Raw genomic sequence first — 55,355 nt, forward strand, 5'->3', positions numbered from 1 at the left:
CCTTGAGCGCGCTCAGCATCGGGATCAGGGTCATCGAGACCACCAGCGATACCGCGATGGCGATCGACACGGTCAAGGCCTGGTCGCGGAACAACTGGCCAGCGATGCCTTCGACGAACACCAATGGCAGGAACACTGCGATGGTGGTCAGGGTCGAGGCAACCACCGCCATGAACACTTCGCGCGTTCCCTTGATCGCTGCTTCCAGAATGCCCATGCCACGCTCGCGCGCCTTGGCGATGGATTCCAGCACCACGATCGAGTCATCCACCACCAGACCGGTCGCAAGCGCCAGACCGCCCAGCGACATCACATTCAAGCTCAGGCCCAACTGGCCCATGAAGAAGAACGTGGCGATGATCGAGATCGGCAGCGACAGCGAGATCACGAATGTGCTCCAGCCATCGCGCAGGAACAGGAAGATGATCAGCACCGACAGCAAGCCGCCGATCACCGCATCGATCTTGACGTCCTTGATGGCGTGGCGGATGAAGACCGACTGGTCCTCGACCGTAGTCATCTCGATGTCCTTGGGCATCTCCTTGCGGATCTGCTCCAGCTTCGTTTCCAACGCATCGGCGGTGGACACGGTATTGGCGTCGCCTTCCTTGTAGACAGCGAGTTCGACCGCTTCATGGCCAGCAGCGCGGATCACCGCTTCGCGCTCCTTGTAACCTTGCCGCACCTCGGCCACGTCCTTCAAGCGCACGCTGGGCGCGCTGCTGCTGCCATCGCTGCGCATCGCCGCGATCACATTGGGGTCGCTGCTGCCGAGGATGGCCGACATCAGCTGACGGTTCTCACCGGTCGAGCTGGCAGTGCTGGAACCACTGGCCGTGGTCAACAACATCTCGCGCATCTGCTCGACCGTGGCGAACTGGTTGACGGTACGCACCAGATAGCGCTGCGAGCCTTCTTCCAGACGACCGCCGGACAGGTTCACGTTTTCCTGCTGCAGGCGCTGGATCACCGTGTCCAGCGACAGGCCGAGCGCGGCCAGCTTGCGCTGGTCGATATCGACCTGGATCTCGTCTTCCAGACCACCGCCGACCTTGACCGCGGCCACACCGCTGACCGGCTCAAGCTTGCGCTTGAGGTCTTCATCGGCGTAACGACGCAGTTCCATCAGGCGGCGCACGGCATCGGCGTCGTTGCCTGCTTCCTGCTTGGACGACAGCGCCAGCCGCATGATCGGCTGGGTCGAGGGATTGAAGCGCAGCAGCACTGGCGGCTTGGCCTCCAGCGGCAACTGCAGCGTCTCCATCTTGTCGCGCACGTCCAGCCCAGCCTGCTGCATGTCCGTGCCCCAGGCGAACTCCAGCACCACGTCACTTTGACCGGTGCGCGAGATCGACTTGAGCTTGCGCAGGCCCTTGACGATGCCCAGCGCCTCTTCAGCCGGCTGCGAAATCAGGGTTTCCACCTCGGCCGGTGCCGCACCTTCGTAATCGGTACGCACGGTCAGGGTGGGATAGCTCAGGTCCGGCAGCAGTTCGACCTTCAGGCTGGACAGCGAGATCAGGCCAAACAACACCAGGGTCAGCGTCATCATCGCGATGGTGACGCGGCGGCGGGTGGCAAACTCGATCAGATCGAAGCCACCGCCGGAAGCCGACGATCCGTGGTCACTCATTGTTTGGTCGCCTGTGCAGCTGCCGGCGCCTTGGCCGCCGCTGCCACCGCCTTCTCCTTGCCGATCACCTGCACCGCACTGCCTTCACGCAGCGCAGCCTTGCCGGCGATGACGACTTCATCGCCCTGCTTCAGACCGTTGCGCACCTCGATGAAGCCAGCATCGTCATAACCCAGGGCAAGCTCGGTACGCACAGCCTTGCCGTCGCGCACCACATACACCGCCGGTTTGCCGCCGTCTTCCAGCAGCGCGGTACGCGGCACCACCAGTGCATCGGCGCGCTGGTCATAGTTGATGCTCAGGCGTCCGAACATACCGGCCTGCAAAGCCTCTTCGCCGGAGAACGTAGTCACCACGCGGAAGGTACCGGTGCCGTTGTCGACCACCGGGGCCACGCGGTCCACCGTGCCGGTGAACGGCTTGCCCGGCAGCGCATCAACCTGCAGCGACACGGCCTGGCCCGGCTTGAGCTTGGCGATTTCGCGCTCGGGTACGTTGAGGGTGGCTTCCAGCTGGGCACTGTCGACGATGCGGATGATCGGCGAGTTGATCTGCACGAAGTTGCCGGGCTTGATGTCGCGCGATGCAACCACGCCCGAAATCGGTGCAACCACCGTGGTGTAGGACAGTTCCAGCGTCGCCATGCGGTACATCGCCCGCGCGTTCTCCAAGTCATAGCGCAGCTGGTCCACATCGGCGGCACTGACCAGCTGCTGCTGCACCAGCTTCTCGGCGCGGTGATAGCTGTTCTCAAGCTTGCGCATCTGCGCTTCGCTCTGTGCCACGCTCAGGCGCGCACGGTCCGGATCCAGCCGAACCAGGGGCTGCCCAGCGCGTACCAGCTGGCCTTCCTCGACCAGCACCGCCAGCGCCACACCGGAGGTCTTGGCGACCACCTGGGACTCAGCGCGCGGCTCCAGTGCAGCGGTGCCGGTATAGCTGGCTGCAATGGCACGGCGCTCGGCCTTGGCCACTTCCACCGGCACCGCGTCCGCGGCCTTCTGCTCGTCCGGAGTCTTGGCCTGGGCCTCTTCACCGCCGGCCTTGCAGCCGCCCAACAGCAGCGACGTGGAAATAAGGAGGGCAGCGGCGCAGCTTCCGGTGCGGCCGTGCTGAGAGAAGAATCGCGACATCGTCAGGTCCCTGGGGATGCATTGGGTGGTGTTGTAGCAAAGTATTGCACCACCCCACATGGACACCATGCGCCAAAGGTCATGGGTGTGCCGAATCTGGCTGTCACCCATGCGAAACAGGTGATGCAATGCAGCATCCGCGCCCGGTTCCGAACAGGTAAATACGCGGGCTATACTCGGCCCGTTCCGTGTCCCCACGGCGGAACCCCAGACCCGCATACCGGACAAGGAAACCATGCGCTCGCAGCCGCTCGCCGCTTGTTTCGCTCTGGCTCTCGCCCTGCCCATTGGGGCCGCCAACGCTGTTCCGCAGTCTGATTCCGCCGCATCGCCTGCGCCGGCCACTCCATTGGTCGGCAAGCCCGACACCGGACGAACCCTGGCCTATACCTGCCAGGGTTGCCACGGCATCACCGGCTACAAGAATGCCTATCCCAGTTACCGCGTCCCCAAGATCGGTGGCCAGTCGGCCGAGTACCTGACCCAGGCACTCACCGAGTATCGCGAAGGCAAGCGCAAGCATCCGACGATGCAGGCGCAATCCATGAGCTTCAGCACCCAGGAAATCGCTGATCTCGCCGCCTACCTGTCCACTGTCAAATAGGCATCGCCCATGTCGAAAGCAACGCACGCAACGCGCTTGTCCGTCGTCCTGCTGGCCGCCTTCGCAGTGGCCGCATGTTCGCAGTCACAGGTGGAATCGGCGGATAAATCCGCTGCCGATCCCGGCCATGCCAGCGGTGAACACAGCGCCAGCTCCTCGGCGGGGCTGCCGCAAGGCCGCGCCGCCGCTGGCGAGCATCTGGCCAACGCCAAGGGCAAGGCCACCGGCCAAAGCTGCATCGACTGCCATGGTGCCGATGGCAACCAGCCCATCGACCCGACCTACCCGCGCCTGGGTGGTCAGTACGGTGACTACCTGGCCCATGCCCTGCAGGCTTACCGCAGCGGCAACCGCGACCACATGTTGATGACGCCGCAGGCTGCCAGCCTCAGCGATCAGGACATCGCCGACCTGGCCGCTTACTTCGGCTCGCGCCCCAGTCAGCTGCGCGATCTGCATGGCGTGAACTGAGCCACGCACGCGGCACAATAAATAAAGCCGCCCATTGGGCGGCTTTATTTTTGGCAAGACTACAGGAGCTGCTGCGCTGCCCCTACAACGGCAACTCAACGACTGCCGTTGTCTTCCTGCAGTTCTTTCTTGAATGGGATGTCTGGCGGCGGCCGTGCCTCGGCTGGCTGCTCCTGCATGTTGGGATTGGTCAGCCCACAGCCGCCGCCGAACTGCAGCAACGACACCACGCAGGAGATCTTGTTGCTCGTGCCGGGAATCGGAATCTCCACGCTCTTGATGCCCTTGCGCACCCACTCGGCCAGCAACGACTCGTTGGGTACCCAGTACTTGTCGAACGAGGTCGGCGTGTAGTCGTAAGGCGGCCGCTTGAGCCAGGTTCCCGAGTCAGCGATGCGATCGCGGGTCCACGAATCGGCATCGCCACCCGGTGCACCGCGCTTGCTGTCCTTGCCTGCGCCATCGTCGGCAAGCCGCACGCCGCCATCAGCGTCAAACAAGCCGCGCCCCTTGTCCGACTGCCCGCCCGCGCTGCCGGCCACCTGCCGTTGCGATGCACCCCAATCGTCCGAACGCACCGCAGAATCCCAGCCCCCACTACGGTCCTGCGGCTTCGGTCCCGCACCGGCACTGGTACCTGGCCTCGGTGAAGGATTGGCGGCGGCATTGTTGCCCTGCGCTGTGTTGCCCTGCGCGACATTGCTGAATTGCGCCGAGGTGGCCGCGCCGGTGCCGGTTGCGCTGGCAGGCTTGGCAACCGCAGCCGCCGCTGCGGTGGACGACGTCGCGGCATCGGGCACACCCGGAAGCTGCCGCTCACGCACCGCGACCGTCGGCGTTTTGAGCTGCACGTTGTTGGTTTCGGTGGAACGCAGTTGAGCCATGTTTACCGGTTGTGTCGGCGCTGCATCCACCTGCCGCTCGCGCACCGCCATTTCAGGGCCGGTCATCTGCACATCAGCCACACGCTGGCGCACCTGCGACATCGCGACCTGCTGTTGCGGCATCACCTCGATCTGCCGCTCACGCACCTGCACGTCCGGCGCCTTCAACTGCGGCTGCACGCTGGGCAGCGCGCGGGCGGACTGAGTGACCTGCGGGCGATCGGTCGCCGTTTCCACCACCCGCTCGCGTACCTGCACTTGAGGCACGCTGACGCTCGGCGTGGCCAGGGTGGGTGGCCGCAGCGTTGGTGGCGGCAACACGAAATCCGTTGTCGGCTGCTGCGCCTCGGTTACCTGCAGCGGCTGCGCAGTCGGCATTTCAGGTGAAGGCTTCGATGCATCGATCGGCACCAACGGCTGTTCGTCATCCGTCGCTTCGGCAGGAGTCGCAGCAGCCGTCGCAGTCGACTCGACGGACGCCGTCGCAGGCGCCGCTGCTGCCGAGGCACTGGCACTGGCATTCGCAGCCGCCGATGAAGCTGATGCGGATGCCGCCGCCGACGCATCCGCCTGCTGTTGGCCCTGGGCCTGTGGCGCACCACCGCCCTCTTCGTCCGGCGTACCGCGACCGATGTATTCGACCTGTACACGCTCGCCTTCTTCGGCGCTCTGTTCCGGCGACGGGCTGCGTATCAGCGCCACCCACACCAGCAGCAAGGCAAACAACAAATGCAGCGCAGCGCTGAAGAACGCTGCAATCCAGCGCATCACGCGCTGGTCGCGCGGCGGTGGATCACCGCCCTGCCAAAGCAACAGCAGCATCGTCAGCAAGAAGGGGCGCGGCATCGGCGCGGGCGCACGCGGCCGCTCAGGCTTGGCTGCGATCACGCCGGCCACATCGCCATCGGCAAAAGCCGACATCGCCTTGGACACGCGCGTGCGCACCCAGTGGCTCCAGCTATACGGCATGCCGGTGCGACGGTCGTGCAAGATGCTGGCCTGCCGGCGCGCAGCCAGCAGGTCAATAAGGTCGGTAACTGACGTCACCGGCATGCGGCGGCTATCGCCTCAGCCCGCGCGCGGGATATACGGGGCCTGACCGGTGTCATGGTCAGTGGCATCGCGCACGGCGGTCACGCCGGGCACCCGTCCCATCAAGGTCTTCTCGATCCCCTGCTTCAAGGTCACATCGGCCATGCCGCAACCGTGGCAGCCGCCGCCGAAGCGCAGCAACACCACGCCATCGGCGGATACTTCCTGCACCGCCACCCGCCCACCGTGTGAGGCCAGCTGCGGATTGATCTCGTTTTCGACCACCCAATGCACGCGCTCAACCATCGAGGCGGCATCGCCGGGCGCTTCGCCCTTGATCTTCGGCGCCTTGATGGTCAACTGCTGGGTGCCGGCGGCCTGGGTGACGAAGTCGATCTCGGCACCGTCCAGCCAGCCCACGCTGGTGGCGGCCACATACAAAGTGAAGCCATCGCAATCCACCGCCCACTCGTCACCGAGCAGTTCGCTGGGGTCGGCAAACTCCAGGCGCGCATCAGCGCGCGGCGTGCCGGGCTCGACGGCGCTCAGGCGCACGCCCATGCCGGGCACGGCTTCGCGTTCGATCAACTTGCGGAAATAGCTTTGAGCGGTATCTGAGATCTGGATCATGCGGGTATTCTAGCCGTGTCTTGGTTGACGCTGATGGGACACTGATTCCAGCGGCGGCACTGTTCAGTCACCTGCTTGATGGAGGTTCCCATGGCCCCTGACCTGATTCCCCTGGCGCAAGCCCATTGCATCCCGCGCAAAGGCAGCGAGCACCGGCTCGGCCAGGCCCGCCTGGCAGAACTACTGGCGCAACTGCCCGGCTGGGAACTGGCCGAGAGCGGCCAGGCGCTGGTCCGTACATTCCGCTTTGACAACTACTACGGCACCATGGCCTTTGTGAACGCGCTGGCCTGGATCGCGCACGCCGAAGACCACCACCCGGATCTGGGCGTGCACTACGACCGCGCTGTGGTGCGGTTCTCCACCCACGATGTGGGCGGCCTGAGCGAGAACGACTTCATCTGTGCCGCCAAGGCATCCGCACTAACGGAGCAATGACATGAAACTGCGCCTGCTGCTGGGCTCCCTCGCTGCCGCCGTTTCGCTGGCCGCCTGCAACTCCTCCGATCAACCGGCCGCCCCGGTCATCGCTCCGACCGAAGTCGCCGCCGTGCAGACCCCGCCGCCGGACTACCCGGCCGATCTGGCCTGCACCGGCGTGGGCGGTAAAAGCGTGCTCAAGGTGGTCGTCGGCCCGCAGGGCACACCGACCGAAGTGGCGCTGCTTACCAGCAGCGGCAACAGCCGGCTGGATGACTCGGCCATCGCCCGCGTGCGCGAGTGGAAGTTCAATGCCGCGACCCGCAACGGCCAGCCGGTGCCGACCACCATCCAGGTGCCGGTGAGCTTCAATCCGCCGGACCCCAAGCCCAACGAATGCTTTGCCATTGAAGAGCAGGCACGCCGCGGCGGCTGATCGCCCGGCTTCTACATGCACGGAATCTCCACTGACAATCTATGGATGGCGTTCGGGCTGACGTTCGCGGCCGGGCTTGCCACGGCCATCGGCAGCCTGATGGTGTTGTTCTCCAAGCGCCCGAACCCGCGCCTGCTGGCCTTCGGGTTGGCATTCGCCGGCGGCGCCATGGTTTACGTGTCGCTGTCGGAAATCCTGAACAAGTCCATCGCCTCGTTCGCCCTGAGCTATGGCGACCGGCTCGGTTTCACCTACGGCACGCTGTGGTTTCTGGGCGGCGTTCTACTGGTGGTGCTGATCGACCACCTGGTCCCGAATCCACACGAAACCCTGGACAAGCAGGACCCGGCGTTCAAGGAAAAGAACCGCAGCAGCATCCGCCGGGTCGGCCTGCTCAGCGCCGTGGCCATTACCGCCCACAACTTCCCGGAAGGCCTGGCAACCTTCTTCGCCACCCTGGAAAGCCCTTCGGTCGGCTTGCCACTGGCCTTCGCCATCGCCATCCACAACATCCCCGAAGGCATCGCCATCGCGGTGCCGGTGTACTTCGCCACCGGCCGCAAGTCCTACGCCTTCGGCGCCAGCCTGCTATCAGGCCTGGCTGAACCGGTCGGCGCGGCCATCGGCTATTTCGCCCTGGCCGGCTCATTGTCGCACGCCACCTTCGGCGCCGTGTTCGGCCTGATCGCCGGGATCATGGTGTTCCTGGCCCTGGACGAACTGCTGCCGGCAGCCAAGCGTTACGCCAAGGGCCACGAGACCGTCTACGGCCTGGTCATCGGCATGGCCACCATCGCCATCAGCCTGGTGCTGTTCAAGTGGTGATGAAGCAGGGACTCGGGGTGTTGGAGCCGGGAATGAGAGAAGGCTCGCTGCTTCTCGGTCCTTGATGAATCTGGGGACCAAGAAGCCACAGCCGCATTCACCTTTGATGCGGATCCGGTTGACTCATTCAATAAAGGGCGGGGATTTGCAGCCCCGCCCTTCTGCAGCCGGACCTTCTGGCTTGCTCAGGCCAGGCGATCCAGCGCCTCGACCAGCTCTGGCGCCAGCGGCGCATTGAGCACGTAGGGCGTCTTGCCGGCGTCCAGCGCGAATTCCAGCGACGCCGCATGCAGGAACAGGCGTTTCAGGCCAATCTGCTCACGAAGGCGCTTGTTGACGGCAGGATCGCCGTACTTGTCGTCCGCAGCCACCGCATGCCCGATATGCTGGGCATGCACGCGGATCTGATGGGTCCGCCCGGTCTCGATCCGCACCTCACAATATGAATGTCCACCGCGGCGCTCCAGCACGCGGAAGTGGCTCAACGATGCCTTGCCGGACGGATTGACCTGGACATGACGTTCGCCACCCTGTCTCAAACCAACGTGCAACGGCGCGTCCACGCTCATCACGCCATCGGGCATGCGGCCGACCAGCAGGGTCAGATAGCGCTTCTGGATGCCACCCCGGTCTTCACGCATCAAGGCCTGCAGCTCGGTCAGCGCTGAACGCTTCTTTGCAAGGATCAACAGCCCGGAGGTATCACGATCCAGCCGGTGAACCAGCTCCAGGTTCTGGTTCGGACGCAGCGCCCGCATCGTCTCGATGGCGCCATGGCTGATCCCGCTACCGCCGTGGCTGGCCACGCCGGAAGGCTTGTTGATCACCAGCAACTTGGCATCTTCAAAGACGATGGCCTGCTCCATCCGTTCCAGGAAGCTGGCGGGTGGCGGCGCATTTTCTCCGACCTCATTGAGATTGACGGGCGGGATACGAACCTCCTCCCCCCCCTCAAGCTTGCGGTCGGCCTTGGCGCGACCGCCATTCACCCGCACCTGTCCGCTTCGGACCAGCTTGTAGACCAGGCTGCGGGGCGCGCCCTTGAGCTGGCCGAGCAGGAAGTTGTCCAAGCGCTGTCCCGCCCTGTCTTCGGGAACCTTGATCATGCGCACGCTGGTCTTGGCGGCGGGCGGGGTGTTGCGTTGGTCGGAGTCAGTCATCAGCCTATTTATTCTGCTACACTCGGGCCGCGATATAAGGGTTTGATTTCGTTGGAAGTTGGTCAGGGCCAGAAGCCCCGCTCCCTACGAATCCGGCACAGTGCGCGGCCACCGCCCCCGGGGCGGCCATGTTAGCGGCTCGTCGGCGTTCCCGGCCATCGCCGGGTGCCAAAAGGCATCCGTGCTGGACGAATCATATGTCCCGTGCGACGCCCCGGTCACGGCCGGATGCGGCCGCCGGCCCTGAAACACCTATAAAACAAGAATAGAAGCGCTCCCGCGGCCTGCCGTGGTGTCGTAGCGCTGGAAACCCAAGCTGCCCTACCCGCGCCTGCGCGATTGGACAGCGACCCGTGTCCAGAGGCGAAACCCCATGGCGTTCCGCGCGGTAGCAGCGCGCGAGGAACGCACAATGAAGCGAATGCTGATCAATGCCACGCAGGCTGAAGAACTGCGCGTGGCCATCGTCGACGGGCAGAACCTGTACGACATCGACATCGAACAGCCGTCGAAGGAACAGAAAAAGTCCAACATCTACAAGGGCCGCATCACCCGCCTGGAGCCGTCGCTCGAGGCCGCCTTTGTCGAGTACGGCGGCGAACGTCACGGCTTTCTGCCGCTGAAGGAAATCTCCCGCGATTATTTCCAGGCTGGCGTCGACCATAACAAGGCCGGCATCAAGGAACTCCTGCGCGAAGGCCAGGAAATCGTTGTCCAGGTGGACAAGGATGAGCGTGGCAACAAGGGCGCCGCCCTGACCACCTTCATCTCGCTGGCCGGCCGCTACATGGTGCTGATGCCCAATTCACCGTCCGCTGGCGGCGTTTCGCGTCGCATCGAGGGTGAAGACCGCGCCGCACTGAAGGAAGCGCTGGACAAGCTCGACATTCCGGACGACATGGGCGTGATCATCCGCACCGCCGGCGTCGGCCGCGATGCTGAAGAGCTGCAGTGGGATCTGGACTATCTGCTCCAGGTCTGGCGTTCGATCGCCGAAGCCGCACTGACCAAGCCTGCACCGTTCCTGATCTACCAGGAATCGCGTCTGATCGTGCGTGCCCTGCGCGACTACCTGCGCTCGGACATCGGCGAGATCCTGGTCGACACCGAAGAACTGTATGAGACCGCACGCGAGTTCATGCAGCAGGTGATGCCGCAGACCCTGCGCAAGCTCAAGCATTACAAAGACGACATTCCGCTGTTCAACCGCTTCCAGATCGAATCGCAGATCGAAGCGATCTACGAGCGCAACGTGCGCCTGCCTTCGGGCGGCTCGATCGTGGTTGACCAGACCGAAGCGCTGACCGCCGTCGACGTGAACTCGGCCCGTGCCACCAAGGGCACCGACATCGAGGACACCGCGTTCCAGACCAACCTGGAGGCTGCTGAAGAAGTGGCCCGCCAGCTGCGTCTGCGCGACCTGGGCGGCCTGGTGGTCATCGATTTCATCGACATGTCTTCGAGCAAGCACCAGCGCGAAGTCGAGAACCGCCTGCAGAACGCACTGAAGTACGACCGCGCCCGCGTTCAGCTGGGCCGCATCTCACGCTTCGGCCTGATGGAAATGAGCCGTCAGCGCCTGCGTCCGAGCCTGGGTGAATCCAGCCAGATCGTCTGCCCGCGCTGCGACGGCCAGGGCCGGATGCGCAGCATCGAGTCGCTGTCGCTGTCGATCATTCGCGTTGCCGAAGAGCACGCCATGAAGGAAAACACCGGGCAGGTGCTGGTACAGGCCCCGGTGGAGATCGCCAACTACCTGCTCAACGAAAAGCGCAGCGCGCTGCGCGAGATCGAAACTCGCCACGATGCACCGATCATCATCGTCGCCGACGAGCAGCTGCATACCCCGCACTACGAAGTCACGCGCCTGCGCGACAACGAAATGGGCGAGGAATCGGGCAAGCCCAGCTACCAGCGCGGCACGCCGCGCAAGCTGCCGGTGCACGCTCTTACCAAGGCGCAACTGAACATTCCGCCGGCACCGGCGGTTACCCACGTCAAGCACAGCCAGCCGGCTCCGCTGCGCGAGATCGTCGAAGACGCAGCCCCGGCAGCTCCGGTCGCCCCGGCTCCGGCCGCCCCGGCCGCAGGCGGCGTGATGGGCTGGCTCAAGCGCGTGTTCGGTGGCGAAGCTGCCCCGGCAGCAGCACCGGCCCAGCCGCAGCGCCAGGACGGTGGCCGCAACAACCGCAACGATCGCAACCAGCGTCGTGACGGTCGTGGTGGCAACAATGGTCCGCAGGCACGCAATGGCGGAAACGGCAATCGCCGCGATGAGCGCCGTGAAGACCGTCGCCAGGGCGGCAACAACGCCCAGCCGCAGGCTCAGGATCAGAACAGCGGCCAGCCGCAGAAGCCGCGTAACGAACAGCAGCAACAGCCCAAGCAGCCGCGCAATGAACAAGGCCAGCAGGGCAAGCCGCGCAACGAACAGCAGCAACAGCCCAAGCAGCCGAAGCAGCCGAAGCAGCCCCGGCCGCAGGATGCCGAGAAGGCTGCTCAGCAGCAGCCGGCAAACGAGAAGCCCGCGCGTCAGCCGCAGGCCGACGTTCAGTCGACTGCCAATGCCGTCGTTGCCGCAGGTACCGTTGCCGCAGCGGAAGTGGTCAATCTGCCGGTAGCACCGGCCGCTGCAGCACCGCAGGCTGTCGAAGCCGCCAAGCCGGTCATCGAGTCCGATGAGAAGGTGTCAGCAGTCGCAGTCACCGACGAAACCGCATCTGCCGTTGCAGGTGAAGAAGGCAACGGCGAAGCCGGCAGCCGTCGTCGTCGCGGTCGTCGCGGCGGTCGTCGCCGTCGTCGTGGCAATGCCGAAGGCGCCGCCGCAGGCGAAATGCAGGGCGCTGATGAGGATGGCATCGAGGAATTCGAGGACGGCGAAGCAGCTGAAGCTTCGGCGAGCCCGGCCAGCAGCCAGCCCGAGTTCGACTTTGAAGACGAGCCCAGCAGTGCCTCGGCACCGGTGAAGGCCGTGCAGGCCCAGCCTGCCGCCGCAACCAACGCAGCACCTGCTGTCGCCGCTCCGGTTGCCGTGGCCGCTGTTGCTGAAACGAAGATTGTCGAGACCAAGCCGGAAGCCGTTGTCGCACCGACGCCGGCCGCCGCGATCTCGGCAGCTCCGGTTGCAGAAGTCGCACCTGCTCCGGCAGCTCCCGCTCCGGTTGTCGCCGAGGCAGCACCGGCCGTGATCGAAGCACCGGTTGCCGTTGAAGTGCCCGCTGTCGAAACCGCTCCCGTGGTCACCGCGGCGCCGGTCGTCGCAACTCCGGTGGTCGTTGAAGCCCCGAAGCCGGAGCCGACCGCTGTCCAGATCGCATCGACTCCGGCCCTGGTTGCTGTTGAAGCCGCTGCCCCGGTCGCGATTGAAGTGACCCCGGCACCGGCAGCACCTGTCGCGACCTCGCAGGAAGCCGTGGCCGCGGTGGCACCAGAGAACGGCCAGTTGTTTGCCCGTGAGGCGTCGGCTGAAAGTGACCCGCAGCAGGCCAAACCGCAGGGCGACGAAGCAGCTGTCATCGCAGGCAGCCCCGTCGCTGTCGAAGCGGCCAAGGTCGCAGCAGCGGCCGAAAAAGAAGTGGAAGAAGATCAGCCGCGCAACGTCTGATCCGCAACCACTGCACTAACGAAGAGCGGCCGGAAACGGCCGCTCTTTTTTATGGCTCTGGTGCCGCGCCTAAAGCTCCCCGCGCATCGGCCACCCCCAACGATGGCTTGAACCACAACACTGGCAGGGGACTCCAACGGCGCACCGGATGACGACACCACGCAGCTGCAGCGCGCATCCTGCACAGCAGCCTCCGACGCAAAGGGCTTCAGCAAGCTGGCGAAAGCCCGTGGATTGGTCATTCAGGCCATCGGCGAAGCCCCTGCAGAGCATGGCCCCGCTCCACGGATGACGATCACAGATCCGCGTGCATGAACACATGAAAAAAGAGCGGCCATGGGCCGCTCCTTCTTCATACATCCGTGGCTGTCACCTACCAGCAACGCCAATGGGACCTCAGATGGCCCGCGCGGGGTCACCGATTCCGTACTGGCTGGCCAGCCGCGCGAGTGCGATGTTGTCCTGCACCCCCGCCTTCTGGAACAGGCGCGCCTTGTGCGTGTTCACCGTCTTCGCGCTGAGGCACAAGCGCCGGGCAATCTCTTCCTGGCGATGCCCCTGGATCAACAGCAGGGCCACCTCAAGCTCTCGCGGTGACAGCGCATCAAACGGCGAATCATCGCCCTCGAGATTCGACAAGGCCAGGTTCTGCGCGATGCTGTTGGCCAGGTAGCGCTTGCCCAGCGCCACGTCATGGATGGCGCGGATCAACTCCCGCGAATCCCCGGCCTTACCCACGTACCCCGATGCACCGGCCTCGAGCAGACGCTTGGGCATCGGTCCGTCCTCAAGAACGGACACGATGATGACCCGCGTACCGTGGTCTCCCTTGACGATGCGCTCGGTGATCTCCAACCCACTCAGCCCCGGCAGGTGCAGGTCGCACAGCACCACATCCGGCTTGAGACGGCGGATCTGCGGCAAGGCCACCTCCCCGCTGTCAGCTTCACCCACAACCTCGATTTCGGTTTGTCCCGAAAGAATCATCCTGATGCCAGTGCGCACAAGTGCGTGGTCATCGATGAGAAAAACCTTGATGGTCATGACGCATTCCCTCTCGGAGAGGTGTCAGTTGAAGCCTTGGCCATTCCCCGGTAGCCGGAAATCCAGGACGACGGCCTCCTCCGTCATCCCATGGCACAGACCGCACGTATTATCGACCAGAAGTGACCAAGCCCAACCTTCTTGCTGGCTGAAAAACATCAGCTTGACCATCCTCGTGGCGTCAGAACAACGGCGAAACTCACTCCGTCGTTGCCGTAGCCACTATGTAGCAGGAGCAACAGCGCTTCTATCAGCCCATTTCTTCGATACAAATAGGATTTCTCCGAGCCAAAATCACTGGCAACTTGCGTGAGAAACCTAAGGTGCCGGCAGCGACCAACGGCGCCGGAACATCACCATGTATACGCCTAGCACCCACACCAACGCAGCACACCAGCCGCCGAGGATGTCGGATGGATAATGCACACCAAGATAAACCCGGGCCAAGCCTACCAGTCCGGTGAAGGTGGCTGCCGCGCACAGCGCAGGCCAGCGCCAACGGGTATTCCAGAGCAACAGCACGACGGTCAACGCCAATGTCATCGAGCCCATCGCGTGACCACTGGGGAAACTGAACGTGCTTTCTGGCGCTACTGACTCCCAAAGACCTGGGCGTTCACGCTGGAATATCTGCTTGCTTCCCAGGTTCAACAGGGCCGAACCCACAAATGCGGTCGTGGCGAACGCGGCTTTGCGCCAACGACGCATCACCAACAGGACGACGACGATCAGCACATCGACAGGGATCACACCCCACTGGTAGCCCAGCTTGGACATCAGTACGAAGAAGTTGTTCAACCCCGGCGATGCAAGCGCATGCATCTTCCAGAGAAGCGCGTCGTCGAAATGGAACGCTTCGGCTTCGTGGATTTCATCGGCCAGCGAAACAAAACCCGCCAACGGCAGCAGCACGCCGACGAACAGCCACACCAACCGCCATGCGTTGTGGGCAAGCCACCGCCGCAGGCCGGCCGCCTCGCTCCGGGAATCAACCGGAGCTTCGTGCATACCGGTTCTCGACGTAGTCGTCGATCAATGCGACGAATTCCTGGGCGATGTTGTCACCGCGCAGGGTCACTTTCTTTTCGCCATCCACGAACACCGGGGCGGCAGGCGTTTCGCCGGTGCCCGGCAGCGAGATGCCGATGTTGGCGTGACGTGACTCACCCGGGCCGTTGACGATGCAGCCCATCACCGCCAGCGTCATGTTCTCCGCACCGGGGTGGCTGATGCGCCAGACCGGCATCTTCTCGCGCACATGGTTCTGCACCACCTTGGCCAGCTCCTGGAAGAACTCGGAGGTGGTACGGCCGCAGCCCGGGCACGCCGTCACCATCGGCGTGAAAGCGCGCTGACCGGTGGTCTGCAACAGCTCCTGCGCAACGATGACTTCCTGCGTGCGCGACTGGCCCGGCTCGGGGGTCAGCGAGATGCGGATGGTGTCGCCGATGCCTTCCTGCAACAGCACCGCCAGGGCGGCCGACGAGGCGACGATCCCCTTGCTCCCGATGCCGGCTTCGGTCAGGCCCAGGTGCAGGGCGAAATCCGAACGTTGCGCCAGGTCGCGATACACCGCGATCAGCTCCTGCACGCCGCTGACTTTGGCCGACAGCACGATGCGGTCATGCGCCAGACCCAGCTCAACCGCAGTCTGCGCAGAATCCAGCGCCGAGCGGATCAGGGCTTCACGCAACACGCGGCCGGCATCCCAGGGCTGTGCACGCTGGCTGTTTTCGTCCATCAGTTTGGCGGCGAGCGCCTGGTCCAACGAACCCCAGTTGGCGCCGATGCGCACGGGTTTGTCGTACTTGATGGCGAACTCGATCAGCTGCGCGAACTGGGTGTCCTTCTTCTTGCCGAAGCCGACATTGCCCGGATTGATGCGGTACTTGGCCAAGGCTTCGGCGCACGCCGGTTCCTGGGTCAGCAACTGGTGGCCGTTGTAGTGGAAGTCGCCGATCAGGGGCACATCGATGCCCATCATCTGCAGCTTCTCGACGATGCGCGGGATTGCCGCCGCCGATTCGGGATTGTTGACGGTCAACCGCACCATTTCCGAACCGGCGCGCCACAGCTCGGCGACCTGTTTCACGCTGCCCGCCACATCGGCGGTATCGGTATTGGTCATCGACTGGACGACCACGGGATGGCCTCCGCCCACCAATATGCCGCCGATGTTGACGGCTTGGGTGATACGGCGAGGCCAGGCGGTGGCGTCGGTGGGCGGGGTCGGTCGGGTAACGGCGTCGTACATGGGCGGCATTTTACCGCGCCAGCCGCCACATCGGGATGAACCTTCCGTTGTGTGTCAGCGGCCCTGACCGAATACGATGGCGCCCATGAATTCGTCGGACACCTCCTTCCTCCGCACCCTGTGCAGCCTGCGCTGGCTGGCCACCGCAGGCCAGGCCGCCACCATCCTTGTCGCCACCTGGCTGCTCGGGCTGGAACTGCCGCAGATTCCGCTGTGGAGCGGCGTCTTCGTGCTGGCGCTGTTCAACCTGTACGCACAGCTGCGGGTACACGACAGCGACCCGGCGCCGGTCACCGCGTTCGGCCACATCCTGGTCGACGTCACGGTTCTGACCTGGATGGTGGGCTGGAGTGGTGGCATCTCCAATCCATTCGGCTCGCTGTTCCTGATCCTGATCGCGCTGGCGGCGCTGGCGTTGCCGCTACGCTGGACCCATGCCGTCGCGGCGGCCTGTGTTGGCGGCTATGCCCTGAGCGCGGTGTTCGGGCTGCCGCTTCAGGGCGGCCACTTCGATTCGATGAACCTGCACCTGTGGGGCGCCGCGGCCAATTTCCTGCTGTCCAGCGTGGTGGTGCTGGTGTTCTCCACCCGGTTGGCGGCGGCGTTGCGCGAACGCGAGAACCAACTGGCGCTGTTACGCGAGCGCTTCGTGCGCAACGAGGGAATCGTCGCCCTTGCCACCCATGCCGCCTCGGTCGCGCATGAGCTCAACACGCCGCTGGCGACCATGACCCTGCTTACCGATGACATTGCCGAACAGTGCGCCGACAACCCGGAAATGCGTGACGACCTGGAAACCCTGCGCGAATTGCTGGTGCAATGCCGGGAGCGCGTGCTGGCACTGGCGGCCCCTGCTGAAGGTGCGAGCCGCACCGCGGTCTCCATCGGCAGCGTGCTCGAACAGTGGCGTCTGGTGCGCCCGACCATCCAGCTGCGCCGCAACGCCAACGCGCCGCTGCAGCTGAAACTGGACCCGGGTGTTGGCCATCTGCTGCAGGTGCTGCTCAACAATGCCGCCGACGCCGGTGAGTTCAGTGGGCGGCCACAGATCGACCTGGACCTCCGGGTGCGCGATGGCCAGCTGTACGGCGAAGTGCGCGACTACGGCCCCGGCTTCAACGCCAACGATGCGGCCCTGCCCGGCACGCTGTTCAACAGCGGCAAAACCGATGGCATGGGTGTTGGCCTGGCCCTGTCCCATGCCACCATTGAACGCCTGCATGGCGAATTGTGGATGCGTCCGGCCGAAGGCCTGGGAGCGCGCGTCGGCTTTCGTCTGCCGCTGAACAACACCGAGGTAAACACATGAATGCTCCCGCCACACACGGGTTGCTGGTCGACGATGACCCCTTGTACCTGCGCACGCTGCAACGCACGCTCGCGCGTCGCGGCATCGATGCCGTCACCGCTGCGGATATCGCTGGCGCGTTGCAGCTGGCTGCGCAGTCGCCGCCCGCGTTCGCGCTGATCGACCTCAAGCTGGGCAGCGAATCGGGCCTCAACCTGATCCAGCCATTGCGCGAACTGCGGCAGGACATGCGCATTCTGCTGGTCACCGGTTATGCCTCCATCGCCACTGCGGTGGAAGCCATCAAACTGGGCGCGGATGACTACCTGCCCAAGCCGGCAACCGTGCAGATGATCCTGCGCGCACTGGGCGAAGAGGATGAAGGCGGCGAAGAGCCGGAGGAGATCGAGCCACCGGATTCGATGACGCCGATCAGCCGCCTGCAGTGGGAGCACATCCAGCAAGCCATGCATGAAACCGGCGGCAATGTCTCTGCCGCTGCGCGCCTGCTGGGCATGCACCGGCGCTCATTGCAGCGCAAGTTGACCAAGCGCCCGAGTCCCGAGCGCGATCCGAACCGCTGAGTGCCGAGCTGCGAACCGACTGAGCCCTCTCGCGCGGCAGAGGGCTTGGGTGGGCGCCATTCCAGAAAGCCGGCTTGAGTCGGGTATCGCGGAGAAAGAAGAAGCACCCTTATCCGCCCCCCTTCGGCGCTCCTTCCTCCCGCAAACGGGTGAAGGGAGCCCCCGCCATCACGCAAACAACAACGCCGCGCATTTCTGCGCGGCGTTGATGCCTCACTCATCGACCATCCGCTCGGCTCAGCGCAGGCGCGCCAAAATTTCGCGCGTCATCGGATCAGCGATCTCGACCGCTTCACCCTGCAGTGCCGGCAACAACTGATTGGCCAACTGCTTGCCCAGCTCAACACCGAACTGATCGAATGCATTGATGCCCCAGATCAGCGATTGCACGTATACCGCGTGCTCGTACATGGCGATCAGCGCACCCAATGCCTGAGGCGTCAGTGCGTCGATCAGAATCAAGGTGCTCGGGCGACCACCCGGATACTGGCGGTGCGGATCTTCGCTGTCCTGGCCGTTGGCCAAGGCCTCGGTCTGCGCCAGCAGGTTGGCCAACAGCGCCTGGTGATTGACCGTGTACGGGTCATCCGCCTGCACGCAGCCGATGAAATCGGCTGGCACGATGCTGGTGCCCTGGTGCAATGCCTGGAAGAAGCTGTGCTGCACATCGGTGCCCGCCCCACCCCACCAGACCGGCACGGTGTCGGCATCGACCGGGCTGCCGTCCAGCTTCACCCGCTTGCCCAGGCTTTCCATCACCAGTTGCTGCAGGTACGCCGGCAACAGCGCCAGACGCTGGTCGTAGGTCATCACCGCGTGCGTGGCATAGCCCAGCACGTTGCGGTTCCAGATATCGGTCAGTGCATGCAGCACCGGCAGGTTCCGCTCCAGTGGCGCGCTCGCCGCATGCGCATCCATCTGCGCAGCGCCGGCCAGCAACTGACCGAAACCTTCAAAGCCAATCGCCAGCGCAATCGGAAAGCCCACTGCCGACCACAACGAATAGCGACCACCCACCCAATCCCACATCGGCAGGACGCGTTCACCGGCAATGTCGAATGCCTTGGCAGCGCGCTCCGGGTTGGCGCTGACCGCGTACAGGCGCTCGCTGCCCCCGAGCCAGTCACGCAGGATGCCGCCATTGAGCAGCGTCTCCTGGGTACCGAAGGTCTTGGAAATCAGGATGCCGGCCGTCGTGGCCGGGTCCAGCGTGGCCAACGTGCGCTGCATCGCTGCGCCATCCACGTTGGAAACGAAATGCACGCGGAAACGCGCACCGCGCGCCGGCCGCAATGCATCGGCAACCAGGCGTGGGCCCAGGTCCGATCCACCAATGCCGACACTGACGATGTCGGTGACGTTGCTGGCTTCCAGCTGCTGGATAAGCGCGCCCATGCGCTGCTGCACGGCGGCAGCTTCGGCATGTGCGGCCATCGACTCCGGCGTATTGCCGGCATCACCACGCAACGCGCTGTGCAGCACGGCGCGGTTTTCGGTGATGTTGATCCTTTCACCGCCAAACTGGCGCTGGAAACCGCCGGCGACATCGCGCGCGGCGGCCAGCTCCAGCAATGACTGCAATGCCGCGCGGTCGTATTTCTGCCGCGCGAAATTGACATACAACGGACCGACATTGAGCGCCAGGTTCTTCACCCGGTCCGGCTCGGTGGCCATCAGCGTGGGGATACTCGTGCCCTGCAGTCGCTGGGCGTGAGCGTGCAATACGTCGAATCCGTTGTACTTGGTCATGCGGCCTGTGTGGGGATTGAATTGTTGGTGTGGGTGATGCGGTTGTTGCCGTCCACGTAAACCAGCTTGGGCTGGAACGTGTCGGCCTCGGCTTCGCTCATGCCGGCGAAGGCGGCGATGATGATGATGTCGCCTACCTGCACGTGGCGCGCAGCGCCGCCGTTGAGGGAGATGATGCCGCTACCGGCTTCGGCGCGAAGCGCATAGGTATTGAAACGCGCACCGTTGGTCACGTCCCAGATGTGCACCTGCTCGAACTCGCGGATGCCGGTGGCTTCCAGCAGGTTGCTGTCGATGGCGATGGAGCCTTCGTAGTTCAGCTCGGAATGGGTGACGGTGGCGCGGTGGATCTTGGTCTTGAGCAGGGTGAGTTGCATGGCAATGCCGAAACTGCGTGAGAAAGAGCGCAGTCTAGCACCGGCGCGAGCGCCCGCCCGCACTGCAACATACCTTTGCGCTGACGGTGCTGCAGACACGCCGATGGCGCCACCAGGGCGCCATCGGCAGTCAAACAGGGGGCCGGCAATGGACAGGAAAAGTCCCGTCCAAGCCCCATTCAGAACTCGATGTTGTCGATCAGGCGGGTGTTGCCCAGCTTGGCGGCCACCAGCGCCACGCGCGCGCCCTGATGATCAGCAACCGGCTCGCTCAGGCTTGGCAGACGCACCACCGCATAGTCGACCTGGAAACCAGCCGCCTGCAGCTGCGCGACGCCGTCGGCTTCCACCTTGTCACGTGCGACACCGGCCAGGCTGGCATCACGCATCGACAGCAGCACGCTGCGGATGACCGTGGCATGCGGGCGCACGTCACCGGTCAGGTACTGGTTGCGGGAGCTCATGGCCAGACCGTCGTCTTCGCGCACGATCTCGCCACCCAGGACTTCGATCGGGAACGCCAGGTCGGTCACCATCTGCCGGATCACCGCCAACTGCTGGTAGTCCTTGCGACCAAATGCGGCCACGTCGGGCGACACCTGGTTGAACAGGCGGCTGACCACCGTGCATACGCCATCGAAGTGGCCCGGGCGGTGCGCGCCCTCCAGCAGGCTGCTCACGCCCGGCACATGCACCTTGGCGGCCAGTTCCACGCCAAACGGGTACATGGATTCAACCGTGGGCAGCCAAAGCACGTCACAACCGGCCTTCTCCAGGCCACTGGTGTCGGCTTCCGGGGTACGCGGGTAGCGGGTGAAATCCTCGTTCGGACCGAACTGGGTCGGATTGACGAACACACTGGAAACCACCCGGTCGGCATGCTGCCGCACCAGTTTCACCAGCGAATAATGGCCTGCATGCAGGTTGCCCATGGTGGGTACGAAACCCACACGAAGCCCCTCGCGCTTCCAGCCAGCAACGATGGCGCGCAGCCGGCTGAGTTCGGTGACGGTCTCGATCATGATGCGTACGCATGCTCCGCGTCGGGGAAGGTGCCATCGCGCACGGCGTCGGCGAAGGCGCGGACCGCACCGGCCACGGATCCACCTTCGGCAAGGAAATCCTTGACGAACTTGGGCCTGCGGTGGCCACTGTCCAGACCGAGGAAGTCATGCAGCACCAGCACCTGCCCGTCACACTCCGGGCCGGCACCGATGCCGATGGTGGGGATGGAAATCTCCGCGGTGACGCGGCCAGCGATCGGGGTCGGTACGCATTCCAGCACCAGCAGGCTGGCACCGGCTTCGGCCACGGCCTTGGCGTCGTCCACCAGTTGCTGGGCGGCGTCGCCACGGCCCTGTACCCGGTAGCCGCCCAGGCGCAGCACCGACTGCGGGGTCAGCCCCAGATGCGAACAGACCGGAATTTCGCGCTCGACCAGATGCCGAATGATGTCCAGCTTGAAGCCGGCACCTTCGAGCTTGACCATCTCCGCGCCGGCCTGCAGCAGCTTCACTGAAGCATCCAGCGCACGCTCGGGTGTGGCATCGGCGCCGAACGGCAGGTCTGCCACCAGCAGTGAACGCTGCAGCACACGGGCCACGGCAGTGGTGTGATAGACGATGTCGGCCACACTGACCGGCAGCGTGGAATCATGCCCCTGCACCACCATCCCCAGCGAATCGCCGATCAGGATCAAGTCGACGCCATTTGCGTCAAATGCACGGGCAAAACCGGCGTCGTAAGCGGTCAACATCACCAGCTTCTGGCCATTGCGCTTGGCTTCGGCCAGGGCCGGAACTGTCCAGGGCTTGCTGTCTGCGTGGGAGCTCATGTGGGGATAACGATTGGTGATGAGCCGACCATTATCCGCCTATCGGCTCGATATCGCAGGTTTTCATGGCAGCCAATACGTCATGCACTGTTCCATGCCCGGGAATCACCGCCTCCGGCGCCACATCCGCCAAGGGCAACAGGGCAAAAGCACGCTCGTGCAGGAAGGGATGCGGCACCTTCAACTGCGGCAGCGCGATGGTCTGCTCACCATAAAGAAGCAGATCCAGGTCCAGCGTGCGCGGCCCCCAGTGCTGCCCGGGTTCGCGCACCCGTCCGAAGGACTGCTCGGTGGCGAGCAGATGCTCCAGCAACGCCGGCGCAGCCAACGCCGTCTCCACCGCAGCGGCGGCATTGATGAAGTCCGGTTGCGCTTCATTGCCCCAGGCCGGTGTTCGATAGAGCCCCGAGGCCGCCAACAGACGCGTCTGCGGCAAGCGCCCCAAGGCCTGGATCGCCGCGCGCACCGTCGCCGGTGCGTCTCCCAGGTTGGCGCCCAACCCGATGCAGGCAACTACCATCGGACGATTACTCGCCCGTCGTGGTCGTGGTGGCGCTGCCGCCGCTACGACGGCGGCGGCGCCGACGACGCGGCACATCACCTTCCTGCCCGTCTTCCGCCAGTACCGAATCCGGCGCGGACTCGAGATCCTGCCCGTTCTGCAACTGTGCTTCGCGCCAGAACGCGATGTCGTCCTGATGCTCCGGCGATGCCGCCTGACGCAGCAACAGGAAATCGAACGCCGCACGGAAGCGCGGATGGCTCAGCGTGCGCAGCACGCGCTTGCGCTGGCGCGAACCAAAGCGCGACTGCAGCAGCCAGATTTCCTGCATCGGCAGCGAGAACCGACGCGGCAGGGCAATCGTGGTCAGCTGATGCAACGTCACCCGGTCGGCCGCACGGCGCTGCGCCTCTTCCGGCGCCATGCCCTGCTTCTGCAGGCCGATCAGTGCGCGGCAGAAGGCCGGCCACAGCAGCAGCGCGAACAGGAAGGCCGGCGACACCGGCTCCTCGTTGGCGACGCGGTCATCGGTGTTGCGCAGCCCTTCGATCAGGATGCGACGCAGCGCGCCAGTGCGATTGCTCTTCAATGCCGCCGCGCTTTCGGGGAACAGCACCGCAAACAGGCCGTAGCGCTCCAGCCCTTCAAAGCTGGCCACGCCATGCCCGGAAAGGAACAGCTTGAGCACTTCCTCGAACAGGCGCGCAGGCGCGGCCTCGCTCAGCAGATTGGCCAGCCGCGGCAGCGGCTCGGCGGTCGGGCCGTCGATCTGGAAATTGAGCTTGGCCGCCAGCCGCACGGCGCGCAGCATGCGCACGGGGTCTTCGCGGTAGCGCTGCTCCGGATCGCCGATCAGGCGCATGCGGCGCGCCATCACGTCCTCGAAGCCACCGGTGTAGTCACGCACCGAGAAATCCTCGATGGCGTAATACAAGGCGTTGCAGGTGAAGTCGCGACGGACCGCATCGTCCTCGATGCTGCCGTAGACATTGTCACGCACCAGCATGCCGTTCTCGACCTCACGGTCGCCGCTGCCGTCATCGCTGTTGGCACGGAAGGTGGCCACCTCGATGATCTCGCGGCCGAACACCACATGCGCCAGGCGGAAACGCCTGCCGATGAGCCGGCAATTGCGGAACAACTGCTTGACCTGTTCCGGGGTGGCGTCGGTGGCGACGTCGAAATCCTTGGGGCGCCCATCCACCAGGAGGTCGCGCACGGCGCCTCCTACGAGATAGGCACCAAATCCGGCCTCACGCAGGCGATACAGCACGCGCAGCGCATTGGGACTGATGTCTTTGCGCGAAATGGTGTGCTGGTCACGCGGGATGACGTGCAGGGTGAACGGTGTTGTAACTGTGGAATTGATGTTGGCGATTCCAATTGGGGTTGCGGGATTGCCGAGCGGCAACCAGATGCATATACTAGCGCGCTCGCCAGACGCGACCAAACGCTCCCTTCGTCTAGAGGTTAGGACGTGGCCCTCTCAAGGCTAAAACAGGGGTTCGAGTCCCCTAGGGAGCACCAACTCAAGTCTGCGAAACCAAAAAGCCCCGCCCTGCGGGGTTTTTTGCTTTACACCCTCAGCCGGCCCGCCCGCATCGGCAGCCAGCCACCGGATTGAGAACCCAACCGCACACCCCCGGCATCGTGCTCTAGAATTGCCGGGATCAAAGCCGGACCCCGTCATGCCTTTTGTCGTTACCGAAAACTGCATCAAGTGCAAACACACCGATTGCGTCGAAGTCTGCCCCGTGGACTGCTTCCACGAAGGCCCCAACTTCCTGGTGATCGACCCGGACGAATGCATTGACTGCACGCTGTGCGAGCCGGAATGCCCGGTCAACGCCATTTTCCCCGAGGATGACGTGCCTGCCGGCCAGGAAAAATTCGTTGCCCTCAACGCCGAGCTGGCAAAAGAGTGGCCGGTGCTGACCGTGCGCAAGGATCCCCCGGCCGATGCCGCCGAATGGGATGGCAAGCCGGACAAGCTCAACCTGCTTGAGCGCTGAGCGGCGCAGACACACTGAAATGAAAACGGGCGCCGATGGCGCCCGTTTTGTTTTGCCCGCTTGAGCGAACTCAGCCAGCCAGCTTGGCCTTCAGCGACGAAATCAGCTTCACCGCAGCGGCATCAACCGCCGGCAGGCCACGCGGATCCACCGCCGACACGTAGACGCCCGAGTCCACGGCCACCACGCGCACCAGGAAGTTGCTGCCTTCGTAGCCCACGTCGTAGGAGCCCAGCAGCTGCGCGCGGCTGGCGATGTTCACACCTTCAATGGTGGCCAGCGCGTCGCCGACCTTGGCGAACACGTCTTCCCGGCTGCCTGCGACCGTGAAGCCGCTTTGCGAAGCCGCCGGGGCTGCCTGCGCGCCGCCGGCCGGCTTGACTGCCGATGCCAGCGCGGGGATCGCCGTGGCACCGGAGGTGTTGGGCACATTCAGGTCCGGCGGCACTTCCAGCGGACGCACTTCCGGTGCGAGCGCGTAGTCGCCGCGCGCACCCCGGTGGCAGCCAGTGGCGGCAACGGTTGCAACGGCCAGCAGCGCCAGCGACAGCACGCGAACGGTAGAGGTTTGACGCATGGGTGAATCTCCAGGGTTCAGGCCACTGATCAGTGGCTGGATAGTTCTTCCAACGCTCCCACGTCCGCCGCCAGATGGTCGGCGGCAGCATGGTGCTGCGCAGAAAGCGGGAGCAGCGGCAGGCGCAACCCGTGCCCGATGCCAAGCCGCTGCAACAGCGCCTTCACCGGAATGGGGTTGGACTCGACGCCACAGAAATCGTGGTACGGCTGCAGACGGGCATCCCAGGCTTCGGCCGCCTCGTGCTCACCGGCACGGGCCATATCGCACAGGGTGCGGTATGCACCCGGCAATGCATTGGAGCCCACCGAAATCAGGCCATCGGCACCGGCCAGAATTGAGCGCGCGGCGGTGCCATCATCGCCACTGAGCAGGCTGAAGCTGTCGCTGCGCAGGGCCAGCAGCGCCTTCAACCGGGCGGTATCGCCCACCGCCTCCTTGATACCGACGATGTTCGGGTGCGAGACAAGTTCGGCCACGGTCTCCGGCAGCAGGTCACAGCCGGTGCGGCCAGGCACGTTGTACAGCACCACGGGCAGGCCACCCTGCTCAGCCACCGCCAGATAGTGCAGGCGCAGGCCTTCCTGGGTGGGCCGCACATAAGGCGGCGCCACGACCAGCGCATGGGTAGCGCCATTGGCCGCCGCGCGCCGGGTCAGGGCGATGGTCCGGGCCGTGCCGGACAGGCCGGTGCCGGCAAGTACCGGCATCCTGCCGCCCAGGACAGACACGGCGCTGCGCAGCAGGCCGTCATATTCCTCATCGGTCAGGGTGGACGCTTCACCGGTCGAGCCGGCCACAACGACACCCTGGACGCCGGCTTTGAGCTGCAAGGCCAACAAACGCTGCCAGGCATCGGAATCGAGTGCACCGTCAGCCTGGAAAGGGGTTGCCAACGCGGTGATAAGGCCGGAAATGGACAAGGGGATCGTCGCTCTTCGTGGGGGTAAAGAAGCCCGCCAGCCGGCGGGTTCGTAACCGAAGGCATGTTACTTGCCGGTCGAAAGCACGGGCAAGTATGCTGGGCACCAGTGTTCGGCCCGTCCCCGGCGCCGTTCAGACTCTCAAGCATTTCCGGAACCATCTTGACCGACACCACGCCGCGGCAGCTGCCGACAGAAAACCATCTCCTGATCAACGCCTATACGACGCATCCGGAGTCCCCCCTGCTGTCCGTCACCCGTCGTATCGCTGACAGCGGCTGCAATCTGGTCGATGCCCGTCTTTCCACGGTGGGGCGCGATGTCTCGGTCACCACCCTGGCAACCGGCTCGTGGGACGCGGTGGCCAAGCTCGAAGCCATGCTCACCCGCCTGGAACGCGAAGAGAACCTGAAGCTGGTGTGGTACCGCACTGCCGCAAAGCAGGTGCAGTCCAACCTGCTGCCGTACATCGTGGAAGTGGTTGCCGCCGACAAGCCGGGCATCCTGTTCCAGCTGGCCGACTTCTTCGACCGCCAGGGCATCACCATCGAGAACCTGCAGAGCACGCGCTACCAGGCCATGCAGACCGGCGCGGAAATGTTCTCGGCGCAGATCACCATCGGCGTACCCTCCAACATGCACATCGCCGCGTTGCGCGACGACTTCCTCGAATTCTGCGACCACCTCAACCTGGACGCGATCATGGACCCGATGAAGTTCTGAACATTCGCGCGCCCATCACAGGCGCGCGGCGTTTCATGTAATTGCAATCGAACTACCCCAGGCTCCGGAAAGGATCTGATGAACATCGGCGACACCCTGGACCGCACTACTCTCGACCTCCCGCTGGCCCTGTCCGGCGGCGCCACCACCACCCTCGCCGAACAGGCCGGTCACTGGTTGGTGCTGTATTTCTACCCGAAGGACAGCACCCCCGGCTGCACCACTGAAGGGCTGGACTTCAACGCATTGCTGCCGAAGTTCAAGCGCGCAGGCGCACAGGTGTTCGGCGTGTCGCGTGACTCGGTCAAATCCCATGACAACTTCTGCGGCAAGCAGGGGTTCAAGTTCCCGCTGATCAGCGACACCGACGAGGCACTGTGCAGTGCCTTCGACGTGATCAAAATGAAGAACATGTACGGCAAACAGGTGCGCGGCATCGAGCGCAGCACCTTCCTGATCTCGCCCGATGGCACGCTCGTGCAGGAATGGCGCAAAGTAAAAGTTGCCGGCCATGCCGAGGCCGTGCTTGACGCCTTGAAGGCCGCGCAAACCAAGTGACCCAACTCCCGTCCCCACCCTCGTCATCGCCCTGCCCCGCAGGTGCGATGGCGTGACCCTGTCCCGCCACCAGGAATCGACGATGACCCGAGGCAAGCGCATCTACGTACTGGATACCAACGTGCTGATGCACGATCCGACCGCGCTGTTCAAATTCGAGGAACACGATGTCTACCTGCCAATGCAGGTGATCGAGGAGCTGGACAACAGCAAGAAAGGCACCACCGAAGCAAGCCGCAACGCGCGCCAAGTGAGTCGCTTTCTGGATGAGTTAATCGAAGCGGCGGGCATCAGCAGCGTGCAGAAGGGCGTGCCGCTGGAGCGTCCGCGCGGCCTGCAGCTGCGCGGCGCGCAAAGCGCCGGCCGCCTGTACTTCCAGACCAGTCACTTCGATGCCGGCAAGAGCTTTGGCAAGGTCATCCCTGACAACGCCATCCTCGGCGCCATCCTGGTCCTGAAGGAGCAGTCACCGGACGTGCCGGTGGTTTTCATCTCCAAGGACATCAACCTTCGTATCAAGGCAGCCATTGCCGGCATTGATTCGGAGGATTACGAGAACGACCGCGCGCTCGACGATTTCAGCCTGCTCTATACCGGCGCCACGCAGCTGCCGGAGGACTTCTGGAAGAAGCACACCGACAACCTGCGCAGCTGGAGCGACAAGGGCCGCACCAGCTACGAGATCCTCGCCGCCGACGACGAAGACTGGCATCCCAATCAATACGCCTACCTGCCGGGCGAAGACGAAGTCGAGCTGAAGGTCACCAAGGTCGAGGGCGATGGCCGCGTCACCCTGTCCCTGGTGAATGATTTCCGCCACAGTTCGCATGCGGTGTGGGGCATCGCCGCGCGCAACCGCGAGCAGAACTTCGCGCTCAACGCGCTGATGGATCCGGAGATCGACTTCGTCACCCTGCTCGGCACCGCCGGCACCGGCAAGACACTGCTCGCACTTGCCGCCGGCCTGGCGCAGACCATGGACAGCCAGCGTTACCGCGAAATCATCATGACCCGCGCCACCGTCAGCGTCGGAGAGGACATCGGCTTCCTGCCCGGCACCGAAGAAGAAAAGATGACGCCGTGGATGGGCGCACTCACCGACAACCTCGAAGTGCTCACCCATAACCAGGATGGCGGCACCTGGGGCCGCGCAGCCACCAACGATCTACTGGCCAGCCGCATCAAGATCCGCTCGCTCAACTTCATGCGCGGGCGTACTTTCCTGTCGCGCTATCTGATTCTGGACGAAGCCCAGAACCTCACCCCGAAGCAGATGAAGACGCTGATCACCCGCGCCGGCCCCGGCACCAAGATCGTGTGTCTGGGCAACGTCGAGCAGATCGACACGCCGTATCTGACCGAAACCACATCCGGCCTCACCTACGCGGTGGACCGTTTCAAGAATTGGCCGCACAGTGCGCACATCACGTTGCGTCGGGGCGAGCGTTCGCGCCTGGCCGATTACGCCTCGGAGGTTTTGTGAAACACCTGCACGTCCTGCTGTTGGCCAGCGCGTCACTCGCGCTGGCTGCCTGCACCCCTTCCAATGTCAAACCCGGCGCCAGCGTGCCGACCGCGATCAAGGCCGGCCAGTCCTGGGTGGTCACCCGGCCGGTAGTCGCTGCGCAGGTGCTCGACACCTGCTCACGCGACAGTCCCGCTCGCCATGCCGGCAGCGTGACCGGCTACTGGGCACCCGCCCGCAGCGATATCGAAGCACTGGAAAGCCAGCTGTCCCAGCTGGCTTCCCAGGTTGCCGAGCCCAACCTGAGCAGCCGCCAGTACGTCGGCTTTGAATCCGGGGGCAGGCGCCTGATCTACATCAACGCCTTCCCGCTGCCGGATCACAGCGACATCAACCCGGCCCGCGAGGCAATCCGGGTCTGCGATGGCGGCAAGCAGTTCTGGGGGGCGGTGTACGACCCGCAGGCCCGCACGTTCTCCGACGTGCAGTTCAACGGCCCGCCAGCGACGCCATAACCGACGCTTCGGCATGGGAATGCGACTGCCCACCTGGGTCTGGATCGGAGCGATCACGTTGTCCTGCGTCGCAGGCATGGTCAACGTGGTCGGCTTTCTGGGCTTCGAGCACCAAGCAGTCAGCCACCTTACCGGCACCACCAGCCAGCTCGGCATGGCACTGGCCCAGGGGGACTGGCGCTCCATCGGGCATTTGTGGGGGCTGTTGATCGCCTTCTCGCTCGGCGCGATGCTCAGCGGGCTGATCATCCAGGACAGCGCGCTGCAGCTCGGGCGCCGCTATGGCATTGCACTGGCACTCGAATCGGCACTGCTGTTTGTCGCCATTCCGCTGTTCAAGCATCAACAGATATGGGGCGCCATGTCGGCGGCGATGGCCTGCGGATTGCAGAACGCGATGGCCACCACGTTCAGCGGCGCGGTCGTGCGCACTACCCACCTCAGCGGCATGTTCACCGACCTCGGTATCGGCCTGGGGCATCTTCTGCGCGGCTTGCCCTTGCCGCTACGCCGTTTGACGCTGAGTGGCCTGATCATCAGTGGCTTTCTCGCCGGTGGCGTGCTGGGCGCATGGCTGTTCATACGCTGGCAATACGATGCACTGCTTGTACCCGCACTGCTTACCGGCCTGACCGGGCTCGGCTACGTGATCTACCGTCAATGGCTGCTCCTGCGCCGACGGTGAGCAAAGCCACCGGCAAACATTGCACAATCCCTGCATGACCCCTTCTACCCCCGTTTCCGCCCTTACCATCGCAGGCTCCGACTCCGGTGGTGGTGCAGGCATCCAGGCCGATCTCAAGGCATTTGCTGCGCACCGCGTGCACGGCCTGTCCGCCATCGCCGCCCTCACCGCGCAGAACACGCGTGGCGTCAGCGCGGTCCATGTACCGCCGATGTCGTTCCTGCGGGCACAGATCGATGCCTGTTTCGACGACTTCGACATCCACGCGGTGAAGCTGGGCATGCTCGCCAACGCCGAGGTGATCCACCTCGTCGCCGACATGCTTGAGCAACGGCGTCCGCCGCATGTCGTGCTCGACCCGGTAATGGTCGCCACCAGTGGCGCCAAACTGCTGGAAGACAGCGCCTTGCGCGCCATGCGCGAGCGCCTGCTGCCACTGGCCACGCTGCTCACCCCCAATACACCGGAAGCCGAACTCCTGCTCGGCCGCAGCATCACCAACGCCAATGAGGCCGAAGACGCTGCTGCGGCACTGATCGACATGGGCGCAGGCGCCGTACTGCTGAAAGGCGGCCATCTGCATGAAGGCAATCGCGTCATTGATCGCTACTTCGACGGCGTGACCCGCGAAGAATTCAGCCACGCACGTCTGCCTGTCGATGCGCACGGCACCGGCTGCACACTCGCCTCCGCCATCGCCGCGCAACTGTGCCGCGGGCTGTCATTACCCAATGCCTGCGAAGCGGCCATCGACTACATCGCACGCGGCCTGCAGGGCGGCTACCAGCCCGGCCGCAGCGACGTCATGGTGCTCGACCACTTCGGTGCTGCGCCGCCTGCATGAAACACCTGACCCGCCTGCAGGTCGTCAGCGCCGATGACCATCGCTTCGAACTGCTTGCCTGCATCCCGGAGCAGCCGGTCGCCAGCCTGCTCTGGCTGCCGGCACTGGGCGTGTCAGCACGCAACTATCAAACGTTCGCCGAAGCACTGGCAGCCAACGGCATCGCCGTATTCCTGCACGAATGGCGCGGCAATGGCAGCAGCAGCCTGCGTCCGGATCGTCATCACGACTGGGGCTATCGCGAACTGCTGCAATACGACCTGCCCGCCGCCGAAGCCGTGGTGCAACACACCCTGCCCGGCGTGCCGCTGCGCCTGGGCGGCCACAGCCTGGGCGGCCAGTTGAGCTGCTGTTATGCCGGCCAACGCAACTCGGAGCTACAGGCCCTGTGGTTGGTGGCGAGCGGCACGCCGTGGTGGCGCAGCTTCCCGGCACCACGCCGCTATCTCCTGCCGCTGGCCTATCGCTTCCTGCCATGGCTGGCCCGCAAGCGCGGCGCCCTGCCGGGCCGCCGCGTCGGCTTCGGGGGTACCGAGGCGCGCGGCCTGATCCGCGACTGGGCGCGAGTGGGCCTGAGCAATCACTATGCTGCCAACGACGTGTCCGCCGATCTGGAAGCCGGCATGCGCACGCTCAATGCTCCGGTGACGGCACTGGTGTTCGACGACGACTGGCTGGCCCCGCCCAGCTCGATGCGATCCCTGCTGCAGAAGATGCCCAACGCCACGCATACGCTGCGCGTGATGACATCCGGCGAGCTGGGCACAACCGCCGACCACTTCCAGTGGATGAAATCACCGCAAGCCACAGTCGCCACATTGATTCGTCACGAAGATTAAGAAAATTTCACAAAAAACGTTGACGCAAACGCAGCATATCCGCATAATCTCGCTCCTGACGACGCGCCCGTAGCTCAGTTGGATAGAGTACCTGGCTACGAACCAGGCGGTCGGGAGTTCGAATCTCTCCGGGCGCACCACGTCAGAAAGCAGAATCTGATTCTGCAAGCTTCAAACAAAATGAAAATGCGCGCCCGTAGCTCAGTTGGATAGAGTACCTGGCTACGAACCAGGCGGTCGGGAGTTCGAATCTCTCCGGGCGCACCATTTCAAAGAAACAGCAGGCATTGCCTGCTGTTTTTTTATGCGTGTTTTTTGCAAGACCGCATCCTGCACTTCCGTTCGTCGCACTCCCTGCCGCGCCCTTGAAGCCCAAAGCCGCAAAGGACCGGATCCCGCATGCATCAACCCATCACATGCGGCCGCATACAGAGGCACTGCGCCTCCGCGCCTCAGCCACCCACGGGAACCCATCAAAGCCACCCCGTCGCGCACCACGAGCCACTCGCAGCAGCACAGCACGGCACAGCTGCAGATGACATCTCGGGCATTCCATCGCAGGCAAAAAGAGCAATCGCTGCACGCAGCTCAGTGCGCGCGCAATGCCACCGACCCGCACAACAACACACTCCACCCCACAGCACCTGCAGCGCATAGGAAACACTCTCGGGCGCTCCAAATTTCAGCCAACAAAAAAGCCCCGCAAGGGGGCTTTTTTGAACTGGCGGAGTGAGAGGGATTCGAACCCTCGATAGAGCTTTTAACCCTATACTCCCTTAGCAGGGGAGCCCCTTCAGCCACTCGGGCATCACTCCGTTTCTCTTGCCCGCTGCGTATTCCGTAGCGGGGCGCGAAGAATAACGTTTAACGGGGTGAAAGGTAAACCCTTATTCGGAAGTTTCTTCACTTCCGGGTGCAACCGGCTCATCACCGCGCTGGATACGCTGGAAAATTTCCTCGCGATGCACCGCCACATCCTTCGGAGCGGTGATACCAATACGCACCTGGTTGCCCTTGACGCCGAGCACGGTCACGCTGACCGAGTCTCCGATCATCAAGGTTTCGCCTACTCGGCGAGTCAGGATCAACATTTTGCAAATCTCCATGGAACCGGTTGGATTCCCCACCGGCATTGGCGCGCGTCCTAAGACTGCGCCCCACGACAAGGGAAAAGACTCCCAATGTTACCGGTAGGGTACGAGCACCTTCAAGGCACCAGACTGTTCACATTCAGGTCAAATGTGGCTGAACCCAAGCGACCACACCATCAAGTGCAGCCAACAACTTCGGGCCATCCTCACCACCACCCTGCGCCATATCCGGGCGACCGCCGCCCTTACCTCCAATTTGACCGGCCACATGAGCAAGCAGTTCCCCGGCCTTGACCTTGCCCATTGCCGAACCGTTCACACCCGCCACCAATGCCGCCTTGCCGTCCTGCACGCCCGCCAGCAGGATCACCGCGTCACCTAGCTGCTGACGCAGGCGATCCACCGCCTCACGCAGCGCCTTGGCATCGAAGCCTTCCAGGCGCACCGCAAGCACCTTCACGCCAGCCACATCGACTGCCGATCCACCCAGGTCAGCAGTAGCACCGGAGGCCACCTTGGCCTTGAGTGCCTCCAGCTCGCGCTCCAGCCTCTTCTGCCGCTCGCCCAGCTGGCGGATCTTGTCCACCACGTCGCCGGCGCTGCCGCCCAGCAACTGCGCAGCCTCATGCAGGCGCTGCTCTTCATCGGCAACATAGTCCAGCGCGCCCTGCCCGGTCACCGCCTCGATACGACGGACGCCGGAGGAGACACCGCCTTCGGAGGTGATCTTGAACAACCCGATATCACCGGTGCGTGAAACATGGGTGCCGCCGCACAGCTCGGTCGAATACTCACCCATCTTCAGCACACGGACGTTCTCGCCGTACTTCTCGCCAAACAACGCCATGGCGCCGAAGTCCAGCGCTTCCTGCATGCCCATGTTGTGCACTTCGGCAGCATTGTTGGCACGCACCTGCTCGTTGACCTTGCGCTCGATGACGGCCAGCTCTTCGGCGGTGATCGGCTGGAAGTGCGAGAAGTCGAAACGCAGGCGATCCGGCGCCACCAGCGAGCCCTTCTGCTGCACATGGGTACCCAGCACTTCGCGCAGGGCGGCGTGCAACAGATGGGTCGCCGAGTGATTGAGGATCGTGGCACTGCGGCGCGCTGCATCGACACTGCCGGACAGCACATCGCCGATCTTGAGACTGCCCTGACCTACACGGCCGACATGGCCATGGAACTGACCGGCGAACTTCTGGGTATCGGTCACTTCGACATTCACACCCGCGCCCGACAGCAGGCCGGTATCACCCACCTGGCCACCGGACTCGGCGTAGAACGGCGTCTGATCGGTCAACACGATGACGTCATCACCCGCCTGGACGTTCTCCACCGAACGGCCGTCCTTGAGCAGGGCGACCACGGTCAGGCCATCGGCCTGAAGACGATCGTAGCCTTGGAAAATTGTCGGCTTCAGGGTCGCCACCAACTCGGCGGATAGGCTGACGCCACCACCGAACTTGCCGGCTTCGCGGCCCTTCCGGCGCTGGTCTTCCATGGCAGCGTCAAAGCCGTCAGTGTCGACGGTCAGGTCACGCTCGCGCGCGATGTCCTGGGTCAGATCGAGCGGGAAACCATAGGTGTCGTACAGACGGAACGCATCCACGCCCGGAATGACGCCATCGCTGACCTTGGCTGCAACGTCGTCGAAGATTTTCATGCCGGCGTCCAGCGTTTCGGCGAAACGCTCTTCTTCGGCCTGCAAGGCACGCACCACGGTATCGGCCTGTGCCGACAGCTCCGGATAGGCTTCGCCCATCTGCTCGACCAGGGTCGGCACCAGCTTGTTGAAGAACGGCTGGCGCACACCCAGCATCCAGCCATGGCGCAGCGCGCGGCGGATGATCCGGCGCAGCACGTAGCCGCGCCCCTCGTTCGAGGGCAGCACGCCATCGACGATCAGGAACGAGCAGGCACGGATGTGATCGGCGATCACGCGCAGCGACTTGTTCTCCAGGTCTGCGGTGCCGGTCAGCTCGGAAGCCTTGCGGATCAACGCCTGGAACAGGTCGATTTCATAATTGGTGTGCACGTGCTGCAGGATCGCCGCCAGGCGCTCCAGGCCCATGCCGGTGTCCACGCATGGCGCCGGCAGCGGCACCAAGGTGCCATCAGGCTGCCGATCGAACTGCATGAACACCAGGTTCCAGATTTCGATGAAACGGTCGCCATCCTCATCCGGCGAACCCGGCGGGCCACCGGCAATATGGTCACCGTGGTCGAAGAAGATCTCGGTGCACGGGCCGCAAGGTCCGGTATCGGCCATCTGCCAGAAATTGTCCGAGGCGTACGGCGCACCCTTGTTGTCGCCGATGCGCACGATCCGGCTCTCCGGGATGCCGACCATGTCGCGCCACAGCGCGTAGGCCTCGTCGTCGGTCTGGTAGACCGTGACCAGCAGGCGCTCGGCGGGCAGCTTCCAGACCTGGGTCAGCAGCTCCCAGGCCCAGGCGATCGCATCCTTCTTGAAGTAATCGCCGAAGGACCAGTTGCCCAGCATTTCGAAGAAGGTGTGGTGACGGGCGGTGTAGCCAACCTGATCAAGATCGTTGTGCTTGCCGCCGGCACGCAGGCAGCGCTGGACGTCGGCAGCGCGCACATAGCTGCGCTTCTCCGCACCCAGGAACACGTCCTTGAACTGCACCATGCCGGAATTGGTGAACAACAGGGTCGGGTCGTTGCCCGGCACCAACGGCGCCGACGGCACGATAGTGTGGCCCTTGCTCTTGAAGAATTCGAGGAAATCGCTGCGGATCTGGGAGGTAGTGAATTTGGCAGGTGTATTCATGGGGACTGGCTATAAGCTGGCAAACGGGTCCCGACCGCCCTGAGGGCGCGGGAATTCGGGACAACCGAAACCCTGAAAGGGTATCAGGCCCAGCCCGGTCAGTCCTCAGGATCGTATCGGGTGGCGCTACGGATACAGCTGCCATCAAACCCACGCCGTGCCAGCAGATCCGCCGCCCTGCGCCGCTGTGGCAGCTCCTGCGGGCCATTTTCACCAAAACGCCGGCACACCAGGTCGCGCGCGTTCTCAACCCAGTCGCCCTCGAAGGTTGCCATGGCAGCCTCGATCTGCGCGCTGTCCAGCCCATGAGTGCCGAGCTCGGCCCTGATATGCAACGGGCCATAGCCCCCGTTGGCGCGGTTGCGCACCAGCATCTCGGCAAACCGGGCATCGTTCTGCCAGCCTTCGTCGGCAAGGCGTGCCACCGCCGCATCCACTGCTTCGGCTTCGATGCCGCGCGCCTTCAGTTTGCGCCCCAGCTCCTTGCGCGAGTGCTCCCGCCGGACCAACAGGCCCAATGCACGCTGGAGCGGTGTCTGCTCGACGCGGCGCTTGCGCCTGCCCGGCGATGGCTCTTCAAAATCGTTCATTGCGCTATCGCCCAATCAGGATTGCGCCATCCGTGGCGCCTGTCCTCCTGGATTCAATGCCGCGGGGGCGGGACAACGTCACTGACGATGCGCCGCCCGCCCCCACGGGAAACTCACTCCTCGTCCTGCTCGCTGTCGCCTTCCTCACGTGCAGCTTCCGCAGGCTGGAACCGCTCGCGCAGTTCTGCTTCGAGCTTGGCCGCCACCTGCGGGTTATCACGCAGATAGCCGCGCGAATTGTCCTTGCCCTGGCCGATACGCTCGTCACCGTAGCTGTACCAGGCGCCGGCCTTCTCGACGAGCTTGGCATCCACGCCCATGTCGATCAGCTCGCCCTCACGGGAAATGCCTTCGCCATAGAGGATCTCGGTGATGACCTGCTTGAAGGGCGGGGCCAGCTTGTTCTTGACCACCTTGATCTTGGTCTGGTTACCGATGATCTCGTCGCCCTTCTTGATCGCACCGATACGGCGGATATCCAGACGTACCGAGGCATAGAACTTCAGCGCATTGCCACCCGTGGTCACTTCCGGGCTCTGGCCCGGCATCATCACGCCGATCTTGTGGCGCAGCTGATTGATGAACACCACCAGCGTATTGGAGCGCTTGATGTTGCCGGTCAGCTTACGCAACGCCTGGCTCATCAGACGGGCCTGCAGACCCGGCAGCTGATCACCCATCTCGCCTTCGATCTCGGCCTTGGGAGTCAGCGCGGCGACCGAATCGACCACCACGATATCCACCGAGCCCGAACGCACCAGCATGTCGGCGATTTCCAGTGCCTGCTCGCCGGTATCCGGCTGCGACAGCAGCAGGTCGTCAACGTTCACGCCCAGCTTGGCGGCGTAGATCGGATCCAGTGCATGCTCGGCATCGATGAAGGCCGCGGTGCCGCCGAGCTTCTGGCATTCGGCAATGGCCTGCAGCGTCAGCGTGGTCTTGCCCGAGGATTCCGGGCCGTAGATCTCGACCACACGCCCCTTCGGCAGACCACCGATACCCAGTGCGATGTCCAGCATCAACGAACCGGTCGGAATGACCTCGACAGGCTCAACAACACGGTCGCCCATGCGCATCACCGAACCCTTGCCGAACTGCTTTTCGATCTGGCCCAGTGCGGCAGCAAGCGCGCGCTTCTTGTTCTCGTCCATCGGGTTCGTCCTCGGGTTTGCTTTCGTTGATTTCGTCATGGGGTCCACTGTAGGGGTGTCGTATCGCAAAGGCTGAGACTGTGGCGAGACGACAAAATTATGGGGTCTGCAAGGATACCGGCAGCAGCACACCCACCTGCCCGACATAGGAAAAACAAGGTGTTGCGACTACGGAATGGGCGAACTTCACCGGTTTGGCCTGAGCAGGCCGCAGTAAAGTCCTTCTATCGAGAAATCCTGGTCGGGCAGCACTTCGATGGGCGCGTAGTCCGGATTTCTCGGCAACAGGCGAATGCGATCCTTGGCGATCTTGAGCAGTTTGACGGTGATCTCGTCATCGATGCGTGCCACCACGATCTGCCCCGAACGCGCATCACGCGTGCGGTGCACGCCGATCAGGTCGCCATTGAAGATGCCCTCGTCGATCATCGAATCGCCCTGCACTTTCAGCAGGTAGTCCGGTGCGGGCGAGAAAAACACCTTGTCCAGCACCACGTAATCGTCCGAGCCGATATCGGCACCGATCGGCAGACCAGCGGCGACCCGGCCAAGGATCGGCAGCCGCAGCACCTGGTCGTTGGCAGCCATCATCGCCACTGCAGCGACATCGGCCTCCACCGGCGGCCGTACCAGACGGATACCGCGCGCCCGTCCAGGCACACGCTCAATGGCGCCAGCGGCTTCCAGCGCATCCAGGTGGTATTGGGCCGAGCGCACGCCCTTGAAGCCGAAGGCCCGGGCGATCTCGGTCTGCGATGGCGGCACGCCCTCTGCATCGATGCGCTCGGCGATCAGATCGAGGATGGCCTGCTGGGTGTCGGTCAGGTTCATGGTTAGTAGTATTACTACTAACAAACGCAACGTCAACTCCTCTGACCTACAGCGTCTCCAGCCCGCGCAAGGCCGCCGCCACGGTCTGTCTGCGCACCGCATCGCGGTCGCCGTCGAAGTGGAACAACTCGGCGCGGGTGTAGCCGCCGCGACGTTTCCAACCTATCCACACGGTGCCGACCGGCTTGTCATCGCTACCGCCCCCCGGGCCGGCAATACCCGTGACCGCGACGGAGACGCTGGCGCCGGAATGCACCAATGCCCCCGAAACCATTTCAATCACGGTTTCGCGGCTGACCGCGCCCTGGCTTTCCAGCGTCTGCGGGCGAACACCGAGCAGGGCCTGCTTGGCCTCGTAGCTGTAAGCGACCATGCCGCTGTCGAACCAGTCGGACGAGCCGGCCACACCGGTCATCGCCTTGGCGATCCAGCCGCCCGTGCAACTCTCGGCGGTGACCACGCTGTCGCGGGCCGCGCGCAGGCGCTCACCGAGCCGGGCAGCCAACTGGTCAAGTTCAATGTCGGTGGGGGACGTCATGACGGTTTCCGTAGGGGTCGCCAGCGTTGTATCGCAATTTGTCTGCGCATGCTCGGCGCATCGCCCTGCGTCATGAAAAACAAAGGGCCGCATGGCGGCCCTTTGTGATGCTTCTTCGCTGGAAAGCGTGCCTTACCATTCCGGCTCAGGCTCAGGCAGCAGTGCGCGAATGATTGCTCCTTCAGCGCTGGCTGCGAGTTTTTCGGCCTCGGCAATGGGAAGGTCCACCTCGATCAACCAACCTTCCTCATCAACCTGCTCGCTGCGCACGACTTCAAGTTGATGCAGGCGCGAACGCAGGCGACCAGCACTCGGCGGCAGACGCACCGTGCCGGTGACGTGCTGCAGCCCCAGGCGCTTGCCCAGCACCGACTGCAGCAATTCCAGACCGCGACCATCACGGGCGGAAATCCACACCCGCTCGCGTCGCGATTCATCCGGAACGCCATCCTGCGCGTCGTGCCGCACGTCGGCACCTTCGATGCGGTCGATCTTGTTGAACACCAGCAACTGCGGCAAACCGCCTGCACCGACCGCTTCCAGCACTTCATCCACCTGGGCGATGCGTTCTTCGCGCAGCGGATCGGCCGCGTCGACCAGATGCAGCAGGAAGTCCGCTTCGCGCGCTTCGGAAAGTGTTGAACGGAACGCGGCAACCAGTTCATGCGGCAGGTTGCGCACGAAGCCGACCGTGTCGGCCAGCATTGCATTGCCGCCCGGCAACATGATGCGCCGTACCGTCGGATCCAGCGTGGCAAACAGCTGATCGGCGGCGTAGGCATCGGCGCCAGTCAGGGCGTTGAACAACGTGGATTTGCCGGCATTGGTATAGCCCACCAGGGCAACCCGTGGCATCTCGCTGCGCACGCGTGCGCGACGCATCTGGGTGCGCTGCACCTCCACTTTTTCCAACCGCTTCTGCAACTGCTCCACCCGTTTCTGCAGCAGGCGGCGGTCGGTTTCAAGCTGGGTTTCACCGGGCCCCCGCAGACCGATGGCGCCGCCGCGCTGACGCTCAAGGTGAGTCCAGCCGCGCACCAGGCGCGTGGCCATATGCCGCAGCTGGGCCAGCTCGACCTGCAGCTTGCCTTCGTGGCTATGCGCACGCTGGGCGAAGATATCCAGGATCAGACCGGTGCGGTCGATCACTCGGCGCTCCAGGAACCGTTCCAGGTTGCGCTCCTGCACCGGCGAAAGCTGGTGATTGACCAGCACCAGATCGGCACCGGTGGCGTCAGCGGCGGCCTTCACCTCATCCAGCTTGCCGCTGCCGATCAATGTGGACGGGTTGGGCCGATCCATGCGCGCGGTGAGCGTCGCGGCGATGCTGGCACCGGCGGAGCGGGCCAGATCGGTGAACTCTTCCAGCACATCCTCTTCCATCCGCCCTACGTGCGGCTGGATCAACAGCGCATGCTCGCCCTTTTTCGAGCGGTCAAACATGCGCCGCTACCTGCTTATTCGTTGTCGCTATCGTTGTCTTCATCGCCTGCCTGACTGCTATCGGAATCGGACGACTGCACGTAACCACCGCCCGGGCCGACCTTGACGTTGCGCGCGGGAACCACAGTGGAGATGGCGTGTTTGTAGACCATCTGGCTGACGGTGTTGCGCAGCAGCACCACGAACTGGTCGAACGACTCGATCGTGCCCTGCAGTTTGATGCCATTGACCAGGTACACCGACACCGGCACACGCTCGCGACGCAGCGCATTCAGAAACGGATCCTGCAAAGACTGCCCCTTGGACATCGTCTACTCCTCGTTATTGTTCTTATGGGCCGGATTCAGCGACTCCCCGTGCGCCGATCCGGAACAGCGATGTTACACCGCCGGGCGCCCCATCACCTTCCCAGAAACAGCGAAACGGCGTTCTGCAGGCGTTGCATGTCACTGGCGGGATCCAGCCAGCGGGCGTCCAGCTCACCCCGCAGCCAGGTCAGCTGCCGCTTGGCCAGTTGACGGGTCGCGAATATTCCCTTGTCGCGGAATTCAGCGGCCGTGCCCTGCCCGTCCAGGAACTGCCAAGCCTGCCGATAGCCCACCGCCCGCACTGCCGGCAGGTCCAATGGAGACTCCACCGTGGCCATCTGCGGCAAGGCGCGCAGCTGCCGCACTTCGTCCAGGAAACCGTTGGCCAGCATCAGGTCGAAACGTCTGGCGATGCGCTGATGCAGCACCGCGCGGTCTGCCGGCGCCAGCACCAGCTTCAGCACCCGCGCAGGAAGACGTGCGATGCCGGGCAGCGCCTGCCAATGGCTGATCGGCTTGCCGGTCAGGCGGTACACCTCCAGTGCCCGCTGGATGCGTTGCGGGTCGGTGGCGTGAATCCGCTTGGCAGCGGCAGGATCCACCTGCGCCAACTGCGCATGCATGGCTGGCCAGCCCAGTGCGTCGGCCTCGGCGGTGATCTGCACGCGCAGCGCCGGGTCAGCCTCGGGCATCGGCGACAGCCCCTGCAGCAACGCGCGGAAATACAGGCCCGTGCCCCCGGCGAGAATCGGCAGTTTGCCGCGCGCCACGATATCGCGCACCGCAGCAGCAGCGGCGGCGGCAAACTCAGCGGCCGAATATGTCTGCCACGGATCACGCAGGTCCAGCAGATGATGCCGGATGCCGGCCTGCTCTTCGGCATCGGGCTTGGCCGCGCCGATGTTCAATCCGCGATACACCAGCGCCGAATCAACGCTGACGATCTCGCCGTCGTAAGCTTTGGCCAGCGCAATGGCCGCGGCCGTCTTGCCCGACGCAGTCGGCCCCATCAGGGCGATGGCGAGCGGGCGTTGATCGGCAGCCATCACTCCTCGTCCGGCCAACGCGGCATCGCCGGCTTGTCATTGCGTGGCGCGGGCACCGCATCCATCGCCGCCAGCACCTTCAGCGCATCGACCGTTGCCGCGACATCGTGCACGCGCACGATCATCGCGCCGCGCTGCACCGCCAGCAGATGTGCCGCCACCGAACCGGCAACCCGGTCGGCCGCCGCCGCGCGGCCCGTGACATCACCGATGCAGCGCTTGCGCGACAGCCCGGCCAGCACCGGCACGCCCAGCGTCAGCAGCCGCTCCTGTCCTGCAAGGAGTACGAAATTCTGTGTGACATCCTTGTTGAAGCCGTATCCCGGATCAATCGCCAACCGCTTGCGACCGATGCCTGCCATCTCGGCAGCGAACACGCGCTCGGTCAGGAAACGCTGCACTTCAGCGGCGATGTCGCCATACGCCTGCGCAACACCCGCATCGTAGGGCCCGCCCACGGCATGCATCAGCACCACCGCGGCATCCGAGTCGGCGACAACCTCCAGCGCACCTGGCTGCCGCAGCGCCTGCACGTCATTGACCATGCCTGCACCCGCCGCCAACGCCGCGCGCATCACCTCGGGCTTGAACGTATCCACGCTCACCGGCACCGCGACCCGTGCGACCAGCGCCTCGATCACCGGCACCACGCGGTCAATCTCTTCCTGCACCGATACCGGCGTGGCGCCGGGCCGGGTGGATTCACCGCCCACGTCCAGCAGATCCGCGCCTTGTTCGACCAGCGCCAAGCCGTGCGCGATGGCCGACTCCAGGCTGAAATGCTGCCCGCCGTCGGAGAAGGAATCCGGGGTGACGTTGACGATGCCCATTACCTGCGGCCGGTCCAACCGCAACAGGCGGCCAGCGCAATCCAGAGTCGGTGCGATATCGAACATCAGCGCTTGTTCCTTGAACGGATCTTGTGACCGATCAGGCTCATCACCACACCCAGCACCACACCGATGAAGATGCCAGCCAGGAAATTGTTGTACTTCAGGCCAAAAGCGACACCCGCAACGGTGGCGATGATCATTTCCGGCATGTAGAGCGGCGGTGGCTGCGGCGGTGTTGGGTCGTTCATGGCGGTACCGGAGAAGCGGAAGTCGGCCCTATTCTCACCCAGCACTACGCTGGGCGCATACGAAAACGGGCCGGTAAACCGGCCCGTTTTCCTGAAACCATCGCACCAGGATCAATGCTGACCGGCTGGATCGCTGATCGGCGTCACCGGGCGCTGGTCATCGCCACCCTTGCCGTCATCGGTACGGTCATTGCTGACGGTCTTGGCTACCCAGCCTGCCGGCGGCGAAGGCTCGCGGCCTTCCATGATCGCCTTGACCTGGTCGGCATCGATGGTCTCCCACTCCAGTAGCGCAGCGGTCATCGCTTCAACGATTTCGCGCTTCTCTTCCAGGATTTTGTAGGCAACTTCGTACTGCTCATCCAGGATGCGACGGATCTCCGCGTCCACCTTCTGCTGGGTGGATTCGGAAATGGTCTTGCTGTGCATGCCGTAGCTGGCTTCCTCATCGGCATAGACCATGGTGCCCATCACGTCGGACATGCCGTACTTGGTCACCATGCCACGAGCCAGTTTGGTCGCGCGCTCGAAGTCGTTGGAGGCACCGGTCGACATCTGGCCGACGAAGATCTCCTCTGCGATACGGCCACCGAACAGGATCGCCAGCTCTTCCAGCATGCGGTCCTTGTACTTGCTGATGTGGTCGTGCTCCGGCAACTGCCAGGTCACGCCCAGCGCCCAGCCGCGCGGCATGATCGTCACCTTGTGCACCGGGTCGGCCTTGGGCAGCGACATCGCCACCACCGCATGACCGGACTCGTGATAAGCGGTATTGCGACGCTCATCCTCGCGCATGACCATGCTGCGACGCTCCGGACCCATGTAGATCTTGTCCTTGGCGTCCTCGAAGTCCTTCATGTCGACTTCCTGCTTGTTGCGACGAGCCGCAAACAGGGCGCCTTCATTGATCAGATTGGCCAGGTCGGCACCGGAGAAGCCCGGGGTACCGCGCGCCAGCACTTCCGGACGCACGTCATCGGCGGCCGGCACCTTGCGCAGGTGCACGCGCAGGATCTGCTCGCGGCCCTTGATGTCCGGCAGGCCGACCATGACCTGACGGTCGAAGCGGCCCGGACGCAGCAGCGCCTTGTCCAGCACGTCGGGGCGGTTGGTGGCGGCGATCACGATCACGCCCTCACCGCCCTCGAAGCCATCCATTTCGACCAGCATCTGGTTCAGGGTCTGCTCGCGCTCGTCATGACCACCGCCCATGCCCGAGCCACGATGACGGCCCACGGCATCGATTTCGTCGATGAAGATGATGCACGGCGCGTGTTTCTTGGCCTGCTCGAACATGTCGCGCACGCGGCTGGCGCCGACGCCGACAAACATCTCGACGAAGTCCGAACCCGAAATCGCGAAGAACGGCACCTTGGCCTCGCCGGCAATGGCGCGGGCCAGCAGCGTCTTGCCGGTACCCGGCGGGCCCACCATCAGCACGCCACGCGGAATCTTGCCGCCAAGCTTGGTGAACTTGGTCGGGTCACGCAGGAACTCGACCAGTTCGCCGACTTCTTCCTTGGCTTCGTCGCAACCGGCGACGTCAGCGAAGGTGACCTTAATCTGGTCCTCGCCCTGCAGCTTGGCGCGCGACTTGCCGAAGGACATCGCGCCCTTGGCACCACCGCCACCGCCCTGCATCTGGCGCATCATGAAAATCCAGAAACCGATCAGCAGCAGCACCGGCAGGAACTGCAGTACCAGGCCCCAGAAACCCGGGCCGGTGGCCGGCTCCTGACGCGCCACTTCAACGTTCTTGGAATACAGCTGATCCAGCAGCTTGGGATCGGCCGGAGCGAACAACGCGCCTTCCGAACCGTCCGAGCGCTTGAAGCGCAGATGGTTGGTGGTCAACGTGGTCTTGTCGGTGTACTCGACCGATTTGATCCGGCCCGAGTCCACTTCCTGCAGGAACTGGGTGTAATTGCGTGCATCACCGGCAGTCACAGCCGCGCCACGCGGGGCGAAGCTCTGGAACACCACCATCAGCACGACGGCGACAACCACCCATAGCAGGAGGTTCTTGGTCAAGTCGTTCATCCTCATCGGCTCCGGCGTTCCTCTATTTTTTTACGCAATTCGTATGGTTGAGATTACTTGATCTGCGCACGCTTGCCTTGACCCAAGGCATAAACCTCGGATGAACGCTTGCGTGAAGCGTCCGGCTTGCGAATGGCGACTTTCTCATAACGACGGCGCATCTCGCGCACGTAATCATCAAAGCCCACGCCCTGGAACAGCTTGATCAGGAACGCGCCACCGGGCTTGAGATGGTTGTCGGCAAAATCCAACGCCAACTCCGCCAGGTGCATCATCCGCGGCTGGTCGACCGCATCCATACCACTCTTATTGGGGGCCATATCCGACAGCACAAGGTCCACCGGCTGATCACCGAGCATGGCTTCAAACTGCGATAGAACGTCCTGCTCCCTGAAGTCGCCGTGAAGGAACTCCACGCCGGCCAGTGGCGGCATTTCCAGGATGTCCAACGCCAGTACCCGGCCGGTGTCGCCCATCTGCCTGCGCACCTGCTGCGACCAGCCGCCGGGCGCGGCGCCCAGGTCGACCACCACCATGTGCGGCTTCAGCAGCCGGTCACGCTCCAGCAGCTCTTCCAGCTTGTAGGCCGCGCGCGAGCGCATGCCCTCCTTCTGGGCCTTTTTCACAAAAGGATCGGAGAAGTGTTCTTTCAACCAGCGCTGGCTGCTCTTACTACGGGAGGGCATTGGCAATAGGGCTCACAGGGGTGGTCATGATACCCTGAACCCCCTTGATAACCCGTATTCCTGCATGTCTATTGTCCTGACCTCGGCCCAGAACCGATTCCTGCGCGGCATCGCGCACGATCTGAAAGCACTGCTGCAGATCGGTGGCAAGGGGGTCACGCCTGCCTTCCTGGCTGAATTGGACGAGGTGCTGGAACGCCACGAACTGGTCAAGGTGAAGGTCGGCGCTGAAGACCGCGAAACCCGCGACGCCCTCATCGCCGAGCTGGTCAAAGCCAGTGGCAGCGCGCTCGTGCAGCGCATCGGCCACGTTGCCGTGCTGTATCGTCCGGCCAAGGAACAGCGCCAGATCGTGCTGCCCCGCGGCTGAGAGCCGAGAAACCGCCATGCTGTTGAGCCGCGAACTTCCTGATTACAGTTATTCCCTGCGCTCGGCCGATGGCCATCAGGCCAAGGTCAACGACCGCATCCTGACCCGCAGCTTCGTGCTGGCGCCGAACACGCTGCTGGAAGATTGGCCGGTACATGCGGTGGCTGAGCTGACCATCGAGCATCTGGCCCCGGCACTGGAACAGAACCCCGCCGTAGTGATTCTAGGCACCGGTGAGAAGCAGGTGTTTCCATCGGCGTCGGTAATGGCCGCCTGCCTGACTCAGGGCATCGGCATCGAAGTCATGAACAACGCCTCGGCCGCCCGCACCTTCAATGTGCTGGCCGGCGAAAATCGACGCGTCGTGGCAGCTTTCATCGTCGAAAGCACGGGCTGAACCCGCACCTTGCACCAGTAGACAGCAAAAGCCCGGCCTGACGCCGGGCTTTTTTTCTGGTGGTGCCCACGCGACGCTCCACGCGCTAACGCAGGCGCAACGGCTCGCCCTTGATCCAGCACACCAGCAGCACCAGCAATACCACGCTCCAGTTGTAGATCAGGAAGCGCACATAGCTGGCGGCCGGCGGAAAGATGAAGAAGCCAGCGACCAACAACACCGCGGCAGTTGCATAGACGAGCCAGCCCTGCCAGGTGATCGGCAATCCCCAACCCCACCCCTGCGCCTTGGCCGGAAACCAATAGCCTGCTTTGCACATGGAGACCTCCCTTGTCACCTCACAACGAAACCCGCGGCGTGATCGCAGCGCAGCCATGGCGCAGCGCTTCCCACCCCCATGGCTCCACAAAGCCGACCGACGTCATGGAGACCGAACCGCGCCGTTCGCCGGCGCGGCTCCTTACTTCTTCGGCAGATAGATCAACGGATCGACCGGCTTGCCGTTGTAGCGGATTTCAAAGTGCAGCATGTCGCGAGACGTGCCGGTACGGCCCATCTCGGCGATCTGGTCTCCGGCCTTGACGCTCTGGCCCTCGTTGACCAGGCGCTTGCGGTTGTGGCCATACGCCGACAACCACTGGTCGTTGTGCTTGATGATGATCAGCTCGCCATAACCCACCAGACCGGCACCCGAATACACCACCACGCCCGGGCCTGCCGCGCGCACGGCCTGACCGCTGCTACCGGCAATATCGATACCCTGCTTGGTTGCCTCACCCGCGACGAAGCGGCCGACCAACGCCCCTTCTGCCGGCCAACGCCAGCCGATGCCGCTACTCACCGGCGCCGGAGTCGGCGCTGGCGTTACGGTTGTCGGACGCGTTGCGGTGCTTCCGCCGGTTGTCGGGCGCGTGGTCACTGCAGTGCTGCCGCCCGGATAGAGCCGCAGCGTCTGCCCCGGATAGATCGTGTACGGCTCGGCCAGCCCGTTCCAGGCACCGAGGTCACGCGGGGTGATGTTGTGGATGCGGGCCAGCCCGTAAAGAGTGTCGCCACGACGCACCACCACGCTCTGCCCCGGCTTGGCCACCGACGTGCGCGGCGTGGTCGACGAACCACCACTGCCGGACGGCTTCACCACCGTGGCCGTGCCGCAACCCGCCAACGCGGCTATCGCCAGCAGTGCCACCGCATTGCGGATTCCCTTGCCAAACAGCTTTGCATTCATGCGAATTTCGCCCTCCAGACCAACCAACCGACCAAGCCGGCCACGATTACCGTGGCAATCCAGCCCAGCGGTTCAATCCAGCGGCGCAGCGCTTCGGCCGCGCGCGCGCCACCAAAGCGGATCACCGCCGCCAATACATACACCCGCTTGCCACGCCCGACCAACATGCTGATCAGGTACTGCGGCAACGGTACGCCGACGATACCCGAGGCCCAGGTGAAAACCTTCATCGGGATCGGCATGAAACCACCCAATATCAGGAACGTCACCACGGCCCAGGGCGACTCGGCCATCTTCTGCTGCAAGGTGGTGATGCCGGCCTCGATGGCTGGCAGCATGCCCATCGCGGCGAACACCGGCTTCAGCGCCTCGAATGCGTAGTGGCCGAGCGCATAGCCGACCAGCGCACCCACCATCGAACCGGCCAGGCTCAAGGTCGCAAAGCGCCAGCCCTTGCGCGGCTGGGCCACACACATCGGCATCAGCATCACTTCCGGCATGACCGGGAAAATGATCGCTTCGATGAAGCTCAGTACCGTCAGATAGGTGGGCGCACGTTCGTGGGCGGCCCAGCGCATGGCACGGTCGTACAACGGCCCGAAAATCTTCATCGCGATTGGGGATCCTGTCTTAGTCCAACATGCCCGACAGCAGGGGCACGAAGCTCACCGGCGCCAGTTCTTCCTTGGTGATGGTGCCATCCGCCTGCCGCGTCAGTTGCAACAGCACCTGTCCACCCGGCCCACCCACGGGCGCCACCAGACGCCCGCCAATGGCGAGCTGCTCGATCAATGCATCCACCAACGCCGGTGCGGCAGCGGTCACCACGATCGCGTCATACGGGCCATGTTCGGGCCAACCGATACGGCCGTCGTCATGCTTGCTGCGGATGTTCATGCCCAGGTGGCGGAAGCGTTTGCGCGCCTGCCGCAACAGATCGCCGATGCGCTCGACGGTAAACACTTCCAGCCCAAGCGCGGCAAGAATCGCAGCCTGGTAGCCGGAGCCGGTGCCCACTTCCAATACTGTTTTGGGTTCGACCGACAGCACCGCTTCGGTCATGCGCGCCACCACCCAGGGTTGAGAGATGGTCTGGCCATGGCCGATCGGCAGGGCCGTGTCTTCGTAGGCGCGTGAAGCCAAGGCCTCGTCGATGAACAGGTGACGTGGCACGACGCGCACTGCATTGAGGGTGGCTTCGTTGACGATGCCGGCCTCACGCAGGCGGTCGACCAAGCGGTCGCGTACGCGCTGCGAGGTCATGCCGATCCCCACCGCTTCGGGCTGCAGGCGCAGACGCGGCGTCATTCCGCCTTCCCCAACGACCCGGTAAGCCCACCCACCCAGCCGGCGACTTTTTCAAGCGCCTCGTAGCGGGTCAGGTCCACCTGGATCGGCGTGATCGAAATGTGGCCGGTGCGCACGGCATGGAAATCGGTGCCCGGGCCGGCGTCCTGTTCACTGCCTGCCGGGCCGATCCAGTAAACGGTATTGCCGCGCGGGTCGGTCGCCGGGATGCAGGCCTCGGCACGGTGCCGATTGCCCAGCCGGGTGACCTCGAAACCGCGGACGTCTTCCCATGCAAGGTCCGGCACGTTGACGTTGAGAATGGTGTCGGCCGGCAGAGGATCAGCGATCAGCCGTGCCACTATCTCCACCGCAGCCTTGGCGGCCGTGCGGAAATGCTTGGCTTCATGCTTGTGCGTGACCAGCGACACCGCCACCGATGGCAGGCCAAGGAAGCGGCCTTCCATCGCCGCCGACACCGTGCCCGAATAGATCACGTCGTCACCGAGGTTGGCAGCATTGTTGATGCCCGACACCACGATGTCCGGTTCGTAATCCAGCATGCCGGTCAGCGCCAGGTGCACACAGTCGGTCGGCGTACCGGATACCGCGCAGGTGTAGTGGTCGATGCGACGCAGGCGCACCGGCAGGTCGAGGGTCAAAGAATTGGACGCGCCGGAGCGGTCACGGTCGGGCGCCACCACGGTGACTTCATGTCCGGCATTGCGGAGCTCCTCGGCGAGCACCTTGATGCCCGGAGCGTCCACACCATCGTCGTTTGATACAAGTACGCGCATTAAAGACCTGAATCACTGGATCAATACGCGGCGCCCCTGTCCCGCCGCCGCAATCATCGGCACTTCCGGCTGGGTGACCACCGGTCGAACCGACATGAAGGGCCATGATACCGGAATGCGTCGTGGCACTTCCCCCTCAACCGGGACTTGCCTGCGACCGGGCGCACGTTACGCTGTACGCATGTCGTACCCCGAAGATGAAGATGATGCCGCCCTGTTCCGCTCGGCCATTGGCGAAGTGACGCCCATGCGCCCGGTGGAGACCCCGGTCACGGGCAAACCCCGCCCCAAGCCGCGGGCGCGCATGGCCGAGCAGGATGAATCCCAAGCGCTGGGTGAGTTCGCCCGACTGCTGCGCTCCAGCGGGCCATTGGATGCGGGCGACGTCGCCAGCTACAGGCGCGAGAACCTGCCAGCGCGGATGTTCCAGCGGCTCAAGCGCGGCCAGTATTCAGTACAGGATGAATTGGACCTGCACGGCGCCACCGCCGCGCAGGCCGAAATGATGCTGCGCGAGTTCCTGCTGGAGGCCCACGCGCACGAGCATGGCTGTGTCCGCATCATCCACGGCAAAGGCCTGCAGTCCGATGGCGGGGCGCCGGTCCTGAAGAATCTCGTGGATCGGATGTTGCGCCAACGCAACGATGTGCTGGCGTTTCATTCCGCGCCATTGACCCAGGGCGGCACCGGCGCGGTGCTGGTGCTGCTGGCCAACCGCTGAGGCGGCAACTTACTCTGCAGCCGCCACTTCGTTGCGACTGGCGTCGATTTCGCCACGACTGGCGTCAACCACTTCACCCAGCTCATGCAGCACCGCCGTCGCGTAGCAACCCGAGGGCAGCGCGAATGAAATCTCCAGCGTCTGCGCATCCAGCCAGGCGTGCTGCATCAGCGCAGGGCGCAGACGCAACGAGCGTCGCTCCTGCTTGAGTTCGGCCTGCTCCAACCCGGCGCGCAGTGCGATGGCCTGCTCGTCGGACAAGGCCTGGTCTTCCAACGCCCGCGCGGCACCGGTCGAACGCAGCTCACCCACGCCCCACAGCGGCGCGCTGGGATGAATGTCGAACCGCGCCAGACGCTCCGCCAGCACGTCGCTCATCGGCTCCGGGCCGAACACCGAACGACTGCCGTCCAGCATCCACACTTCGCCGTCCAGCGGCGTGTCCCAGTTGCCCTGCTCCACGCGCGCGGCCAGCACCCGGTTGAACAGCGCCGACCGGGCTGCCGACAGCAGCATCGAGCGCTGATCCTTGCGCACGCGGCGGCCAGCGAACATCTGCAACGCGGCGGGCACGTTGCCGCCGTCGCGGCCAAACCGCTGTTCACCAAACCAGTTGGGCAGGCCGCGTGCGGCAATGGTCTGCAGCCGCTCGGCGATGGCTTCGTGATCGCCCTGCACATCGCGCAGCACCAGCTTGAAACGATTACCGGCCAAGGCACCACGTTGCAGCTTGCGGTTGTGCCAGGTCGATGCCAGCACCTGCATTTCCTCCGACTCCAATGCCGCCAGATCCGGCGCGACGCGCTTGGGCAGGTGCACGCTGAAGCGTTGCGTGGTCACCGCATGGCGATCCTTCTGCCCGGCATAGCTCACGCCCATTTCCGGCACGCCAGCCCACTGCGCCAGGCGCTTGGCGATGGCCACGGTGTTGGCACCGCGCTTGCGGATATCCAGCAACAGGTGTTCGCCCTCGCCGGTCGCCTCGAAGGCGGGCAGCTCATCGACCTGGAAATCTTCCGGCACACTGCGGATCGCAGCGGTCAGCAGCGGCGCACCGAACGCCAACGGCAGTGCGTTCATGCGGCCACCAGCAGCACGACGGCCTGCGCGGCGATGCCTTCTTCGCGACCGGTGAAGCCGAGCTTCTCGCTGGTCGTGGCCTTGATGCTCACCCGATCCAGCGCGATGCCCAGCAACTGCGCCACCTTCTCGCGCATGGCCAGCGCGTGTGGACCAACCTTCGGCCGCTCACAGATCACGGTGATGTCGGCATTGCCGACCTGCCAACCGCGCTCGCGAAGCAGTTCGTTGCAATGGCTGACGAAGCGACTGCTGTCCGCGCCTTTCCAGCGGTCATCCGACGGCGGGAAATGCACGCCGATATCACCCAGCGCCAGCGCACCCAGCATCGCATCGCACAGCGCATGCAGCGCCACATCACCATCGCTGTGCGCAAGCACGCCGCAACGGTGCGGCACCTGCACGCCAGCGAGCATGATGTGGTCGCCATCGCCGAAGGCATGCACGTCGTAGCCCTGGCCGATGCGGACGGGCGGGAAAGGAGCAGAAGAATTCATGGCAATACGGTTTCTTGGCTGCGTCGACGGCAAGCGCCGACAGGGATCAGCTGTCGCGTCGCGACAGCTCGAATTCAAAGCGGGCCAGATCGGCCGGCGTGGTGACCTTGAAGTTGCTCTCGGCACCTTCCACCAGCAGTGGTCGAACGCCCAGACGCTCCATCGCCATCGCCTCGTCGGTCACGTCCACACCGGCACTGCCGGCGTCGAGCAAGGCGCGGGTCAACTGGTGACGGCGGAACAACTGCGGGGTCAAGGCGCGCCACAGCCGCTCGCGCGGCTCGGTGCGATCAATGCCGCCGTCATCGCCGGCACGCTTGAGGGTGTCGCGCACCGGTGCGGCGAGGATCGCCCCGACCGGATCGGCGCGACCGACTTCCAGCAATCGCCCCAGGTCCACGGCAGCCAGGTTGGGGCGCGCGGCGTCATGCACCAGCACGAAGTCGTCGGCGCGCACGCTGTCCGGCAACGCCTGCAGGCCAGCCAGCACCGATGCGGCACGGGTTTCACCGCCCACGCAGGTGAGCACCGGCTTGTCGGAAAACGACGTCCAGCCCGGCCAGTCGGCATCGTTCTCGGCAATGGCCACCATAACCCCGGCCACGCCGGGATGCGACAGCAACGCCTGCAGAGCATGCGCCAGCAACGGCTCGCCATCCGCCAGCAGATACTGCTTGGGTACCGGACTCCCGAAGCGGGTGCCACGGCCGGCGGCAGGAACCACTGCCCATACCTGAGTGATCACGGCACCGTCTCCAATTGCGTTGGGTCACTGTGCTCGACAGGCGCCGCCGCCGGCGCGCGCGGCGCAGGCACCGGCGCGTCCTCGACCACGCGGTAGAACTTCTCGCCGGGCTTGATCATGCCCAGCTCGCTACGCGCACGCTCTTCGATGGCCGCTTCGCCTTCCTTCAGATCCTTGACCTCGGCGGCCAGCGCATCGTTGCGCTGCTGCAGGCCATCGTTGTCCCGCTTCTGGTTGGCGACCTGCGCTTCAAGCATCATCACTTCACCCGAGTTACCCGGGCCGAACCAGAAGCGGTACTGCAGCCAAGCCAGCAGTACCGCGAGCACCAGCAGCAGCCAGCGCCAGTTGCGCATCAGGGTCAGCGCTTCAGTGACACGAACGCGTCACGGCCGGCGTAACGCGCGCCACTACCGAGGGCTTCCTCGATGCGCAGCAGCTGGTTGTACTTGGCCACACGATCGCTGCGGCAAAGCGAGCCGGTCTTGATCTGGGTGGCGGTGGTGGCCACGGCGATATCGGCGATGGTGGTGTCTTCGGTTTCGCCCGAACGGTGCGAGACGATGGCGGCGTAGCCGGCCTTGTCGGCCATGGCGATGGCTTCCAGGGTCTCGGTCAGGGTGCCAATCTGGTTGACCTTGATCAGGATGGCGTTGGCGGTGCCGGATTCGATGCCTTCGGCGAAGATCTTCGGGTTGGTGACGAACAGATCGTCGCCCACCAGCTGTACTTTCTTGCCGATACGGTCGGTCAGCAGCTTCCAGCCAGCCCAGTCGTTCTCGGCCAGGCCGTCTTCGATGGTGATGATCGGGTACTGCGTGGTCCAGTCGGCCAGGAACTCGACGAACTGCTCGGAGGTCAGGCGCTTGTTCTCGCCGACCAGGTTGTACTTGCCGTTCTCGTAGAACTCGCTGGAAGCGACGTCCAGGCCGAGCAGGATGTCTTCGCCGGCCGTGTAACCAGCCTTGCCGATGGCTTCCAGGATGGTGTCCAGCGCTTCGACGTTGCTGCGGAAGTCCGGCGCGAAGCCGCCTTCATCGCCCACTGCCGTGCTCAGGCCGTGGCCCTTCAGCACCGACTTGAGCGCGTGGAAAATTTCGGTGCCAGCACGCAGCGATTCACTGAACGAGCTGAAGCCAACCGGCAGCACCATGAACTCCTGGAAGTCCACGTTGTTATCGGCATGCGCGCCACCGTTGATGATGTTCATCATCGGCACCGGCAGCGACGGCGTGGCGCCGGTCTTGCCGGCCAGGTATTGCCAAAGCGCCTGCTTCTTCGAGGCGGCTGCGGCGTGCGCGGCGGCCATCGAAACACCCAGCAACGCATTGGCGCCCAGGCGGCCCTTGTTCTCGGTACCGTCCAGATCGATCAGGCGACGATCCAGGCCCTGCTGGTCATCGGCATCGAAGCCGGCAAGCGCAGTGGCGATGGCGCCGTTGATATTGCCCACCGCATTGCGCACGCCCTTGCCCAGATAACGGGTCTTGTCGCCATCGCGCAGTTCCACCGCTTCCTTGGTGCCAGTGGAAGCACCCGAGGGCACTGCGGCGCGGCCGAAGGAGCCGTCGGCCAGGGTGACTTCGGCTTCCAGCGTGGGATTACCACGGCTGTCGAGGATTTCACGGGCGTGGATCTTGGCGATGTTGGTCATGGTCTGGGGAATAGGCTCGTTTGGGTGAGTCTGCAATCGACGGGAAACACAAAAACCGTTGGAAGTTTAAACGAAGCGCAGGCCAGCGCGGCGCGTTGCTTTCGCCTGAAAGCGGCCCCGCCCCGGAAACGGCCCGACCTGAACGACAATGGCCCGCTCGGGGCGGGCCATTGCCTTCATTCAACTACCGGGAAAGCGTGCGCCTCAGGCCCTTGCTTCCTTCAGCAGCTTGCCACCGGCCTTCTTCTCGCGCGCGGCGCGGATGAAACCGATGAACAGCGGATGCCCGCCGCGCGGCGTGGACAGGAACTCCGGATGCGCCTGGCAAGCCAGGAACCACGGGTGCTTGTCACGCGGCAGCTCAACCACTTCCACCAGCGTGTCGTCCATCGACTTGCCGGCGATCACCAGACCTGCATCTTCCAGCTGGGTGCGGTAGCGGTTGTTGAACTCGTAACGGTGACGATGACGCTCGGCCACCACGTCCTTGCCGTACAGCTCGTGAGCCAGGGTACCCGGCTTCAAGCGCTGTTCCTGCAGCCCCAGGCGCATGGTGCCACCCAGGTCGGACTTCTCGTCACGCTTCTCGACATCACCACTGGCGGTGCGCCACTCGGTGATCAGGCCGATCACCGGGTTCGGCGACTGGCGGTCGTTCTCGGTGCTGTTGGCGCCTTCCAGCCCGGCCACATGGCGGGCGAAATCCACCACCGCCGCCTGCATGCCGTAGCAGATACCGAAGTAAGGCACGCTGTGTTCACGGGCGTACTGCGAGGTCAGCACCTTGCCTTCAAAGCCACGGTCGCCGAAACCACCCGGCACCAGGATGCCGTCCACGCCTTCCAGCCCAGCCAGCCCGGACTCTTCCAGCTCCTGTGCTTCCAGCCATTTCAGGTTGACCCGGGTGCGCTGACGCAGGCCGCCGTGTTTGAGCGCCTCGCCCACCGACTTGTAAGCGTCCTGGTGATCGACATACTTGCCGACAACGGCAATGGTCACTTCGTCCAACGGGTGCAGCGCCGCATCCAGCACCGACTCCCACTCGGACAGGTCAGCCGGGCCGGCCTTGTCGGTGAGCTTGAGCTGGTTGACCACGATCTCATCCAGGCCCTGCGCATGCAGGCCCATCGGCACGCGGTACAGCACTTCCACGTCCGGCACGCTGATCACGGCGCGCTCGGAAACGTTGGTGAACAGCGAAATCTTGCGGCGCTCCGAATCCGGAATCGCCTGCTCGGAACGGCACAGCAGCACGTCCGGCTGGATGCCGATCGAGCGCAGCTCCTTGACCGAATGCTGGGTCGGCTTGGTCTTCAGCTCACCGGCGGCCGCGATGAACGGCACCAGCGTGAGGTGCATGAACAACGCCTTCTCCGGG

Annotated in this window: 59 protein-coding genes and 4 tRNA genes (2 of these 63 cut by a window edge); 22 read left to right on the top strand and 41 right to left on the bottom strand. The window is 64.2% G+C overall.

The window, feature by feature from the left end; all coding sequences use genetic code 11:
* Both ABB26_RS04515 and ABB26_RS04520 read right to left on the bottom strand, forming a co-directional pair.
* A protein-coding gene (locus tag ABB26_RS04515) for an efflux RND transporter permease subunit (protein WP_057632396.1) crosses the window boundary here: on the bottom strand, positions 1-1,633 show its 5' portion. The gene continues 1,835 nt to the left of window position 1, outside the view; 1,633 of the gene's 3,468 nt are visible here — the first part of the coding sequence; the start codon lies at positions 1,631-1,633; the stop codon falls past the left edge of the window.
* Complete coding sequence (locus tag ABB26_RS04520) at positions 1,630-2,766, bottom strand: efflux RND transporter periplasmic adaptor subunit (RefSeq protein WP_057632397.1); 1,137 nt, start codon at positions 2,764-2,766, stop codon at positions 1,630-1,632. The genes ABB26_RS04515 and ABB26_RS04520 overlap by 4 nt, the downstream gene beginning before the upstream one ends.
* Positions 2,767-3,001: 235 nt before the next feature.
* Here ABB26_RS04520 and ABB26_RS04525 point away from each other — a divergent pair, with 235 nt between their 5' ends.
* The gene (locus tag ABB26_RS04525; RefSeq protein ID WP_057632398.1) at positions 3,002-3,370 is read left to right on the top strand and encodes a c-type cytochrome; all 369 of its coding nucleotides are present in this window, start codon (positions 3,002-3,004) and stop codon (positions 3,368-3,370) included.
* 9 nt (positions 3,371-3,379) lie between these two features.
* Complete coding sequence (locus ABB26_RS04530) at positions 3,380-3,841, top strand: c-type cytochrome (protein ID WP_057632399.1); 462 nt, start codon at positions 3,380-3,382, stop codon at positions 3,839-3,841.
* Positions 3,842-3,936: 95 nt separating this feature from the next.
* Here ABB26_RS04530 and ABB26_RS19115 read toward each other — a convergent pair whose 3' ends face one another.
* Complete coding sequence (locus ABB26_RS19115) at positions 3,937-5,778, bottom strand: hypothetical protein (protein WP_057632400.1); 1,842 nt, start codon at positions 5,776-5,778, stop codon at positions 3,937-3,939.
* Between the two features lie 15 nt (positions 5,779-5,793).
* Positions 5,794-6,387: an NfuA family Fe-S biogenesis protein gene (locus ABB26_RS04540; RefSeq protein WP_057632401.1), complete on the bottom strand. Its 594-nt coding sequence runs from the start codon at positions 6,385-6,387 to the stop codon at positions 5,794-5,796.
* Between the two features lie 90 nt (positions 6,388-6,477).
* Here ABB26_RS04540 and ABB26_RS04545 point away from each other — a divergent pair, with 90 nt between their 5' ends.
* Genes ABB26_RS04545 through zupT form a run of 3 tightly spaced genes read left to right on the top strand, consistent with a single transcriptional unit; the run spans position 6,478 to position 8,068 of the window.
* Positions 6,478-6,825, top strand: coding sequence for a 4a-hydroxytetrahydrobiopterin dehydratase (locus ABB26_RS04545; RefSeq protein WP_057632651.1), 348 nt, complete (start codon positions 6,478-6,480; stop codon positions 6,823-6,825).
* A 1-nt stretch (position 6,826) separates the two neighbouring features.
* Positions 6,827-7,243, top strand: coding sequence for an energy transducer TonB (locus tag ABB26_RS04550; protein ID WP_057632402.1), 417 nt, complete (start codon positions 6,827-6,829; stop codon positions 7,241-7,243).
* A gap of 15 nt (positions 7,244-7,258) precedes the next feature.
* Positions 7,259-8,068 (top strand): zinc transporter ZupT, encoded by an 810-nt coding sequence (gene zupT, locus ABB26_RS04555; protein WP_057632403.1) that lies wholly within the window; start codon positions 7,259-7,261, stop codon positions 8,066-8,068.
* 185 nt (positions 8,069-8,253) lie between these two features.
* On the opposite strand, the gene ABB26_RS04560 is transcribed toward zupT, so the two are convergent.
* Entirely contained in the window at positions 8,254-9,228 is a 975-nt protein-coding gene (locus ABB26_RS04560) for an RluA family pseudouridine synthase (protein ID WP_057632404.1), read from the bottom strand.
* A 412-nt stretch (positions 9,229-9,640) separates the two neighbouring features.
* Here ABB26_RS04560 and ABB26_RS04565 point away from each other — a divergent pair, with 412 nt between their 5' ends.
* Positions 9,641-12,832, top strand: coding sequence for an Rne/Rng family ribonuclease (locus tag ABB26_RS04565; RefSeq protein ID WP_057632652.1), 3,192 nt, complete (start codon positions 9,641-9,643; stop codon positions 12,830-12,832).
* A gap of 396 nt (positions 12,833-13,228) precedes the next feature.
* Here ABB26_RS04565 and ABB26_RS04570 read toward each other — a convergent pair whose 3' ends face one another.
* From ABB26_RS04570 to ispG, 3 genes are all read right to left on the bottom strand, one after another.
* Positions 13,229-13,876 (bottom strand): response regulator, encoded by a 648-nt coding sequence (locus ABB26_RS04570; RefSeq protein WP_057632405.1) that lies wholly within the window; start codon positions 13,874-13,876, stop codon positions 13,229-13,231.
* 318 nt (positions 13,877-14,194) lie between these two features.
* On the bottom strand, positions 14,195-14,884 hold the full coding sequence (locus tag ABB26_RS04575; RefSeq protein WP_057632406.1) for a phosphatase PAP2 family protein: 690 nt from the start codon (positions 14,882-14,884) through the stop codon (positions 14,195-14,197).
* Positions 14,865-16,130 carry a flavodoxin-dependent (E)-4-hydroxy-3-methylbut-2-enyl-diphosphate synthase gene (gene ispG / locus ABB26_RS04580; protein ID WP_057632407.1) on the bottom strand — a complete coding sequence of 422 codons (1,266 nt, stop codon included), beginning with the start codon at positions 16,128-16,130 and terminating at the stop codon, positions 14,865-14,867. The genes ABB26_RS04575 and ispG overlap by 20 nt, the downstream gene beginning before the upstream one ends.
* Positions 16,131-16,215: 85 nt before the next feature.
* Here ispG and ABB26_RS04585 point away from each other — a divergent pair, with 85 nt between their 5' ends.
* Positions 16,216-17,439, top strand: a complete 1,224-nt coding sequence (locus ABB26_RS04585) for an ATP-binding protein (protein WP_057632653.1) — start codon at positions 16,216-16,218, stop codon at positions 17,437-17,439.
* Positions 17,436-18,002, top strand: a complete 567-nt coding sequence (locus tag ABB26_RS04590) for a response regulator transcription factor (RefSeq protein WP_057632408.1) — start codon at positions 17,436-17,438, stop codon at positions 18,000-18,002. Before ABB26_RS04585 ends, ABB26_RS04590 begins: the two co-directional genes overlap by 4 nt.
* Before the next feature lie 237 nt (positions 18,003-18,239).
* On the opposite strand, the gene pgi is transcribed toward ABB26_RS04590, so the two are convergent.
* The 6 genes from pgi to pcnB form a co-directional block, all read right to left on the bottom strand.
* Positions 18,240-19,751, bottom strand: a complete 1,512-nt coding sequence (gene pgi / locus ABB26_RS04595; protein WP_057632409.1) for a glucose-6-phosphate isomerase — start codon at positions 19,749-19,751, stop codon at positions 18,240-18,242.
* Entirely contained in the window at positions 19,748-20,128 is a 381-nt protein-coding gene (gene panD / locus ABB26_RS04600) for an aspartate 1-decarboxylase (RefSeq protein ID WP_057632410.1), read from the bottom strand. Before panD ends, pgi begins: the two co-directional genes overlap by 4 nt.
* A gap of 179 nt (positions 20,129-20,307) precedes the next feature.
* On the bottom strand, positions 20,308-21,150 hold the full coding sequence (gene panC / locus ABB26_RS04605) for a pantoate--beta-alanine ligase (RefSeq protein ID WP_057632411.1): 843 nt from the start codon (positions 21,148-21,150) through the stop codon (positions 20,308-20,310).
* Positions 21,147-21,962, bottom strand: a complete 816-nt coding sequence (panB, locus tag ABB26_RS04610) for a 3-methyl-2-oxobutanoate hydroxymethyltransferase (RefSeq protein ID WP_057632412.1) — start codon at positions 21,960-21,962, stop codon at positions 21,147-21,149. Before panB ends, panC begins: the two co-directional genes overlap by 4 nt.
* 31 nt (positions 21,963-21,993) lie before the next feature.
* Positions 21,994-22,482: a 2-amino-4-hydroxy-6-hydroxymethyldihydropteridine diphosphokinase gene (gene folK, locus ABB26_RS04615; protein ID WP_057632413.1), complete on the bottom strand. Its 489-nt coding sequence runs from the start codon at positions 22,480-22,482 to the stop codon at positions 21,994-21,996.
* A gap of 7 nt (positions 22,483-22,489) precedes the next feature.
* Positions 22,490-23,875 (bottom strand): polynucleotide adenylyltransferase PcnB, encoded by a 1,386-nt coding sequence (gene pcnB, locus ABB26_RS04620; protein ID WP_057632414.1) that lies wholly within the window; start codon positions 23,873-23,875, stop codon positions 22,490-22,492.
* A 41-nt stretch (positions 23,876-23,916) separates the two neighbouring features.
* On the opposite strand from pcnB, the gene ABB26_RS04625 reads away from it, so the two are divergent.
* Positions 23,917-23,991, top strand: a tRNA-Glu gene (locus ABB26_RS04625).
* A gap of 161 nt (positions 23,992-24,152) precedes the next feature.
* Positions 24,153-24,476, top strand: coding sequence for a ferredoxin FdxA (fdxA, locus tag ABB26_RS04630; protein WP_057632415.1), 324 nt, complete (start codon positions 24,153-24,155; stop codon positions 24,474-24,476).
* A gap of 70 nt (positions 24,477-24,546) precedes the next feature.
* Here fdxA and ABB26_RS04635 read toward each other — a convergent pair whose 3' ends face one another.
* Both ABB26_RS04635 and dapA read right to left on the bottom strand, forming a co-directional pair.
* Positions 24,547-25,053, bottom strand: coding sequence for a hypothetical protein (locus ABB26_RS04635; protein ID WP_057632417.1), 507 nt, complete (start codon positions 25,051-25,053; stop codon positions 24,547-24,549).
* Positions 25,054-25,082: 29 nt separating this feature from the next.
* Positions 25,083-25,976, bottom strand: a complete 894-nt coding sequence (gene dapA, locus ABB26_RS04640; RefSeq protein ID WP_057632418.1) for a 4-hydroxy-tetrahydrodipicolinate synthase — start codon at positions 25,974-25,976, stop codon at positions 25,083-25,085.
* Between the two features lie 162 nt (positions 25,977-26,138).
* Here dapA and ABB26_RS04645 point away from each other — a divergent pair, with 162 nt between their 5' ends.
* The 9 genes from ABB26_RS04645 to ABB26_RS04685 all read left to right on the top strand — a co-directional run bounded on the left by ABB26_RS04645 (position 26,139) and on the right by ABB26_RS04685 (position 31,872).
* Complete coding sequence (locus tag ABB26_RS04645; RefSeq protein WP_057632420.1) at positions 26,139-26,699, top strand: glycine cleavage system transcriptional repressor; 561 nt, start codon at positions 26,139-26,141, stop codon at positions 26,697-26,699.
* Between the two features lie 78 nt (positions 26,700-26,777).
* Positions 26,778-27,257 carry a peroxiredoxin gene (locus tag ABB26_RS04650; RefSeq protein WP_057632421.1) on the top strand — a complete coding sequence of 160 codons (480 nt, stop codon included), beginning with the start codon at positions 26,778-26,780 and terminating at the stop codon, positions 27,255-27,257.
* 82 nt (positions 27,258-27,339) lie between these two features.
* Positions 27,340-28,740 carry a PhoH family protein gene (locus ABB26_RS04655; RefSeq protein ID WP_057632423.1) on the top strand — a complete coding sequence of 467 codons (1,401 nt, stop codon included), beginning with the start codon at positions 27,340-27,342 and terminating at the stop codon, positions 28,738-28,740.
* 5 nt (positions 28,741-28,745) lie between these two features.
* Positions 28,746-29,237 carry a hypothetical protein gene (locus ABB26_RS04660; protein ID WP_057632654.1) on the top strand — a complete coding sequence of 164 codons (492 nt, stop codon included), beginning with the start codon at positions 28,746-28,748 and terminating at the stop codon, positions 29,235-29,237.
* A 13-nt stretch (positions 29,238-29,250) separates the two neighbouring features.
* Positions 29,251-29,922: a YoaK family protein gene (locus ABB26_RS04665; protein ID WP_057632425.1), complete on the top strand. Its 672-nt coding sequence runs from the start codon at positions 29,251-29,253 to the stop codon at positions 29,920-29,922.
* Positions 29,923-29,956: 34 nt separating this feature from the next.
* Positions 29,957-30,766 (top strand): bifunctional hydroxymethylpyrimidine kinase/phosphomethylpyrimidine kinase, encoded by an 810-nt coding sequence (thiD, locus tag ABB26_RS04670; RefSeq protein WP_057632428.1) that lies wholly within the window; start codon positions 29,957-29,959, stop codon positions 30,764-30,766.
* Positions 30,763-31,605 (top strand): alpha/beta hydrolase family protein, encoded by an 843-nt coding sequence (locus ABB26_RS04675; RefSeq protein ID WP_057632430.1) that lies wholly within the window; start codon positions 30,763-30,765, stop codon positions 31,603-31,605. The genes thiD and ABB26_RS04675 overlap by 4 nt, the downstream gene beginning before the upstream one ends.
* Positions 31,606-31,668: 63 nt before the next feature.
* Positions 31,669-31,745: transfer RNA gene (locus tag ABB26_RS04680), tRNA-Arg, on the top strand.
* A gap of 50 nt (positions 31,746-31,795) precedes the next feature.
* Positions 31,796-31,872 (top strand) — tRNA-Arg (locus ABB26_RS04685).
* Between the two features lie 455 nt (positions 31,873-32,327).
* Here the strand turns inward: ABB26_RS04685 and ABB26_RS04690 are convergent.
* The 14 genes from ABB26_RS04690 to rlmE all read right to left on the bottom strand — a co-directional run bounded on the left by ABB26_RS04690 (position 32,328) and on the right by rlmE (position 45,201).
* A tRNA-Ser gene (locus ABB26_RS04690) sits at positions 32,328-32,420 on the bottom strand.
* Between the two features lie 72 nt (positions 32,421-32,492).
* A complete protein-coding gene (gene csrA / locus ABB26_RS04695) occupies positions 32,493-32,696 on the bottom strand; it encodes a carbon storage regulator CsrA (protein ID WP_057632432.1) in 204 nt (67 codons plus the stop codon).
* Positions 32,697-32,835: 139 nt separating this feature from the next.
* On the bottom strand, positions 32,836-35,487 hold the full coding sequence (gene alaS / locus ABB26_RS04700) for an alanine--tRNA ligase (RefSeq protein ID WP_057632433.1): 2,652 nt from the start codon (positions 35,485-35,487) through the stop codon (positions 32,836-32,838).
* 98 nt (positions 35,488-35,585) lie between these two features.
* A complete protein-coding gene (recX, locus tag ABB26_RS04705; protein ID WP_057632434.1) occupies positions 35,586-36,077 on the bottom strand; it encodes a recombination regulator RecX in 492 nt (163 codons plus the stop codon).
* Between the two features lie 113 nt (positions 36,078-36,190).
* The gene (recA, locus tag ABB26_RS04710) at positions 36,191-37,228 is read right to left on the bottom strand and encodes a recombinase RecA (protein ID WP_057632435.1); all 1,038 of its coding nucleotides are present in this window, start codon (positions 37,226-37,228) and stop codon (positions 36,191-36,193) included.
* Positions 37,229-37,414: 186 nt separating this feature from the next.
* A complete protein-coding gene (gene lexA, locus ABB26_RS04715) occupies positions 37,415-38,059 on the bottom strand; it encodes a transcriptional repressor LexA (RefSeq protein WP_057632437.1) in 645 nt (214 codons plus the stop codon).
* A gap of 46 nt (positions 38,060-38,105) precedes the next feature.
* Positions 38,106-38,597 (bottom strand): CinA family protein, encoded by a 492-nt coding sequence (locus ABB26_RS04720; RefSeq protein WP_057632439.1) that lies wholly within the window; start codon positions 38,595-38,597, stop codon positions 38,106-38,108.
* Between the two features lie 132 nt (positions 38,598-38,729).
* Positions 38,730-40,040 carry a ribosome rescue GTPase HflX gene (gene hflX / locus ABB26_RS04725; RefSeq protein WP_057632440.1) on the bottom strand — a complete coding sequence of 437 codons (1,311 nt, stop codon included), beginning with the start codon at positions 40,038-40,040 and terminating at the stop codon, positions 38,730-38,732.
* Positions 40,041-40,054: 14 nt separating this feature from the next.
* Positions 40,055-40,348: an RNA chaperone Hfq gene (gene hfq, locus ABB26_RS04730; protein WP_057632442.1), complete on the bottom strand. Its 294-nt coding sequence runs from the start codon at positions 40,346-40,348 to the stop codon at positions 40,055-40,057.
* A gap of 92 nt (positions 40,349-40,440) precedes the next feature.
* Entirely contained in the window at positions 40,441-41,394 is a 954-nt protein-coding gene (miaA, locus tag ABB26_RS04735) for a tRNA (adenosine(37)-N6)-dimethylallyltransferase MiaA (RefSeq protein ID WP_057632444.1), read from the bottom strand.
* A complete protein-coding gene (gene folP, locus ABB26_RS04740; protein WP_057632446.1) occupies positions 41,394-42,290 on the bottom strand; it encodes a dihydropteroate synthase in 897 nt (298 codons plus the stop codon). The genes miaA and folP overlap by 1 nt, the downstream gene beginning before the upstream one ends.
* Positions 42,290-42,475 carry a hypothetical protein gene (locus ABB26_RS04745; protein ID WP_057632448.1) on the bottom strand — a complete coding sequence of 62 codons (186 nt, stop codon included), beginning with the start codon at positions 42,473-42,475 and terminating at the stop codon, positions 42,290-42,292. The genes folP and ABB26_RS04745 overlap by 1 nt, the downstream gene beginning before the upstream one ends.
* 111 nt (positions 42,476-42,586) lie before the next feature.
* On the bottom strand, positions 42,587-44,515 hold the full coding sequence (gene ftsH / locus ABB26_RS04750; RefSeq protein ID WP_057632450.1) for an ATP-dependent zinc metalloprotease FtsH: 1,929 nt from the start codon (positions 44,513-44,515) through the stop codon (positions 42,587-42,589).
* Positions 44,516-44,568: 53 nt separating this feature from the next.
* A complete protein-coding gene (gene rlmE / locus ABB26_RS04755) occupies positions 44,569-45,201 on the bottom strand; it encodes a 23S rRNA (uridine(2552)-2'-O)-methyltransferase RlmE (protein WP_057632453.1) in 633 nt (210 codons plus the stop codon).
* Between the two features lie 64 nt (positions 45,202-45,265).
* Between rlmE and yhbY the strand changes: the two genes are divergently transcribed.
* Together yhbY and ABB26_RS04765 are read left to right on the top strand one after the other, a co-directional pair.
* The gene (gene yhbY, locus ABB26_RS04760; RefSeq protein WP_057632455.1) at positions 45,266-45,571 is read left to right on the top strand and encodes a ribosome assembly RNA-binding protein YhbY; all 306 of its coding nucleotides are present in this window, start codon (positions 45,266-45,268) and stop codon (positions 45,569-45,571) included.
* Positions 45,572-45,587: 16 nt separating this feature from the next.
* Complete coding sequence (locus ABB26_RS04765) at positions 45,588-45,968, top strand: Mth938-like domain-containing protein (RefSeq protein WP_057632456.1); 381 nt, start codon at positions 45,588-45,590, stop codon at positions 45,966-45,968.
* 85 nt (positions 45,969-46,053) lie between these two features.
* Here ABB26_RS04765 and ABB26_RS04770 read toward each other — a convergent pair whose 3' ends face one another.
* The 5 genes from ABB26_RS04770 to surE form a co-directional block, all read right to left on the bottom strand.
* On the bottom strand, positions 46,054-46,287 hold the full coding sequence (locus tag ABB26_RS04770) for a hypothetical protein (protein WP_057632458.1): 234 nt from the start codon (positions 46,285-46,287) through the stop codon (positions 46,054-46,056).
* A gap of 141 nt (positions 46,288-46,428) precedes the next feature.
* Positions 46,429-47,196, bottom strand: coding sequence for a peptidoglycan DD-metalloendopeptidase family protein (locus tag ABB26_RS04775; RefSeq protein ID WP_057632459.1), 768 nt, complete (start codon positions 47,194-47,196; stop codon positions 46,429-46,431).
* Positions 47,193-47,807, bottom strand: a complete 615-nt coding sequence (locus ABB26_RS04780; RefSeq protein WP_057632462.1) for a YqaA family protein — start codon at positions 47,805-47,807, stop codon at positions 47,193-47,195. Before ABB26_RS04780 ends, ABB26_RS04775 begins: the two co-directional genes overlap by 4 nt.
* A gap of 19 nt (positions 47,808-47,826) precedes the next feature.
* On the bottom strand, positions 47,827-48,504 hold the full coding sequence (locus ABB26_RS04785) for a protein-L-isoaspartate(D-aspartate) O-methyltransferase (RefSeq protein ID WP_057632464.1): 678 nt from the start codon (positions 48,502-48,504) through the stop codon (positions 47,827-47,829).
* Positions 48,501-49,280 carry a 5'/3'-nucleotidase SurE gene (surE, locus tag ABB26_RS04790; RefSeq protein ID WP_057632467.1) on the bottom strand — a complete coding sequence of 260 codons (780 nt, stop codon included), beginning with the start codon at positions 49,278-49,280 and terminating at the stop codon, positions 48,501-48,503. Before surE ends, ABB26_RS04785 begins: the two co-directional genes overlap by 4 nt.
* 181 nt (positions 49,281-49,461) lie before the next feature.
* Here surE and ABB26_RS04795 point away from each other — a divergent pair, with 181 nt between their 5' ends.
* A complete protein-coding gene (locus tag ABB26_RS04795) occupies positions 49,462-50,001 on the top strand; it encodes a Smr/MutS family protein (RefSeq protein ID WP_057632469.1) in 540 nt (179 codons plus the stop codon).
* 9 nt (positions 50,002-50,010) lie between these two features.
* Here the strand turns inward: ABB26_RS04795 and truD are convergent, their stop codons facing one another.
* From truD to pyrG, 6 genes are all read right to left on the bottom strand, one after another.
* Positions 50,011-51,081, bottom strand: a complete 1,071-nt coding sequence (truD, locus tag ABB26_RS04800; protein WP_057632471.1) for a tRNA pseudouridine(13) synthase TruD — start codon at positions 51,079-51,081, stop codon at positions 50,011-50,013.
* Positions 51,078-51,578: a 2-C-methyl-D-erythritol 2,4-cyclodiphosphate synthase gene (gene ispF / locus ABB26_RS04805; RefSeq protein WP_057632473.1), complete on the bottom strand. Its 501-nt coding sequence runs from the start codon at positions 51,576-51,578 to the stop codon at positions 51,078-51,080. Before ispF ends, truD begins: the two co-directional genes overlap by 4 nt.
* Positions 51,579-51,624: 46 nt before the next feature.
* Positions 51,625-52,323 (bottom strand): 2-C-methyl-D-erythritol 4-phosphate cytidylyltransferase, encoded by a 699-nt coding sequence (gene ispD, locus ABB26_RS04810; RefSeq protein ID WP_057632475.1) that lies wholly within the window; start codon positions 52,321-52,323, stop codon positions 51,625-51,627.
* A complete protein-coding gene (gene ftsB, locus ABB26_RS04815; RefSeq protein WP_057632477.1) occupies positions 52,320-52,679 on the bottom strand; it encodes a cell division protein FtsB in 360 nt (119 codons plus the stop codon). Before ftsB ends, ispD begins: the two co-directional genes overlap by 4 nt.
* Positions 52,680-52,684: 5 nt before the next feature.
* Positions 52,685-53,977, bottom strand: coding sequence for a phosphopyruvate hydratase (eno, locus tag ABB26_RS04820; RefSeq protein WP_057632479.1), 1,293 nt, complete (start codon positions 53,975-53,977; stop codon positions 52,685-52,687).
* Positions 53,978-54,181: 204 nt separating this feature from the next.
* Positions 54,182-55,355, bottom strand: partial view of a CTP synthase gene (gene pyrG, locus ABB26_RS04825; protein WP_057632481.1) — the 3' portion only. It continues 491 nt past the right edge of the window; only the last 1,174 of its 1,665 coding nucleotides appear in the window; the start codon falls outside the window, past its right edge; the stop codon is at positions 54,182-54,184.

The sequence above is a fragment of the Stenotrophomonas humi genome, assembly GCF_001431415.1.
GTDB lineage: Bacteria > Pseudomonadota > Gammaproteobacteria > Xanthomonadales > Xanthomonadaceae > Stenotrophomonas > Stenotrophomonas humi.

Coding starts and splice junctions, on each gene's coding strand:
- ftsH (WP_057632450.1), bottom strand. CDS start 44,515: ATGAACGACTTGACCAAGAACCTCCTGCTATGGGTGGTTGTCGCCGTC.
- panD (WP_057632410.1), bottom strand. CDS start 20,128: ATGCAACTCACCCTGCTCAAGACCAAGATCCACCGCGCCACCGTCACC.
- ABB26_RS04550 (WP_057632402.1), top strand. CDS start 6,827: ATGAAACTGCGCCTGCTGCTGGGCTCCCTCGCTGCCGCCGTTTCGCTG.
- panB (WP_057632412.1), bottom strand. CDS start 21,962: ATGAGCTCCCACGCAGACAGCAAGCCCTGGACAGTTCCGGCCCTGGCC.
- thiD (WP_057632428.1), top strand. CDS start 29,957: ATGACCCCTTCTACCCCCGTTTCCGCCCTTACCATCGCAGGCTCCGAC.
- alaS (WP_057632433.1), bottom strand. CDS start 35,487: ATGAATACACCTGCCAAATTCACTACCTCCCAGATCCGCAGCGATTTC.
- rlmE (WP_057632453.1), bottom strand. CDS start 45,201: ATGCCCTCCCGTAGTAAGAGCAGCCAGCGCTGGTTGAAAGAACACTTC.
- ABB26_RS04675 (WP_057632430.1), top strand. CDS start 30,763: ATGAAACACCTGACCCGCCTGCAGGTCGTCAGCGCCGATGACCATCGC.
- lexA (WP_057632437.1), bottom strand. CDS start 38,059: ATGAACCTGACCGACACCCAGCAGGCCATCCTCGATCTGATCGCCGAG.
- truD (WP_057632471.1), bottom strand. CDS start 51,081: ATGAACGCACTGCCGTTGGCGTTCGGTGCGCCGCTGCTGACCGCTGCG.
- ABB26_RS04575 (WP_057632406.1), bottom strand. CDS start 14,884: ATGCACGAAGCTCCGGTTGATTCCCGGAGCGAGGCGGCCGGCCTGCGG.
- fdxA (WP_057632415.1), top strand. CDS start 24,153: ATGCCTTTTGTCGTTACCGAAAACTGCATCAAGTGCAAACACACCGAT.
- recX (WP_057632434.1), bottom strand. CDS start 36,077: ATGAACGATTTTGAAGAGCCATCGCCGGGCAGGCGCAAGCGCCGCGTC.
- pgi (WP_057632409.1), bottom strand. CDS start 19,751: ATGACCAAGTACAACGGATTCGACGTATTGCACGCTCACGCCCAGCGA.
- surE (WP_057632467.1), bottom strand. CDS start 49,280: ATGCGCGTACTTGTATCAAACGACGATGGTGTGGACGCTCCGGGCATC.
- ABB26_RS19115 (WP_057632400.1), bottom strand. CDS start 5,778: ATGCCGGTGACGTCAGTTACCGACCTTATTGACCTGCTGGCTGCGCGC.
- ABB26_RS04785 (WP_057632464.1), bottom strand. CDS start 48,504: ATGACGCCGCGTCTGCGCCTGCAGCCCGAAGCGGTGGGGATCGGCATG.
- ispG (WP_057632407.1), bottom strand. CDS start 16,130: ATGTACGACGCCGTTACCCGACCGACCCCGCCCACCGACGCCACCGCC.
- ABB26_RS04565 (WP_057632652.1), top strand. CDS start 9,641: ATGAAGCGAATGCTGATCAATGCCACGCAGGCTGAAGAACTGCGCGTG.
- yhbY (WP_057632455.1), top strand. CDS start 45,266: ATGTCTATTGTCCTGACCTCGGCCCAGAACCGATTCCTGCGCGGCATC.
- folK (WP_057632413.1), bottom strand. CDS start 22,482: ATGGTAGTTGCCTGCATCGGGTTGGGCGCCAACCTGGGAGACGCACCG.
- ABB26_RS04540 (WP_057632401.1), bottom strand. CDS start 6,387: ATGATCCAGATCTCAGATACCGCTCAAAGCTATTTCCGCAAGTTGATC.
- eno (WP_057632479.1), bottom strand. CDS start 53,977: ATGACCAACATCGCCAAGATCCACGCCCGTGAAATCCTCGACAGCCGT.
- panC (WP_057632411.1), bottom strand. CDS start 21,150: ATGATCGAGACCGTCACCGAACTCAGCCGGCTGCGCGCCATCGTTGCT.
- ABB26_RS04765 (WP_057632456.1), top strand. CDS start 45,588: ATGCTGTTGAGCCGCGAACTTCCTGATTACAGTTATTCCCTGCGCTCG.
- ABB26_RS04525 (WP_057632398.1), top strand. CDS start 3,002: ATGCGCTCGCAGCCGCTCGCCGCTTGTTTCGCTCTGGCTCTCGCCCTG.
- ABB26_RS04780 (WP_057632462.1), bottom strand. CDS start 47,807: ATGAAGATTTTCGGGCCGTTGTACGACCGTGCCATGCGCTGGGCCGCC.
- csrA (WP_057632432.1), bottom strand. CDS start 32,696: ATGTTGATCCTGACTCGCCGAGTAGGCGAAACCTTGATGATCGGAGAC.
- ABB26_RS04665 (WP_057632425.1), top strand. CDS start 29,251: ATGGGAATGCGACTGCCCACCTGGGTCTGGATCGGAGCGATCACGTTG.
- ABB26_RS04635 (WP_057632417.1), bottom strand. CDS start 25,053: ATGCGTCAAACCTCTACCGTTCGCGTGCTGTCGCTGGCGCTGCTGGCC.
- ABB26_RS04795 (WP_057632469.1), top strand. CDS start 49,462: ATGTCGTACCCCGAAGATGAAGATGATGCCGCCCTGTTCCGCTCGGCC.
- recA (WP_057632435.1), bottom strand. CDS start 37,228: ATGGACGAGAACAAGAAGCGCGCGCTTGCTGCCGCACTGGGCCAGATC.
- ABB26_RS04720 (WP_057632439.1), bottom strand. CDS start 38,597: ATGACGTCCCCCACCGACATTGAACTTGACCAGTTGGCTGCCCGGCTC.
- ABB26_RS04585 (WP_057632653.1), top strand. CDS start 16,216: ATGAATTCGTCGGACACCTCCTTCCTCCGCACCCTGTGCAGCCTGCGC.
- ABB26_RS04560 (WP_057632404.1), bottom strand. CDS start 9,228: ATGACTGACTCCGACCAACGCAACACCCCGCCCGCCGCCAAGACCAGC.
- ABB26_RS04650 (WP_057632421.1), top strand. CDS start 26,778: ATGAACATCGGCGACACCCTGGACCGCACTACTCTCGACCTCCCGCTG.
- ABB26_RS04590 (WP_057632408.1), top strand. CDS start 17,436: ATGAATGCTCCCGCCACACACGGGTTGCTGGTCGACGATGACCCCTTG.
- ABB26_RS04545 (WP_057632651.1), top strand. CDS start 6,478: ATGGCCCCTGACCTGATTCCCCTGGCGCAAGCCCATTGCATCCCGCGC.
- ABB26_RS04745 (WP_057632448.1), bottom strand. CDS start 42,475: ATGAACGACCCAACACCGCCGCAGCCACCGCCGCTCTACATGCCGGAA.
- ABB26_RS04770 (WP_057632458.1), bottom strand. CDS start 46,287: ATGTGCAAAGCAGGCTATTGGTTTCCGGCCAAGGCGCAGGGGTGGGGT.
- miaA (WP_057632444.1), bottom strand. CDS start 41,394: ATGGCTGCCGATCAACGCCCGCTCGCCATCGCCCTGATGGGGCCGACT.
- ABB26_RS04520 (WP_057632397.1), bottom strand. CDS start 2,766: ATGTCGCGATTCTTCTCTCAGCACGGCCGCACCGGAAGCTGCGCCGCT.
- ispF (WP_057632473.1), bottom strand. CDS start 51,578: ATGAATTCTTCTGCTCCTTTCCCGCCCGTCCGCATCGGCCAGGGCTAC.
- ABB26_RS04655 (WP_057632423.1), top strand. CDS start 27,340: ATGACCCGAGGCAAGCGCATCTACGTACTGGATACCAACGTGCTGATG.
- hfq (WP_057632442.1), bottom strand. CDS start 40,348: ATGTCCAAGGGGCAGTCTTTGCAGGATCCGTTTCTGAATGCGCTGCGT.
- ftsB (WP_057632477.1), bottom strand. CDS start 52,679: ATGCGCAACTGGCGCTGGCTGCTGCTGGTGCTCGCGGTACTGCTGGCT.
- folP (WP_057632446.1), bottom strand. CDS start 42,290: ATGTTCGATATCGCACCGACTCTGGATTGCGCTGGCCGCCTGTTGCGG.
- zupT (WP_057632403.1), top strand. CDS start 7,259: ATGCACGGAATCTCCACTGACAATCTATGGATGGCGTTCGGGCTGACG.
- ABB26_RS04570 (WP_057632405.1), bottom strand. CDS start 13,876: ATGACCATCAAGGTTTTTCTCATCGATGACCACGCACTTGTGCGCACT.
- ABB26_RS04775 (WP_057632459.1), bottom strand. CDS start 47,196: ATGAATGCAAAGCTGTTTGGCAAGGGAATCCGCAATGCGGTGGCACTG.
- ABB26_RS04530 (WP_057632399.1), top strand. CDS start 3,380: ATGTCGAAAGCAACGCACGCAACGCGCTTGTCCGTCGTCCTGCTGGCC.
- hflX (WP_057632440.1), bottom strand. CDS start 40,040: ATGTTTGACCGCTCGAAAAAGGGCGAGCATGCGCTGTTGATCCAGCCG.